The following is a 57,671-nucleotide window of genomic DNA, read 5'->3' on the forward strand; positions in this document are numbered from 1 at the left end:
ACCGTTGATGCACCGACAGATGATGTCTATCTGGACGGTGAAACCCTCACCGTCAGCATCACCAATGCCCAGGGCGGCAATTACGAAAAGTTGGATACCAGTGATACAGCTTCCACACTGGTAAATGACACTACCGACACAGTTTTTGCCCAGATCAGCGTAGACAAATCCAGTGTCACTGAAGGTGGCGAAATCACTTATACAGTTACAGTGACTTTGGTCGATGCCAGCGGTAACTCGGTAACCCTTCCTAGTGGTGCTTCGGTTAGCGTTTCTCTTGATTGGAGTGGTTCCGCATCTGCAGCAGATGTTGATACCTTACCTCCAAGCGTAACCATTAGCGGAGATAGCCAGCAAAGCTTTACAGTAAATACCATCAACGATGGTATTTATGAAAATAGCGAAAATCTAAACGTCACCATCAGTGGTGTTACTGATGTTGATAATAGCCTTGAACAACTGGAGATAAGCGCCAACAACAGCGCCAGCACCACCATTCTTGACGCCCAGGATGCACCTATCGTAACAAGCATTATCGGTGACACCGTGGTCGAAGGCGCTGCCAACACTTTCACCGTCAACCTGAGCAACACCGCCAGCAGCGACACCACCCAGACGCTGACACTGGCCGGCAATACCGCCACCAAAGGCGTGGACTTCAGCGATACCGAAGTCACGGTCACCATCAACGGGACAGCGCAGACTGTCAGCGTGAATGCGGATGGCACTTTCGCCGTGACCGTGCCGGCCAACACCGACAGCTTCACCGTGAAGGTCAATACCACGGATGACACCATCTTTGAGAGCACCGAAGACTACACACTGAGTGGTACTGGCGCGAATGGCACTGTGACGGGCACCGCCCAGATCACCGACAATGACATTCTCGGAGGAGACAGTATTAACCTATCGTTGCAAGATGCTGATACTGCTGGAGATAATCATGACACTGATAGTTCATCCCTTACATTCACAGCCAGTGATGCGGCCGATATCATCAGCTTCTCGTTTGGTCCGACTTCAGGAATTACTGTCAATGGTTTGGATGGGAATATTACTTGGCTCGTCGATAGCAACTCCGGAAACTTGGTAGGAAGCATTGACGGTACGCCAATGATTATTTTATCGCTTAATAGTGATAGTGCGGTTATTGGCTCAGGTCAAACAGGCAGTGTCAGTGTGACAGCAACTTTGCTGGATAACTTACAACATGAGAGTGTTCCTGTTGATATCGATTCAATCAATATCACAGGCATTGTTATTAACGCTGTCGATTCACTCAATAATAGTGCCAGCGGCACAGTTAACCTTACTGTAGCGGATGATGAAGTCGTTCTGAATGCTGCTTCTCTAGATGGTATCAATGCCCCAGATACTTATACCGGTACGCTTGACACCAGTGGGGTGGATCAGCCTTACAGTGCTGATCTGTCGGCTAATGTCAGTGGTTGGGATGGTGTGGATACCACTTTTGCGGATTCCGGCATTACCTCCAATGGCCTCGACATCCTCTATTATGTTGATCCAAACACACCGAATGTACTGATTGCCTATACCGACACTAACGACACAACGTCTGCTTATCAGGAAGGCACTGCAGGGCAGGAGATTGTATTCACATTAACGGCTAATCCTAACGATGACAGCTATGCCATCAACATACAGCAAAGCATTGATAGCCTGTCTAATGTAGCGGTAGCCGGTTTGCAAGGTGGTAAAGGCGGTAACGATGCAGCAATTTATGTGGGATATGACGCTGCGGATGGTACCTATGAGATTAACAGTAATCTCTCAGCCCTGACCAAAGAGCTTGCATTCACGCTGACATCCCATGATGTCAATGGCGATCCAAGCACCATCAATGGCAATACCGGTGGTTTTGGTTCCCATAATGCATTTATTGATGCAGATGAAATTTTTGTTGTTGATTATGCCCAAGATGTAGCCAGCGCCAGCTTCAACTTTACCGGGGCTGATACCATATACTTCAAGGCATATGCTGAAGATGGCACACTTCTTGGTGAAGGTGTCCTCAGTACAGAACACAATGAAATATCCAATCTTGGCCCTATCAGTTATGTGGAATTAACCACCGATACGGATAATGACAACTTCCAGTTTACCGGCTCAACCGCCGCAACCATTGTTAGCACGACAGAGGATGTCACCCTTAATTTTGATGTGGCGGTGAGTGACAGTGACGGCGACATCACTACAGACAACTTTGACGTTCATCTTGCAGCGCCAGATGTTACGACGGTTGCTCCGACAGCTGAAAACGCCACGCTTGTGCTGCAAGAAGCCGATTTGGTTGAGAATGTATCAGATGCGGCAATCAAGCCTTTATCCTTCCATGCTGGTAGTGATGCCCTTAGGGTGTTCCAGTTTGGCGATACTGACAACATCCACATTGAGGGGATAAAAGCTAACGCTACATGGGCATTGAATGAAGATGGCCAGTTGGTGGGCACCGTGATGGGACGTGAAGCCATCCGCCTGACACTGGACTGGGATCAAGTAAATGCGGGTGAAACAGGCAATATTGAAGTAAAAGCCGAGCTGCTTACCACCCTGCCGCATTCCGTTGACAGTGACAATTTGACAATTACCGGAATTGAAGTGATTGGGGTGACGGGTGCAGGGCAAACCGCCACATCAAATGTGACCGTAACAGTTGCAGATGATAACAATCAGGCCATAGATGATGGCAATACGGTGAATGTCATTGTTGACAGTTTCCAGGTCTCTGGCGTTGAAGCTACGTGGACACATCATAGCGGCGGAACATATGTAGGAACGCATGATGGTGCTGATAATGACACTGCTCACGATCAAATCCGTTGGGGTCAGTCAACTCGTCATAACGGACAACAATCCGGTTATGGCTTTGCCGACAACGATGCGAGCCTAAGTGGCCATCTGGCACTGAATGAAGAAATAGTCCTGGGTACCTTTACCCACTATAACTACCCCATATATTCAGGCGGTGGGATCACCAGTGCATCAATGGATGTGACCTTTAATGTCACCGATGCCTACGGACAAACCACGCCTGTTACTTTAACGGTGGATTTTGACCATAACGAAACCCCTAATAATTACAATAACACTGCCGCCGATATTGTTACCGTTGGCCAAAGCCATGTGACCTTTGTATATGAAGGTGATGTCTATACCCTGCAGGTTATTGGTTTCAAAGACCCTGTAACCGGAGATGTGGTCACTCAAATCCACACGGCCGAAAATGCCGAGACCAGTTATGAACTCGTTGTACGGGTGGTGGCCGGCGACGGCTATGAACTGCCATCCACCACAGGTAACGTGCTGAATAACGATATTGTGGGAGCGGATGACATTATCGACCTGATTGGTGTCAAGGCTGGCGATCACAAGGCGGATGCTGATGGGGTTAACGGCAATATTAATGTGGAAATTGCTGGGCAGTATGGCACGTTGGTGCTACATGCCGATGGCACCTATAACTATCACGTGACAGTTGATGGCCACAATATTCCCGATAATGCGGTTGATACCTTCACTTACACGGTAAAAGATGGCGACGGTGATATCAGCAGTGCACTGCTTAACATCAACGTCAACACCACCAATTACAATGATATCCATGCCATTGCCGATGCCAATAGCGCCCTGGAAGATACTCCAATCTCCGGAAACGTGCTGGACAACGATGGCAAAAACAACACATCTGTGGCCAGCTTTATTATTGCAGGTGCTGACACGGTACATAATGCCGCTGAAACAGTCACATTGAATGAAGGTAAATTCACCCTCAACACTGATGGCAGCTACACCTTCACGCCTACAGATGACTGGAATGGTACCGTACCGAAAATCATCTACACCACCAACACAGGTGCTGATGCCGCTCTTGAATTGAGCATTACCCCGGTGGATGATGCCAGCACATTGGTTGCTGATACCAAAACCGCCAATGAAGATCATGCAGCTACAGGCAACGTGCTGTCTAACGACAGTGATATTGACAGTACCCTGCAAGTCAGTCAGTTCACAGTAAACGGCCACACCTATAGTGCAGGGAGCAATGCCTCACTGGATGATGGGGTGCTGACCATTAATGCGGATGGCAGTTATCAGTTCACGCCTAACAGCAACTGGAGCGGTACCGTGCCGGAAGTGACTTACACCACTAACACCGGTAGCAGCGATACGCTGAACATTACCATTAACCCTGTTGCCGATACACCATTGGTGAGTGTGGATAACTTTACCAGCGTTGCTGCCATTAACTTTGAAGATGCCGCTTTCAATGGAGCATGGGGAGGCGTTGTTGCCAATAATATCCAGGGGCTCAATACCATTGGAACCTGGCATACCAGCAATCACTCCGGTGCAATTGAAGTCGGCTACGAACACATTTATTTGGGTGGCCAAAACAACGGCAATAAAGTCATGGAGATTGAGTATAACAAGGGTGATAAAACCCTATATACCGACATGTCTCTCGAAGCCGGCCGTTTTTATGAACTAGGATTTGACATCGCGTTCCGTACAACATCACTGTCTGCTACCTCTGGACTGACAGTGAAGCTGATACCGTTAGATAGTAATGGCCATCCTGTTATGGCAGATGCCATCACCTTGTACAACTTTGACCAAAGCGCTAGTGGCTGGTTACTGGATCAAAAAGTGACACTGCCCATTGATGAGTCAGGTAACTACCGCTTGCTGTTTGAAGGGGATAATGGCGACAGCTTCGGCGCCATTCTGGACAACCTGGCATTCAGGGCACTTGATAATTATGGCTATGAAGGTGACTTCATTAAGCTGGGTAATATCAATGCCGCCCTGGTGGATAACGACAGTTCAGAGTCCCTGACACTCAGCATGCAAGGGTTGCCAGAAGGTGCCGTACTCAAAGACGGTGCTGGACATGAAGCCACCGTAGGAGCGGATGGCAGCGTGGATATTACCGACTGGAACCATGACGGTCTGCAAGTCAAGGTGGCAAGTTCCGGCGACTTTACTGTTACCGTGAATGCCACGGCCACAGAAGATGGCAACCAAAGCGAAGCCCATAACAGTACCAGTTTTGTATTGACTGTGTTGGACAACACCAATGACCTGCTGGTTGCCGGGGAAGGGATTGATACCTTTATCTGGAAAGCAGGCGATACTGGCACAGATCATGTCACCAATTTTGCCTTAAACGAGGATAAACTGGATATCAGTGACTTGCTAACCAACTGGGATGGTGACAACAACACGCTGGATGATTACCTGAGCGTTAGCATGGATAATGGCAACACTGTCATCGATATTGATATGAATACCGATGGTCAGGTGGATCAAAGCATTATCCTAGACGGTACTGACGTGTCGGACTATGGCCATAACAGTAGTGACATCATCCAGGGGTTGATTGACTCAGGTAATGGCCCACTGATTGTCCAAAGTGATGCTTCCGATAGCGGAGCAACATCAACCTCAGTGGATCCTCTACGTATGGATCATGTGCATCAGGAAGGATAACGACCATTGCTAAGTCACACCTTTTGACTTTCGAAAGGTGTGACTTTAGCGGATAATTATACCAACCCTCACAACTACTTAAGGGATATGTCGTTTCGTGAGCATAGCTGCCGCCCCCAAAAACGAGCAATGGAGCATACCAGCCTCCTTACGGGTGACTGTGGATCCATTGCTGGACTGTCTGGTACTCATGACCGAGTACTATGGCAGTCCTTGCTCTGTTGAATCACTGGTTGCCGGGTTACCTTTATCCTCTTCCGCCTTGCCGCCGGAGCTGCTTCCCCAGGCTGCTGCCCGGGCGGGATTAACCGCAAAACTCAGCCGTAAAGGGCTTGATCAGGTAAGTGCCATTCAGCTGCCCTGCATTCTGCTGTTAAAAGACAAAAAGGCCTGCATTTTACGGGAACTGAACTTCAAGCAACAACGCGCTGTTATTCAACTGCCGGAAACCGGTGGTGAACAAGTGCTGTCCATTGAAGAACTGGAAGCCCTGTACGTGGGCTACCTGTTTTTGATTAAACAGCAATATCGTGGAGATTTGGGATTTGATGTTTATCAGCACGATCACAAAACCCACTGGCTACTGCAAACCGTCAAAGATGCCGCGCCCATCTATCGTGATGCGCTGATAGCTTCTTTCCTTATCAACCTGTTTGCCTTGGTATCACCGCTGTTTGTCATGAATGTGTACGACAAAGTGGTGCCAAACTTGGCTTTTGAATCATTATGGGTACTAGCAGCCGGAGCCGGCATTGCCTATCTGTTCGATTTTGTCATGCGCCAGTTAAGAAGTTACTTGATTGATATTGCTGGTAAGAAAATTGATATCATTGTGTCTTCCCGGCTATTTTTCAAAGCCATTGGCTTGCCACTGGAGAAACGTTCTGCCAGCGTGGGAGGCATGGCCCGCCAATTAAGCGAATTTGACAGCATTCGGGATTTTCTCACCTCGGCTACCATTACCACGTTGGTGGATTTGCCATTTGCACTGCTGTTTATGGTAATCATTTTCTTGGTTGCCGGCGATCTTGCCATTATTCCCCTGGCCGCCAGTATCATCATTATCAGTTTTACACTCGTCATTCAGCCACGGCTGAAAGTGGCCATTGAAGAAAGTAATAAATATTCCAGCCTCAAACACGGCCATCTGGTAGAAAGCCTGGCGGCACTGGAATCCATTAAGGCCTATGGGGCTGAAGGACTGGTGCAAAAGTCCTGGCAGCAGATGATTGGCCATACCGCCAATTGGCAGTTGAAAGTCAAAAAGCTTTCCAATGCCGTATCCCATGTGGCATCACTGACGGTACAGCTCACCACCATCGCCATCATCATCTTGGGGGTTTACCGGGTTGCGGATAACGCCATTTCCCTCGGCGGCATTATTGCGGCGGTGATGTTATCCAGCCGTGCCGTTGCGCCAATGGCTCAGTTGGCAGGATTGATGACCAGGGCCAACCAGATGATTAGCGCCTTGCGACAGCTTGACGGCATCATGCTGCAAGAGGATGAGTTCGAAAACAAGGGACACCTGGTCAGTAAGCAACGCTTGATTGGCAAAATAGAAGCGGATCATATTGCTTTTAGCTATCCCGGCTCTGAAAAACAGGTGCTAAGCCCACTTTCTTTCATCATTCAGCCAGGCGAAAAAATAGCCATTATTGGCCGCAATGGTAGCGGTAAAAGTACCCTGGCAAAATTGTTGGTGGGACTGTTTCAACCCTCCGGCGGCAGTTTGCGTTACGATGGCGTGGATTCAGGGCAGATACATCCCAGCGACTTACGCCGTAATTTCGGTTACCTGCCCCAGGATGTCACCCTGTTTCACGGCACCATCCGTGACAATATCCTCTTTGGTACCCGTCAGGTTTCTGAGCACCAGTTGATGCGCGCGGTGCAATTGTCAGGCGTGGCCTTGTTTACGGCCATGGAATCGGAAGGCCTGGATACCCAAGTAGGTGAAAAAGGCGAAAACCTATCCCGTGGACAACGGCAAACCATTGCCCTTGCCCGGGCCATCCTTAACGACCCGCCCATTTTATTGATGGATGAACCCACATCCAGCCTTGATGCCAGGGCAGAAAAACAGTTTATGCGCTCCATGAGCCATGTCAGCCAGGAGCGGGCGCTGATTATCATCACCCATAAAATGGAACTGCTAAAACTGGTCGACCGCATCATAGTGCTTGATAGAGGCCACATTCTGGCAGATGCCCCCAAAGAAAAGGTGCTGGAATTACTCAATCACGGCCTGATGAGCGGAGGTCAGAATGAGTAAGAACCTAACCACCCAGGATTTGGACATGGTGGATGATGTTTACGGCGCCATGCTGACTGACGCCCCCTCCAGCCACAAGCTGATCATCTGGGCCATGGCCGCCATGATGCTGTGTTTTCTTATCTGGGCCAGCCTTGCCAGTCTGGATCGGGTCACCCGCGGCACCGGAAAAGTGATCCCGTCCTCCCAAGTACAGGTGGTCCAGAGTCTTGATGGCGGGATCCTGCAAAAGCTTTATGTGGAAGAAGGCATGCTCGTACAAAAAGGGCAGCCTTTGGTGCGCATTGATGATACGCGCTTTCGCGCCGATGCCGCCCAGCAACAGCAAGAGGTTTACACCCTGCAGGCCAATATCGTGCGTTTGTCAGCGGAGCTTAACAGCCTGTTCATTTCTGATGTGGCTCAGGACTGGCGCGAACAGGTAAAGATTATCAAACAGCCTCCGGAGTTTTCCGAAGAGCTGCAAAGCCAGAATGGCCAATTGCTGGCCCGCCAACTGGAAGAGTACAACGGCCGACTGGATAACCTGAATAACCAAGTGGAAATTCTGGCGCGACAAATTCAGCAGCGGCAACAGGAAAATGAAGAACTGGCGTCCAAAATCAATACATTGAACACTAGCTTCCAGTTGGTTACCCGAGAACTGGAACTGACCAAACCCTTGGCGGCAAAAGGGGTGGTGCCAGAAATCGAATTGTTGAAACTTGAGCGTAACGTCAACGATATCAAAGGCGAACTCACCAGCTTGCGACTCAATCGGCCTAAAGTGAAAGCGGCCATGGATGAAGCCATTCTGAAACGGCGGGAAGCCGTGTTACAGTACGCCGCCGATGCCCGCGCTCAGCGAAATGAGATGCAGGCAAAACTGTCGCGGATGACAGAAGCGCAGGTTGGCGCCCAGGACAAGGTGAATAAAGCCGTACTGACTTCGCCAGTAAATGGCACCGTAAAATCAATTGATATCAATACATTAGGTGGGGTGGTACAGCCTGGAGTCAACATCATGGAGATTGTGCCATCAGAAGACCAACTCCTGATAGAAACCAAAATACTGCCTAAAGATATTGCCTTTCTCCATCCCGGATTACCCGCGATGGTTAAAGTAACGGCCTATGATTTTACCCGTTACGGTGGCCTGAAAGGCACCGTAGAGCAGATTAGTGCCGATACCACTCAGGATGAAGAAGGTAACAGCTTTTATCTGGTCAAGGTACGTACAGAGCAATCAAGTTTAACCAAAGATGACGGCACAAAGATGCCAATAATACCCGGGATGCTGACTTCTGTTGATGTGATAACCGGGAAAAGGACGATCCTTGAGTACATACTTAATCCCATACTGAGAGCCAAAGAAACAGCGTTAAGGGAACGCTAGGCTTAAAGCGATTGAACCTTGGAGGGGTTTAACATGAACATGAAATTGAATCAGCAGATACGGCGCAGTGCCTTGGCACTGGCAGTTACCGCGCTGATACTGCCAAGTGCCGGGTTCGGGCAGACCCTAGAACAAGCTGTTGCTAGGACGCTCGATACCAACCCGGACATAAAGATTATTTTCAACAGATTCAAAGCGAAAGAAGAACAAGTCAGTCAGGCTTATGCCGGATATATGCCCTCAGTGGATGTTACCGCTGGCTATGGCTATGAATATACCGACTCGCCTTCTACCCGTCGTCGTCTTGCTGGCACCACCGATGGTGAAGTGGAGCTGAAACGCGGTGAATTTGGGGTCAGCATCCAGCAAATGTTATTTGATGGTTTTTATACCAGCAGTGAAGTAGATCGCACCCGTTACGAGGCCAGTGCTGAGCAATGGAATCTGATGGCGGTTGCCGAAGACAAAGCCCTGGATGTTGCCAAGGTTTATCTTGGCTACATCAAGGCCCAAGAAGTTCTGAAACTTTCAGAGAAAAACCTGAAAAGCCATCAGGATATCTATGATCAAATCAAACAGCGCACCGACTCGGGTTTGGGGTCTACCGCCGATTTGTCCCAGATCACCGGCCGTCTTGCCAGAGCCAACTCCAATGTCATGTCGGCTCGCAATAACTTCCTGGATGCCAAAAGCCAATTCTATCGGGTGACCATGCAAGAACCCGAGAACCTGATCATTCCGGTTCCCGATGCCGACATGCTGCCCAAAGATGCTGCCGCCGGCATTAAAATTGCTGAAGACAAACATCCGGTACTGAAATCTGCCGGCCACGATATTCAGGCAGCCCAGTACGAACGCTCCACGGCGCAGTCGTCATACTATCCCAAGTTGTCGCTGGAAGTTTCAGGTAACCTGAACAACGATCTCAATGGTGAAGATGGCAGCAGCAATATTGCCAGTCAAAACGTCGGTGGCCACTATAATGATGTGCAGGCCATGGTACGGCTAAGGTACAACCTGTTTGCCGGCGGTAAGGATCTTGCCCGTGAAAAACAGGCCGCCTACAAACTGGGTGAAGCCAAAGAGATCCAGGAACGCGCCCACCGGGAAGTGATTGAAGGCATGCAATTGGCCTGGAATGCCTATGAGTTCCTTGAGCCGCAAAAATTGTATATTCGCGAACACGTGATTGCCGCCAAGGATACCCAGGTTGCCTACCAGCAGCAGTTCAACCTTGGCCAGCGCACCTTGCTGGACTTACTGGATACCGAAAACGAGCTTTTTGAAGCCCGTAAGGATTATCTGGCCACTGAGTTTGACGAAATCATCGCCAAATACCGGATCCTCAATGCCACCGGACAACTGCTGGATTCATTACGGGTAACCAGACCGGATGTCTGGAAAGGTGAACGCGAATACGAAGGAGGAGCCAAATAATGAAACTGTTACTGACGTCGATGAGCGTACTGCTGCTCCTGTCCGCTTGCTCCATGCGGGATACGGTCTCCATGGACAGCCCGACCACCCAGGTCTACGATCTGAACGATAATGATCGCGATGGTGTTATCGAGGCTCGTGAAAAATGCACCGGCACAGTTACCGGAGCCAATGTTGACAACTACGGCTGTGGTGAAGTTCGCCCCATTAATGAGCGTTCTGAACTGAAAGTACTGTTCGCCAACGATTCTTACTATATTGATCCCCAATATTATAGTCAGATCCAGACCATTGCCGATTTCATGAAGCAGTACCCCAATACCAAAGCCACCATTGAGGGACATTGCAGTAAAGTGGGTTCATACGAGCATAACCTGAAATTGTCACAAAACCGGGCAAATGCCATTGTGAGCGTGCTGCATGAGCAATTCGGGATTGGTGATGATCGCCTGACAGCAATCGGTTACAGTTACGATCGCCCCGTGGATACCAGTAATACCGCGTTGGCGCATAAACATAACCGGCGAGTGATTGCAGAAGTCACAGGTGAAGACACAATGGCAGACATGAAATGGACCATCTATTCTGTCGACCAAGAAGCTAAATAGGAATGTAAACTTTTACTATGGTGTGTGGCAGGCAATTAACATTTAGCTGCTTAAAAAAAGCCTGCCACTACACGCTGCTGGCATCGGTACTGGCTGTTTCATTACTGCATGCCAATGTGGGGATGAATGAGCATTCAGTTGTTACATCCCTTGAGCGCACCTATGGCCAACGGGCAGGCTTACGGGCTAAAGCGTGGTTTAACATTCTGCGCGATGCCCAAAGCCAGCCAGAGATGGAAAAGCTTACAAGCGTAAATAACTTCTTCAATCTATTTCATTTTGTGACAGATATGAAATTGTGGGGGACGAGCAATTACTGGGCGACTCCCCTTGAATTCATTGGCGCTAATGGCGGCGATTGTGAAGACTTTTCCATTGCGAAATATTTCACCTTGCTGCAATTAGGGGTGCAAGACGAGAAAATGCGCATCACCATGGTTAAAGCAACCAGTGTCAACCAATACCACATGGTACTCGCTTACTATGAAACCCCCGGGTCGATACCACTCATTCTGGATAACCTGGACCCAGTGATAAAACCCGCCACAGCACGAACTGACCTGCTCCCGGTTTACAGCTTCAACGGTAAACAATTATGGCTTAACAAGGAAAAAGGCCGCGGGGTACTTGCAGGCTCTGCCACGCGCCTGGAAAAATGGAACGATTTACAACACAGATTAGGGGCCGACCGTCTGCGTAAGCCCAAACTGGTGATGGAGTAACCACGGCAATGACCTTGTTTAGACAGATTTATTCATTACTGTTTGGACTGTTCCTTCTGGTAGTTGCCAGCTTGGGATATGTCCAGTTCAATGAAACCCGCAATTTTCTTACCTCCCAAATGGAGTCTGATCTGAATAATGTCAGTCACTCCCTGGGATTAATGCTGGTACCGGCCCTTGAATCCGGCGACATGGCCACCGTGGAAACGATGGTCAACGTGATTTTTGAAGGGGGCTACTACCAGCAGGTGACCCTTACCTGGCTGATTGATGGCAAACAACAAACCTGGAAAAACGACATCCATATCAACGATGTGCCCCGCTGGTTTACCAGCCTGGATCTGTTTCCTGCCATTGAAAAAGAAACAACCATTACCAGTGGCTGGTTACAACTAGCCCAACTGAAAATCTCGGCGCATCCTGGATTTGGTTATCATGAACTCTGGCGCGTCATAAGCAACACTATCATTGTGTTCTCCATCCTGTTTTTAATTGCCATTTTCTCCGCCAGAGTGGGATTGACCTGGATACTCAAACCGCTGCATGCCATTGCCGAGCACGCCAAAAGCATTGCCAAGCGTGAATTCGGCCCTGATATGCCACTGCCAAACACTCTCGAGCTGCGTGATGTGGTGACAGCCTTTAACAGCATGTCATCCCAATTGAAGAAAATCTTCCATTCACTTGATGAGGAAGTGACCGCACTGCGCAAGAAAAACCTGGTGGACCAGGTGTCCGACCTACCGAACCGCCAATACATGACCGATCGCCTCAACAGCTGGCTGAGTGAGCCGGGAAGTGGCGCCATCATGCTGGTGCAGCTTGACTGGCTGGAACAGGTGCACAGTAAATACGGTTATCAGGTGCGGGATGCCACCATTAAGCTGCTGGCCGCCCAGTTGCAGCAATCCCTGTCTGAATTCACCTCGGTCATTGCCAGGATTGCCGCTTACGAGTTTACCTTTTTGGTTACCAACGCCGAGCGGGAAGAGCTCAGTAAATACTTGCAAACCCTCATCCGCACCATCAATCAGGAGATGATTAAAGCGGACTGCAAACCCAATGAGGATTATGCCATCGGCATTGCCGAGCGGGTTGAGCAATGCACCCCGTCAGAATTGTTGTCAAGAGCCGACAACGCCTTACAAAAAGCCCTGCAATCAGACACGGTTTACCACTGGTTTGAATCCAGTGAGCAACAACTGTTTACCCGTGAACAGTGGCGTGAAAAGCTCTCGGTTGCCATCAACCAGAAACAGTTCATGTTCCGCTGGCAACCGGTGCAAATCTATGGCCGGGATGGCACGCTGCAGCACGAGCTGTTTTGCCAGTTGCAAGTGGGCGATACCATCGTCCATGCCGGACAATTCATGCCTTATGTGGAACTATTGTCCTTGGGCAGTTTGCTGGACCGCTGTCTTATTGAAAAAGTGCTGGAACAAAAACTATTGGAAAAAACGCCCAATATTCTGGCGGTTAACCTGACACATCAGAGTATTGGCGACAGTGAATTCCATGATTGGCTGGATAAATGCCTGAAAAAGGCCAAACATCATGGCCGCTTGGCCTTTGAAATTCAGGAAAGCAGTATTTACGGCGATCCTGAAGCCAGCAAAGCACTGTGTGCCATTATTCGGGATAACGGTGCCACCTTTGGCATTGACCACTTTGGCCGCCAGTTTGGCTCCATGACCTATCTGCAAACACTGCGCCCCAGCTATGTCAAACTGGACTTGTCCTTTGCCCAGTTTGAAACCAACCAGCATAACGCCGAGCTATGCCGGGCATTGATTAATGTGGCCAGAGGCCTGGATATTGACGTGATTGCCACCGGCATTCAGCAGGAATCTCAATTGCAACATTTTGACATTCTTAAAATACAAGGGTATCAGGGGTATATCGCGCCACCAGAAAATATTGCATAAGCGGTTACATCAAACCGTTGGCGACAGCAAACAAGCCTGCATCAAAAAAACAGCCCGATTCGGGCTGTTTTGTTTTCTGCACTGAGCTTGCTGAGGCGACCCTGCCAACATGATGCTGGAGCGCACTCACATGATGATAGACAAATAGCGTTACAACACCTCTAACTGTGACATCTCAGATACATTGATATGGGTTTGGTAATAGTATTTTGAGGAGACTCGGCCATTGCAAAAAAGATAGATTTTCTCCTGCCGTGCTTCACCTTTAATCCGCACCGACTTGCCGACAAAAAACGCTGCTGGCGGCAAACCATAGCGAATTTGTAATGCAACGCTCATGGAAGGTGTCAACGCCACGGTAACGTTACGTTGATCCCGATAATCCAATTCCGTATTCAAATAGGTATAGCCACCTTTGTTACCGGCAGCTTTAAACAACAGTACATAGTCACCAGATACCACGGCTGGCGCCTGTTGCGCCGCATCACGAATAATCTCCATGGTATCGGAATAACTGACCGCATCTGGCGTTGCGGCGCAGCCGGTTAAGCTGAAAAACAACGCCAATAATATCATTCGCATATCAAAGTCCCTTTAATTGTCATTGCACCAAATGCCTCACATAACGCGGAAAATTATACATGCCGCATGGTTAAACATTCACGATGTCATAGATGAAAAACATAACTTATTGTTAATAAACAGAAATACACCAAGCTACCACCATCTTGTCAAGATGTGGTAACCATGAATCAAGCCAGATGAAGGAGAGAACATGCAAAAAGCAAAAAGCCCCTGCATTGCAGGGGCTTTTTTCAATTGGTCGGTGATAGAGGATTCGAACCTCTGACCCTCTGGTCCCAAACCAGATGCGCTACCGGGCTGCGCTAATCACCGTAAAACGTGCGTCACTTTTGCCCGTGGGCAAAACGACTTTAAATTGGTCGGTGATAGAGGATTCGAACCTCTGACCCTCTGGTCCCAAACCAGATGCGCTACCGGGCTGCGCTAATCACCGAAAACTACTATCTCCTACCCTACAGCGTCGATAATGCCACTTCAGAAAAGTTCTGAATGCATTGTCATCCTGGGAACTCAACACTAGGGAGGAAATGGGGTGGCTGATGGGGCTCGAACCCACGACAACCGGAATCACAATCCGGGACTCTACCAACTGAGCTACAGCCACCACGGCTAACTCTGACTCGATGTACTCATTAAAAAGCTGGTGCGCCCAGAAGGATTTGAACCCTCGGCCTCACCCTCCGGAGGGGTGCGCTCTATCCAGCTGAGCTATGGGCGCCCACCGTGTCAGCGCCGCATATAGTAGGGGTTATTGACCCATGAGTCCACTATTGTTTTACATTTTTCGTCTGACTGTTCAACTTTTAGCTCAGTTGGCGATGTTCTATGCTTCACAGCTTTGACACCTGCCAAAAAATTGACTTGGCGCAACCTGAAAATCATGTTAATTGTAGACGGTTATCCATTATCATAACTATTGACCTTACATTTATCTGCCCTGACAAGCATCTCGTTGGAGGATACTCGACGTTTTATGGCTCCTGATGTGTCATCTCTCGAAAAACGCGTATCCAGACTCAGACGTCTCGCCACTAAATTCAAACGGGCAGAATCTGCGCAAAATGCGCTGATGGAAATCTCCAACATTGCCAATAACGCCAGCAGCATGGAAGCCTTTTACCAAGGACTGCACCGGCATTTGCAAAACCTCATTCCGGCTGACAACTTCTACGTGGCACTGCAACACCAGGAACAGTTGCAACTGCCCTTTTTTCTGGATGAAAAAGATGCCGATCCCACCCTGCTTTATCCTGACCAACAATGCCTGTCAGAGATGCTCAAACGCGGACTCACCGGCTATGTGCTGCGCCACCAAAAGGCCCTGCTGTGCGATGAAGCCTTGTCTGGGCAATTGGTCGCTGAGGGGGAAATAGAATATCTGGGTTCTCCCTGCCATCAATGGTTAGGAGCACCCATTATGCATAACGGCATCGCCCTTGGGGTGTTGGTGGTGCAAAGTTATGACCCCAATGTGTCCTACGGCAGTAATGAAGTGGACTTGATGGTTTTCATGTGCCATCACATTGCCGGGGTACTGACGCGCTTGCAGCATCGCGAACAGCTGGAACTGGCCATTTTGCAGCGCACCCAAGAGCTGAGTCAGGCCTATGACAAGCTCAAGTCAGAAGTATACGAGCGCCGCCGGGCGGAACGGTTGCAACATTCCTTGTTTGAAATTGCCGATCTGGCCACATCCAATCTGGACATGCACCATTTTTATGCAGAGCTGCATAAAATCATCAGTTACCTGTTACCGGCCAACAACTGCTATATCGCGTTACTGGATAGCCATAGCAACGTGCTGGATTTCCCGTTTTATGTTTCCCAACTGGCACCTGAACCGCCGGCGCCCAGATTATGGAAAGACGGTTTGGTGGAATATCTGTTACGTAATCGCGAGCCGGTCTTACTCACCCAAGAAAATATCCGGGCGCTTATTCAACAGGGCGAGATTTATAATGTTGCACCGGCGCTCAACCGCACCCAGATTGTACAGCAATGGATTGGGGTGCCGCTGTTCATTCAGGGAGAAGCCATGGGCGCCCTGGTGGTTTACAGCTTCAACATGGAACAGAAATACCAGATGAAAGATCTGGAGCTACTGACATTCGTTTCGCAACATATTGCCACCGCCATTGAACGTAAACTGGCCACCGAAACCCTGAAACACTCCAATGAGCAATTGGAGGTCATGGTGCAGGCCCGTACTGCAGAATTGGCGCAAATCAATGATGAGCTGCAAAGCGAAATTTCCCAGCGGCGCAATATAGAACAAAAGCTGATACATGATGCCAAGCACGACAGCCTCACCGGTCTCCCCAACCGGCAGATGTTCATGGACAGGCTAAGCGCCACCATGAACAGGCAAGGTTTTTACAAGTTTGCCCTGCTGTTCATCGACCTGGATCGCTTCAAGATGATCAACGACACCCTGGGGCACATTGAAGGTGATCACTTTCTGATAGAAACGGCAGAACGCCTTACCCGCTGCATTCGGGAAGAGGATTTGCTGGCTCGCCTGGGCGGCGATGAGTTTGTCATCCTGCTGGACAATCTCTACGACACCGAAGATGCCAAAGAGGTGGCAGACCGCATTCTGGATGCCCTGTCAAAACCCTTTGCCCTTTCCGGCCAACTGTTGAATTCCGGTGCCAGCATCGGCATTTCCCTGTGTAATGACCCCAGCCAAAGCACCAGTGAGTCGTTACTGCGGGATGCCGACACCGCCATGTACATGGCAAAAACCCGAGGCAAAGGCTGCTATGTGGTGTATGACGATAAATCCCACCAGCAATTCATGCACGATTTGACACTGGAAAACGAACTGCGCCAGGCACTGGATAACCGCCAATTACAACTGCAGTATGAACCGGTAAAGGATGTGGAGAACAATGGCATTATTGCCTTGCATGTCAGCCCCTATTGGTTGCACCCGGTTTATGGCCGGCAAGACCGCCAGCAGCTGACCCAGTTGGCGGTGCAGGCCAATCTGCAACTTGAACTTGACCGTTGTGTGATAACCCTGCTGGACCATGCCTTTGCCGCATTGCCGCTGCCCAAAGGCGCCCAGGTGTTTTTATCCCTGTCCAGTCAGCACCTTACCTATAAACATGCCCTGCAGCACTTGCAGGACTGTCTGGGTGCCTGCAGCTTTCCGCTGGAAAAGCTCTGTCTGTTTTTCAGTGAAATCGCCCTGGCGCGGGATCATGACAACCATGCCATGGGCTTTGAAACCCTCAGGGAACTGGGCGTCAACCTGGGCATTGATGACTATGGCAGCGGTTACAGCTCCATTCTGACCCTGTCATTCCTGCCCATCAGCACCCTGAAACTGGAAGCGGAGCTGGCATCAGGCATTCGCAGCATGCGCCACCGGCGCTTACTCAAAGCCATCAGCCTCAGTGCCGATTCATTACAGCTGCGGCTGATTGCCGATGGCGTGCGCTCCGCCTCACAGCAGTGCAGTCTGCAGCAACTGGGCATAGGACTGGTGCAGTGCGCTGATGATGCCATGACGATCATCCCTTAAACCATCTGAAATAGCGCCTGTTAGCGATGTGTCCCGCCGCATGTGCAACACGGCGCCAAACATCAAGCATGGATTATTTTTTCAACATGGCCCGCAGATCGGCAATATTGCTTTTACCGGTCTGCATCCGCTGGGCTTCACTTTGCTGGGGCTTGCGGTTTTCCCACACCACGTCATCCTCCGGTAGCTCTTTGAGAAAACGGCTTGGCTCGCCGCGAATGGTTTCGCCGTATTGGCGCCGCTCCCGGCACATGACAAACCACAACTGCTGCTGCGCCCGGGTGATGCCCACATAGGCCAGGCGCCGCTCTTCCTCGATATTGTCTTCATCTATACTGGTCTGGTGCGGCAATAAGCCCTCTTCCATCCCCACCATGAACACATAAGGAAACTCCAGCCCCTTGGAGGCGTGCAGCGTCATCAATTGCACCTGATCCCCCGCTTCATCTTCGTTGTTACGCTCCATCATGTCCCGCAGCGTCAGCCGGTTCACCACTTCCGGCAAGGTCATGGGCTCGTCAAGATCATCCCCGCTGAGCATCTCGGTAACCCAGCGATACAGCTCCGAAATGTTCTTCATCCGCATCTCGGCGGCTTTGGCACTGGGGCTGGTTTCGTACAGATAGTCTTCGTAATGGATCTGGTGGATCAACTGCTTGATGGCATCCACGCCTTCGCCCCGCTTGGCAATTTCACCGGTATCCACAATGAAGCGGCCGAACTGGAACAGGCTTTCAATGGCACCATGGCTTAAATGGTGTTGTAACTCGGCATCAAAAATCGCCTCAAATAACGATATGTGCTTGCCGTTGGCAAAATTACCCAGTTTTTCCAGGGTTGCCGGGCCAATGCCCCGTTTGGGCAGATTGATAATCCGCAGCAGGGCGTTATCATCATCCGGATTCACCACCAGCCGCAAATAGGCCATGATGTCCTTGATTTCAGCCCTGGCAAAAAACGAGGTGCCGCCACTTAACCGATAAGGGATGCGGTTGGTCATCAATGCCCGCTCCAATAAGCGTGACTGGTGATTGCCGCGATACAGCACCGCGTAGTCGCCGTAATTGGTGCGCTGCATGAACTTGTGGCGGATGATTTCCGCCACCACCCGCTCGGCCTCCTGCTCTTCGTTGGCGGCCAGCAACACCCGTAACGGCTCGCCATGGGGCAACTCGCTATAAAGGGCTTTGTCGTACACATGGGGGTTGTTGGCAATCAGGATGTTGGCCGCATGCAAAATGCGCTGGCTGGAGCGGTAGTTTTGCTCCAGTTTAATCAGCTTCAAGGTGGGAAAATCCTTGCCCAACAACACCAGGTTTTGCGGTTTGGCGCCGCGCCAGGAGTAAATGGACTGATCATCATCCCCCACCACGGTAAAACGCGCCCGCTCTCCTGCCAGCAGTTTCACCAGTTCGTACTGACTGGTGTTGGTGTCCTGATATTCATCCACCAGCAGATACTGAATGCGTTTTTGCCAGCGGCGACGCACCTCTTCGTTATGTCGCAGCAACAGCGATGGCAGCAGGATGAGGTCGTCAAAATCCAGCGCATTGTAGGCTTTCATGTGCTGGGCGTAACGCTGATAGAGCAAGGCAAACAGCTGGTCACGTTCGTTACGGGCGGTTTTACGGGCATGATCGGGGATCACCAAAGCGCCCTTCCAGTTGGAGATGGCCGAGGCCAGCAGCCGCAGCAAGTCCTTGTCTTCCTGCAGCTCGTTTACCGTCAGTTCCTTGAGCAGCGCCAGGGAGTCTTGATCATCAAACAACGAAAATCCGGCTTTCAGTCCCAGCGCCTTATGCTCCCGCTTGATGATTTCCAGCCCCAGGGTATGAAAGGTGGATATCCATAATCCCCGGGTTTGTTTGCGGCCAATGGAGTGGGCAATGCGCTCTTTCATTTCCCGCGCGGCCTTGTTGGTGAATGTGACTGCTGCGATATGCCGCGGCTGATAACCGCACTCCTGCACCAAATAGGCGATTTTGTTCACGATAACCCGGGTCTTGCCGCTACCGGCACCGGCCAATACCAGACAGGGGCCGGCGATGTAGCGCACCGCTTCATTTTGGGCAGGATTGAGTTTCATGTTTCTCCAACAGGCAACATATGCAATGGCGCCAGATCATAGCAGATGCGGCGCCCAAGGTGTGACAGCCCGCAACCCTTGCTGTGCATCCCCGGCAAATTTTTGATAAAGGCCATTGCAGTTCAGGCGCATCCCCCCCGCATTCAGCACACCGCTCCTGCCGGCATTTACTGATAATGTTAACTTCACCCCAGTGATCAGGCGGTGCGTATCTTGGGTAATGGGGCGCACTGGGTTACAATTCAGCCATTGCAACGAACAATGGAACGCCAAGATGATTAATGCCAAAAAAATCGAAGATCTGGCACGACAACTGAGTGACAACCTACCGTCTGGCATGAAACAGTTTGCCGGTGAATTTGAAGAACGCAGCAAGCACCTGCTGCAGCAACAGCTGTTGAAACTGGATATGGTCTCCCGGGAAGAGTTTGAAGTGCAGCAACACGTGCTACTGAAAACCCGTGAAAAACTGGAAGCCCTGCAAGCCAAAGTCGATGCACTGGAAGCCAAGTTAACCGAGCAATAACGCCGGTGCGTATCACGCTTTGCCATAAAAGGATCGCGCAGGCGATCTTTTTTATGGCCGCTGTTTGGCAAAACAGCCATCACCAGCACTAACCACCAACAGGCGTTAAAAGGAATTTTCCCTTGTTGAATAAACACCTTCAAACATTGCTGCTTTACTGGCTACTGCTGCTGTTGCCGCCGTTGTGCCTTTACTGCAGTAATGTGTCGCTGTTTCCGTTAATGGATTTGACCCGGCCCGCGGCGGATTTTCTCTACTGGATAACCATGAGCGGCACCCGCCCCTGGGGTTTGCTCAGCGCCGGGCTGATATTGCTACTGAGCGCATGGCAGCTCCCGGCCAGACAGCGCCCGGTCATGCTGCTTTGTGTCGGCAGCGCACTGCTGCTGAATTTGCTGGCAAGCCATCTGCTCAAACAGCTCTTTGCCGAGCCGCGCCCCTATGTTGAATACCTGTATCAGCACGGGCTCGTGGACATAGAGGCGTTTTATCAGGCGTCACGGCCACAGCGGCAACTGCTGCTGCAACCGTTGCAAAGCGCCCAGCTGGCATTCCCCGTCAGTCCGGAAGTGCTGCGCCATTGGCAATTTGAAACCGGTTATGCGTTTCCCTCGGGCCACACCCTGTTTGCTTGCACCCTCAGCCTTGGCTGTAGTGTGTTTTTACTGCCGCAACACAAGCTGTTGCCACTGCTGTTACTTGGCTGGTGCTGGCTGCTGGGCTTAAGCCGCATGTTGCTGGGCATGCACTGGCCGGCGGATGTACTGGCATCCAGCCTCATTGCCGCGCTGCTCATTGGACTGTGTTGCTGGGGTTATCAGCGCATCTATGGCCGCGCCACCACCGCCTGCCAGGCGCCATCACGCCATTAACGGGTATCATCTTGCCCCTTGGGGAGCACTTGCCATTTTTTCGCCATAATTTATCAGCAGATTGCTATGCACTTACCGCCATGATTCTGTTTTAATTTTGTGGTCTTTCTCAGCCAAAAGGGGCTTGCACCATGTTTAATACCATTGCACTGGCAGTCGTACTGCTGCTTTTGGGCGGTGTCGCCGCGGGCGGCTATCTGCTGTTTCGGGCGGCAACCCGCCATCAGCCCGTTACCGGCGCCATGTTGTCATCGGAAAAATCCCGTCTGGGGCTGCGCCTGTTTATCCTGCTGATGCTGGGCGTGCTGTCGTTAATCCCCTTGGGCATCATCCAGTCCCTCAGCCATGACCGAAGCACTTTGTATCATCAGGTGGTGCGGGAAATCGGCAAAAGCTGGGGCGGCGCCCAAACATTGGCGGGCCCCGCACTGGTTATTCCTTATGAGTACGACAAATATGTTGAAACCCAAGTGGATGGCGAAACCCAAAGGCGCCAGCAACGCTTTACTGATGCGCTGGTGATTCTGCCCAAAAACCTGACGCTCGATGCCAAGCTGCAGCATCAGTTCCGCCAGCGGGGCATTTACCAGTCGCTGGTGTATCAGGGCGATGTTAGCGGTCAAGCCCGCTTTGAGCCGCTGCAAATGGCGATCCCGGGGCTGGTGAAACTGCACACCGAGCAGGCACGGGTGGTGTTTGGCGTGTCAGACAATCAGGCAATTGAGCAGGTAAGCCGTTTCAATCTGGCAGGAGAGACCGCACCTGCGACATTGATATCCGGTACTGATCTGCCGGACATTCCCGGGCTTGCCACCGGATTTCAGCAGCATGTCGACATAACGGACAATCAGCCATTCACCCTGGAGTTTGCCCTCAGTCTGCGGGGTTCTGACAGCCTGAACATTCTACCACTGGGGGAAAGCAGCCAAATCAGCATCAATGCAGACTGGCCCCACCCAAGCTTCAAGGGCTACCTGCCTGCCGAGCGCAACATCAGTCGCGATGGTTTTAATGCCAACTGGCATATCAGCCACCTGACCCGTAATTTCCCACAGATATTCAACGCCGGACAAAAACGGGATTTAACCGAGGTCACGGCCAATGTCACCCTGTTTGAACCCGTCACCCATTACGGCAAAATCGAACGCTCGCTGAAATACGGCATTTTGTTCATTTTGCTCACGTACGTGATGCTGCTGATTTTTGAGCTGGGGCAGAAATCACGCCTGTCCACGGTGCAATACGTCATGGTGGGTGGCGCCATGTGCCTGTTTTACATGTTGTTATTGTCACTGTCTGAGCATCTGCCATTTCTCAGCGCCTATCTGGTAGCCACGGCGGTGCCGCTGATTGCCATTCCGCTCTATGTGACCAGCGCCACCGGCAGCAAACGTCAGGGAGGGATTATGGTACTGATGCTGGCAGGATTGTATGCAGTGCTCTACTCCATCTTGCAACTGGAGGACTATGCACTGCTGATGGGCACGGGACTGTTGCTGGTGATCATGCTGACCTTGATGTACCTCACCCGCCATTCGGGAGATGAGCAGTAAGGATTGCTGCAGGCGGCGCGACGAACGCCGCCTGCACCCATAAAAAAGGCAGCGGATAACCGCTGCCTTTCATGTATCCGGTGAAGCCGGTTAATTAACCCAGCACTTCTTCCAGCGCTCGCAGGCACAAGGCCACGTTTTCACGGCGGGCACCATATCCCATCAGGCCGATGCGCCAGGCTTTGCCCGCCAACGCTCCCAGGCCGGCGCCAATTTCCAGATTGTACTGCTCCAGCAATTGCTTGCGCACCGCGCCGTCATCCACCCCTTGTGGAATGTACACCGCATTTAACTGGGGCAGTCTGGCAGACTCCGCCACCACAAATTGCATTCCCAAGCGTTCCAGGCCGGATTTCAGCAGCAGATGCATCTCTTTATGCCGTTGCCAGGCCTGTTCCAGCCCTTCATCCGCCAGTTTGCGCAGGGATTCATGCAGGGCGTACAGCGTATTGACCGGCGCGGTATGGTGATAACTGCGTTTGTTACCGCCGCCCCAGTAACCCATTACCAGTGATTGGTCGAGAAACCAGCTCTGTACCGGCGTTTTACGGGACGTGAGTTTTTCCACGGCGGCGTCGGAAAACGACACCGGCGACAATCCCGGCACACAGGAGAGGCATTTCTGGCTGCCGGAATAGATGGCATCAATGCCCCACTCATCCACTTTAAGCTCAACGCCCCCAAGGGATGTCACCGCATCCACAATCGACAGGCAGCCATGTTCCCGCGCCAGCGCGCACAGGGTTTTGGCATCCGACAAGGCACCGGTGGACGTCTCGGCATGCACAAATGCCAGGAACTTGGCATCCGGATTGGCCTGCAGCGCGGCTTTGACATCATCAGGGTTCACCGGCTCACCCCAAGGCGTATCCACCACCACCGCCTCGCCGCCAATGCGCTCCACATTCTGCCGCATGCGCTCGCCAAACACCCCGTTGCGGCACACAATCACTTTTTCACCCGGCTCCAGCAGATTGACAAAGCAGGTTTCCATGCCTGCACTGCCGGGCGCCGAGACCGCAATGGTCATCTGGTTTTCAGTCTGGAACGCGTACTGGATCAGGGATTTCAGCTCATCCATCATGACAATGAACAGCGGATCCAGATGACCCACCGTGGGGCGCGATTGGGCAGCCAGCACTTCCGGATAGATATCCGACGGCCCCGGCCCCATCAAAATGCGCCGGGGAGGATTAAACGCGCTGACAACGGGTGCACTTAACATACATGTCTCCTTACAGTGAGTGGGGATAACCCTGTGTCATGACCTTATCACAAGCACTTTGCCGGCTCTGTCCTGCTTTTGGCTAATCCTTACGGTTTGCCGGCCAAAAACAGCCGGTAAGCCGGGCTATGGGTTTCTTCCTGCCATACGAATCCCAGTTCATCCAGAAAACGGGCAAAGGCATCGCTGTCTTGTGGCGGCACTTCAAAGCCCGCCAGCACCTGACCAAACGCCGCGCCGTGATTGCGGTAGTGGAACAGGCTGATATTCCATTTGCTGCGCAATGTGGTCAAAAACTGCAGTAATGCCCCGGGATGCTCCGGAAATTCAAAACTGAACAAGCGCTCCTGCAGTTGTTGCGGTGGCATGCCACCCACCATGTAACGCACATGCAGCTTGGCGGTTTCATCGGCGGACAAATCCTGCACGGCAAACCCCGCCTGCTGCAGGGCGCTGATGATGTGTGCCAGTTCTTCGGCGCCACCATTGACCCGGATACCGGCAAACACCACCGCCTGCTCGCGGCCACTGAAGCGGTAATTGAATTCGGTCATGGCGCGGCCGCCCAGCAATTCACAAAAACGCAGAAAAGAACCCGGCTGCTCAGGAATGGTAACGGCCAGCACCGCTTCTTTGTGTTCCCCCAACTCGCAGCGTTCCGACACATAGCGCAAGCTGTGAAAGTTCACATTGGCGCCGCTGAGAATGGCGGCCACTTTGGCATCTTCGCCTGGATGCTGCGCCACGTAATTTTTTAAGCCCGCCAACGACAGCGCCCCGGCAGGTTCGGCAATGGCGCGGGTATCTTCGAAGATGTCCTTGACGGCGGCGCACACTTCATCGGAGCTGACGGTCACCACTTCATCCACAAAACACTGGGTCAACCGGAAAGGCTCATTGCCGATGCGTTTCACCGCCACGCCATCAGCAAACAGGCCTACCTGAGGCAAGGTCACCGGCTCTCCGGCTTCCAAGGCGGCTTTCAGGCAGGCGGCATCTTCCGGCTCCACCCCTATCACTTTCACTTCCGGGTACACTGCCTTGTAATAGGCGGCAATGCCGGCAATCAGGCCGCCACCGCCCACGGGCACGAATACTGCTTCCAAGTCCCGTTGCTGTTGCAACAGTTCCTGTGCAATGGTGCCCTGCCCGGCAATCACCGCTTCATCATCAAAAGGGGGGATGAACACCCGCCCTTCATCTTTGGCCAGCGACATGGCGTATTCATTGGCCTGATCAAATGACTGGCCATGCAGCACCACATTGCCGCCCAGACGGCGCACCGCATCCACCTTGATGTCAGGGGTGGTGCCAGGCATCACGATGATGGCGCTGATGCCACGGCTGGCGGCCGACAGTGCCACCCCTTGGGCATGGTTGCCCGCCGAGGCGCACACCACGCCGCACTGTCCTTCCTCTTCGGTGAGTTCGGCAATGCGGTTATAGGCACCGCGGAGCTTGAAAGAATGCACCGGCTGCAAATCTTCCCGTTTCAGGAACACCTCGCAGCCCAGTCTAGCGGAGAGTTTTTTCAGCAACGGCAGCGGCGTTACCTTGGCCACGTCATAAACATGGGATAACAAAATGCGCTGCAGGTAATAGTTGGCCAGTGACAGCTGGGATTGAGAAGCAAGCGCTAGCATATCAGTCCTCCAGCATGGCACGGTTACGCACGGCGCCTTTATCGGCACTGGTGGCCATCAGGGCGTAGGCTTTAAGGGCCATGGACACCGGACGCACCCGTGCAACAGGTTTCCATGCCTGGGCGCCTTTGGCGGCCATGTTGGCTTTGCGGGCCGCCAACTGGTCATCATCAAGACGCAGCGCAATGCTGCGGGACGGAATGTCAATGTCGATGATGTCGCCGGTTTCAATCAGGGCAATGGTGCCGCCGGCAGCGGCTTCTGGTGACACGTGCCCGATGGACAAGCCGGAGGTGCCGCCGGAGAAGCGACCATCGGTTATCAGCGCACATTGTTTGCCAAGCCCCATGGATTTCAGGTAACTGGTGGGATAAAGCATCTCCTGCATGCCAGGCCCGCCTTTTGGCCCTTCATAACGGATGACCACTACATCGCCGGCCACCACTTCGCCGCCCAAGATACCGTCCACTGCGGCTTCCTGACTTTCATAAACCCTGGCCTTGCCACTGAAGACCAGATTGGATTCATCCACCCCAGCGGTTTTCACAATGCAGCCGTTAGGTGCCAGATTGCCAAACAGTACCGCCAGGCCACCTTCTTGGCTAAACGCATGTTCCCGGTCACGGATGCAGCCGGCATGCCTGTCCGTATCCAGGGTCGGCCAGCGACAGTCCTGGCTGAAGGCCACGGTGGTGGGAATGCCCGCAGGCCCGGCCCGGTAGAAGTCTTGCACCTCGGCGCTGCCGCTTTGCATCACGTCAAACTTGGCCAGCACGCTGGACAGCTTGCCGTCATCGGCGGCCACATGGTGCACATCGGTATGCAGCAGTCCGGCGCGGTCAAGTTCGCCCAAAATGCCCATCACCCCGCCAGCGCGGTGCACGTCCTCCATGTGGTACAAAGGGGTGGATGGCGCCACTTTGCACAGATGTGGCACTTGGCGGCTGAGGCGATCGATATCGGCCATGGTGAAATCCACCCCGGCCTCCTGCGCCGCGGCCAGCAGGTGCAACACGGTATTGGATGAGCCACCCATGGCGATATCCAGGGTCATGGCATTTTCAAATGCCTTGAAGGTGGCGATATTGCGCGGCAGCACACTGTCATCGTTATCCTGATAATAGCGTTTGGTCAGCGCCATCACCCGCCGCCCTGCATTGAGGAACAACGCTTTGCGATCTTCATGGGTGGCCACCAGTGAACCGTTGCCGGGCAATGACAGCCCCAGGGCTTCGGTCAGGCAGTTCATGGAGTTGGCGGTAAACATGCCGGAGCAGGAACCGCAGGTAGGGCAAGCGCTGCGCTCAATCTGCTCGCTGTCGGCATCGGGCACCCGTTTGTCCGCTGCCGCCACCATGGCATCCACCAGATCCAGCTTGATGATTTTATCCGACAGTTTGGTTTTCCCGGCTTCCATGGGGCCACCGGACACAAACACCACCGGAATATTCAGCCGCAGTGCGGCCATCAGCATCCCGGGGGTGATTTTGTCGCAGTTGGAGATGCACACCAAGGCATCGGCGCAGTGGGCGTTCACCATGTATTCCACGCTGTCGGCAATCAGCTCCCGGGATGGCAGGGAATACAGCATGCCGCCGTGGCCCATGGCGATGCCGTCATCCACGGCAATGGTATTGAACTCTTTGGCGATACCGCCTGCGGCTTCTACCGCCGAGGCCACCAGCGCCCCCATGTCTTTAAGGTGCACATGCCCCGGCACGAACTGGGTAAAGGAGTTGGCAATGGCAATAATCGGTTTGCCAAAATCCCCCTCTTTGACGCCGGTAGCGCGCCAAAGGGCGCGGGCTCCGGCCATATTGCGGCCTTCGGTACTGGTGGCGGATCTTAGTTTTGGCATTGCTCAATTCCTTTCTTGATTCTGTCGATTATGGCTGTGCTTGCATTAGCCGTTGATGGTGCGGGCCAATTCCTGACGCCCTTTTACCACACATGCGGCCACATCCATCAGCTTGTCGAGCTGACGGCTCAGTAATTCAATGGCTTTGTCGCTGTCTACCATGATGTTCAACAGCAGGCGCTGATCATCCTGTTCCGACATGTGCATATTACACACGCGAAAACCACGATGACGGGTTACCCGCAGCACGCGCTCCAGCACTTCCGGGCGTTGTTCCAGGGTCAATACCAGATGATGGATCATTGCTGTATCTCCACTTCTTCAATCATTTCACTGTTGGAGGCACCGGGCGGCACCAGCGGCCAAACGTTAAATCTGTCGTCTATTTGCACGTGCAGCAGGAAGGGGCCTTTACTGCTGAGCATTTCATTGAGGGCATCGCTGACATCATCAGCCTTGCTGATGCTGCGTCCCGGGATGTTAAAGGCGGAGGCGAGGGTAAGAAAATCGGGGTTGTCGGAAAGATCGGTTTCACTATAGCGTTCTTCAAAAAACAGTTGCTGCCATTGTTTCACCATGCCCAGTTTCTGATTGTCCAGCAGCAGTATCTTCAGGGGCAACCGGCGACGTTTGATGGTGGTCAGCTCCTGTACATTCATCATGAAGGAGCCATCACCGCTCACCGCCACCACGGTTGCCTCCGGCCTTGCCACCTGGGCACCCACCGCTGCTGGCAAGCCAAAGCCCATGGTACCGAAACCGGCGCTGGATAACAGATCCTCTGGCCGCCTGAACCACATATGCTGCGCCACCCACATCTGATGCTGCCCCACATCGCAGCTCACTACGCTGTTTTGTGGCAAACGGTCCGCCAGGGTTTTCAACAATAATGGGGCATAGATAAGCTCGCCTGGGCGGTCATAACGCCAGGCATATTGCTGCTGTAACTGTGTTACCTGCTGCTGCCAGGGGCTGATGTCCTGAGACAATTGCAGTGCGGGCAACACCAGACGCAAATCGTCACTGAGGGTGACATCGGGCTGTCGCAGTTTGCCCTGCTCCGCCGCATCAATATCCAGATGGATGACCTTGGCATGGGGAGCAAACGTATCCAGCTTGCCGGTTACCCTGTCATCAAAGCGGGCGCCGGCCACCAGCAGCAAATCGGCCTGTTGTACCGCATGGTTGGCGGCCTGATTGCCGTGCATGCCCAGCATGCCCAGATACCCTGGCGTATCATGAGCCACCGCCCCCAGCCCTTTAAGGGTGGCCACGGACGGCATGCCGCTGCGCTGAATGAAATCCCGCAACTGTTCCACAGCGCCGGCCATGCCCACACCGCCACCCACATACAGCATGGGGCGCTGCGCCTCGGCCAACAAGCGGTTGGCTGCGGCCACTGCCGAACCGTCCAGTGCCGGCTCAACAGGCACGGCCTGCAGCGGGGTTTTATACTCCAGCGCTGCCAGTTGTACGTCTTTGGGAATGTCCACCAGCACCGGGCCTGGGCGGCCAGCGGCGGCAATCTCAAAGGCCTGATACAAGGTGGGCACCAATTCCTCTACCCGAGTCACCATGAAACTGTGTTTGGTGCAGGATAAACTCATGCCCAACACGTCCATTTCCTGAAAGGCGTCAGTGCCAATCACTGGGGTGGCCACCTGGCCGGTAATGGCCACCAGCGGGATGGAGTCCATCATGGCATCGGCCAGTGCTGTCACCAGATTGGTGGCTCCCGGCCCCGAGGTGGCAAAGCAAACACCAGTTTTACCGCTGGAACGGGCATACCCCACGGCAGCAAAGCCGGCACCCTGCTCGTGGCGGCAAAGCAGATGCTCTACCGGACTGCCATAAAGCGCATCATAAATCGGCATGATTGCACCGCCGGGATAACCGAATACCGTTGTCACGCCATGGGCGGCCAACACCTTGATGACTGCCTGACTACCGCTGATTGTTTGCCCTTGTTCCATCGCTGTTGTTACCTGCCGTTGCCTGAACGTACCCCAAAAAACAAAAAACCCCCGGTCCTTGCGGAGCGGGGGTTTGACTGCGACCAGTTGGTCTAACTTCGCGCCAAGCGCCACCCCCGCTGTGATCTAATAATAATCACTGCGTTAATAATCACGAGGAGGAGCTGGGTGCTAACGTTAATCATTTTGGGTCACAGTTTCCTGTTGTTATCAAATTCCGTTGTTCGTTATTTTTTTAACATTTTATTGCCATAAAACGAACAGTCATTAATCAATACCATAAATTATTTACTGAACACAACAAATAATTATGAATTATTCGAAATTTGATGGATACCACTCGCGTTTTCATGTTGCCTGCACGTAAAAAAGGGAGAATGACAAACATTCTCCCTTTTCGGTGATGATTTACGACTGCAAATTAACGCGTTTCATCTCGGTCATGTAACCCCGCAGTTCTTCACCGATGTATTCCACATCCGTGTTGCGAATGGCGGCATTCACTTCAATCAGGCGCATGTTGTCCACGGCGTTGTCGTCACATTTCAGGCCGCCGCCCACCCATTGGGCATCGAGGCTGTTAACATACCCGCGCAGCAACGGCAGTGCCGCATGGTTAAACAGGTAACACCCGTATTCCGCCGTATCGGAGATCACCACGTTCATTTCGTACAGGCGCTTACGGGCGATGGTATTGGCAATCAGCGGGGTCTCATGCAGGGATTCGTAGTAAGCGGACTCATCCAGAATGCCGGCAGACACCATGGTATCAAACGCCAGTTCCACCCCGGCCTTGATCATGGCCACCAGGAAGATGCCTTTGTCGAAATAGGTTTGCTCTTCGATGTAATCATCACATTCCGGCGCTTGCTCAAATCCGGTGGAGTTGGTTTCTTCACGCCATTTCAGCAAGTTGGCATCGCCATTGGCCCAGTCTTCCATCATCACCCGGGAAAATTCCCCGCTGATGATGTCATCCATGTGTTTCTGGAACAAAGGGGTCAGCATGGTTTTCAGCTCTTCTGAAATTTCATGGGCCCGGATTTTGGCCGGGTTGGACAACCGGTCCATCATGTTGGTGATGCCGCCGTGCTTGAGCGCTTCGGTAATCACCTCATAACCCTTTTGGATAAGCTTGGCGGCATACCCTGGCTCGATGCCGTCATCCAGCATTTTTTCATAACCCAGAATGGCGCCGGTTTGCAGCATGCCGCACAGAATGGTCTGTTCACCCATCAAATCGGATTTCACTTCCGCAATAAAGGATGACTGCAGCACCCCGGCCCGATCACCACCGGTGGCGCTGGCGTAGGCTTTGGCAATTTCCAGGCCGTCACCATGGGGGTCGTTCTCCGGATGCACGGCAATCAGGGTCGGCACCCCAAAGCCTCGCTTGTACTCTTCACGCACTTCGGTACCCGGGCATTTTGGCGCCACCATCACCACGGTGATGTCTGGCCGCACCTGCATGCCCTCTTCCACAATGTTGAAACCGTGGGAGTAAGACAGCACCGAGCCCTGCTTCATCAGCGGCATGATGGCATTCACCACCTTGCTGTGTTGTTTGTCCGGCGTCAGGTTCAGTACCATGTCAGCTTGGGGGATCAGCTCTTCAAAAGTCCCTACGGTAAACCCGTTTTCAGTGGCGCGTTTGAAAGAGGCACGTTTTTCGGCAATGGCCTGTGGGCGCAGCGCATAGGAGATTTTCAGCCCGGAATCCCGCATGTTCAGCCCCTGATTGAGCCCCTGGGCACCACAACCAAGAATGACAATATTCCAGTCCTTGATATATTCACAGCCGTTAACAAATTCACTGCGATCCATAAAACGACACTGGCCCAGTTGTGCCAGCTGCTCGCGCAGACTCAGCGTGTTGAAATAATTTGCCATTTTGGTCCCCTATATTCCTGAAGATTCTGAATTCCTAAAGATTCCGGCCCGTTGCCTTCCCCAAGGAAGCAACAATGATTTCCACTATAGCGCAGGTTTATGATTGCTTGAAATGATATATTCGGCATACTACGTTGCATATTTTGCAACATTTTGATGACAAAAACAGCTGAGGAAAACCTAGTGGATATTCGGGTGCTGAAAGTGTATCTGGACCTGTGTGACACCCTGCATTTTGGCCGCACTGCCGCCAACATGCATATCAGCCCGTCAGCCCTCAGCCGCATGTTGCAACGGCTGGAACAGGATGTAGGCAGCAAGTTGCTGGAGCGGGATAACCGCAGTGTAACGCTCACCCACGCCGGTAAAAGCTTTCGGCGCTTTGCCGAGGAAACCCTAGGCCAGTGGCAATCGTTGAAGCAGGAGCTGGATACGGAACAACACTTGCTGCGGGGCACATTGCAGATTTACTGTTCGGTAACGGCGGCTTACAGTTATCTGCCCGCATTGCTGGACAGGTTTCGCCGGGCCCACCCGGGGGTGGATATCAGCCTCACCACGGGTGATGCCGCCGATGCCATGAAAAAACTGCAACATCAGCAAACCGATATTGCCATTGCCGCACTGCAGGATGATTTCACCCACAAACTGCACTTTGCCCCCATCGGCAAGGTCAATTTGTCGTTAATTGCACCGGCGGTGCATTGTCAGGTGCATTCGCTGGTCAACCAAACTCCCATTCCCTGGGACAAACTGCCCTATATCGTGCCGGATCACGGCCCCGGGCGCCTGCGCATGGAGCGCTGGTTCAAGCATATGGGGATTAAAGGCAATATTTATGCACAGGTGCGCGGCCATGAAGCCATTGTGCCCATGGTGGCACTGGGCTGCGGCGTAAGCATTACCCCGGATGTGGTTGTAAAAAACAGCCCGATGATGGACCGCATTCAGGTACTGCAGTCCCCCCAGCCCATTTCGCCGTTTGAGCTGGGTTGCTGTTGCAAACGGCAACGGATGCAGGAGCCGTTAATCAATGCCTTTTTGGCAGTCATTTAAAGATGGCTTTCCGCCTCATCGCCCAGGGGCGGGTTCTGTTCGGACGGCATTAAGCGGGTCACCAACAGCTGATCCACTTTATAGGAGTCAATGTCCACCACTTCAAATTTATAACCGGCAAAATTCACAAAATCGGTACGCTTGGGAATTTTGCGCAGCATGTACATCATGAACCCCGCCACGGTTTCATAGTTCTGACTCTGGGGAAACTCTTCAATATTAAAGGCCCGCATGATGTCGTTAATGGGAGTGACACCGTCCACCAGCCAGGAGTTGGCATCACGGGCCACAATCTGCTCTTCACTTTCATGCAACGACCAGGCGCCCATCACCGCGCTTTGCAAATCATTGGATGTGACCATTCCCACCACCAAGGCGTATTCATTCATGACAACGGCAAAATCCGCCCGTTGCTGGCGAAAATACTCCATGGCTTCAGACAGGCTCAGGGTGTCCGGCACAATCACGCAGGCACGCACCAGTGACGGGTCGTGCAGGTCAATCTTGCGACCATTAATCACCCGCACCAGCAGCTCCTTGGCATCCACATAGCCCTTGATGCAATCCAGATGGGCATCGCATACCAGAAACTTGCTGTAAGGATCATTGCCGATTTTGGCTTTAATCTCATCTTCGCTGTCCTGCAGGCGGAAATACACCAGGCTCTCACGGGCGGTCATGGCCGAGGTCACGCTCACCGACTGCATCTCGAACACATTTTCAATCATCTGCTGCTCTTCTTTGTCGAGCACTCCGGCTTCCGCCCCCGCATCCATGATGGCGTAAATGTCATCGGAGGTGACTTCATCATTGCGCACGGTGGGGATGCGCAGCCCCCGGAACACGAAATTGGCCAGGCCATTGAACAGCCACACAAAAGGCCGCAGCAGTTTGATGCAGACAATCATCGGCCCCACCAGTGTCAACGCGACTTTTTCCGGCATGGCCATGGCAATGCGCTTGGGCATCAAGTCTGCCAGCAGGATGAACAAACTGGTGACCACCACAAACGACAAGACAAAACTCACTTTACTGAGCCAGGGTTCCGGCAGCAGCGCCGACAACAGAGAATAGAAATACGGGGTAAAGGCCGATTCGCCCACAATACCGCCCAAAATGGCCACCGCGTTCAGGCCGATTTGCACCACGGTAAAAAAGCTGCCGGGAGCGGTTTGCAGCGTCAGCACCTTCTCGGCGCGCAAATCGCCCTCTTCAATCAACTGCCGCAAACGAATTTTACGGGATGCCGCCAAGGCGATTTCCGACATGGAGAAAAAACAACTGATGGCAATCAACACTAATACAAGAAGCATATTTTCAAATACATTCATAAAGCACCCAAGGCACTGACGACACTGCGCAATACGGGATGTAAGGCGCACGCAATTACAGGTAAAAACTGGAATGCTGCCACGGCAGCGCCGGTGATGGATTATCGCATCAGCCGGTAATGGGGACACTCCTGGAAGATAACCGCCTAGATTATAATCGCTTTTTTGCATTTTGGGCAGCTACTATCTGTTGCGGGCACATGGTAATGGGATTTGATGAAGCTGATGTGAAGCTCTGCCCGGCCCGCCGTTTCCTCCAGCCAACAGTTGGGGCCATAACGGCCTGACGCCATGCCGCTTTGCGCCCATCATTTGCTGCTAAACTGATTAGCTAACAGGATTTCCCCCGCGACAAAAGGAATTGCCATGGCCATTGCCCGAGTAGCCACCCGCGCCGCCGTCGGCGTTAACGCTCCCCGCGTCTGGGTTGAGGCCCATCTTTCCAACGGGTTACCGGCCTTTAATCTGGTGGGTTTGCCGGAAGCGTCGGTAAAAGAAGCCCGGGAGCGGGTGCGCAGTGCACTGATTAATGCAGGCTTTGAGTTTCCCCAGCGACGGATAACCATCAACCTGGCGCCAGCAGATCTTCCCAAACAGGGTGGACGTTACGATTTGCCCATTGCCATCGGCATCCTTGCCGCATCCGGGCAAATTCCGGCAACGGCACTGGCCCAACACGAATTTATCGGCGAGCTGGCATTATCCGGTGAAGTGCGCGAATGCAGTGGGGTGCTGCCGGTAATTGTGGCCGCCCGCCAGCAACAACTCACCTTGGTCATGCCTCAGGGAAATCGCAGCGAAGCCGAGCTGGTGGCCTATCCGCAGGTGTTATTGGCACAACAGCTGCAGCACATTGCGGCCTATTTGCACGGGCAGGAAACCTTGCCCACCATCCACGATAACACCCACTGGCAAAGTCCCATTCCCACGCCGGACACGACAAAGCGTTGCCTGAGTGACGTCATTGGCCAGTTTCAGGCCAAACAGGCGCTGGAAATTGCCGCTGCCGGCGGCCACAACCTGTTGATGCTGGGGCCTCCCGGCACCGGCAAAACCATGCTGGCCAGCCGTATACTGTCGCTACTGCCGCCCCTTGATTACGAAGAGGCCCTGGAAGTGGCAGCCATTCATTCCGTGGCCGGCATGCCCATGGACAGCACCCAGTTTTATCAGCGCCCTTTTCGGGCACCGCACCATACCAGCTCGGCTATCTCTCTGGTGGGAGGCGGCAGCATTCCCCGGCCGGGGGAGATATCCCTGGCCCATCTTGGCGTGTTGTTTCTCGATGAAGTGGCCGAGTTTCCCCGGCGGGTGCTGGATTGTTTGCGCGAGCCGATGGAAACCGGCGAAGTGGTGATTTCCCGCGCGGCGGCCAAGCTCACCTTTGCCTGCAGGTTCCAGCTGATTGCCGCCATGAATCCCAGCCCCTGCGGCGATGTGGGCGCTGACAGCCGGGCAACGCCAGAGCAGGTTCGCCGCTATCTCTCCCGGCTTTCAGGGCCGTTTATTGATCGCTTTGATCTGACCATTGAAGTGCCCAAGCTGCCCGCCGGCACCCTCACGGCCCAGGCCGGAGAAGGGGAAACCAGTGCCGTTATCGCCGCCAGGGTTGAAGCGGCAAGAGCGGTGCAATTAAGTCGCGCCGGGGTGCTGAACAGCCAGCTCAGTAGCAAGGCGCTACGACAGGCAGGGTTCAGCATACAGGATTTGGTGTTTCTGGAGCAAAGTGTCACCCGGCTGGGATTGTCCGTGCGCAGTTTTCACCGTTTGCAACGGGTGGCGCGCACCATTGCCGATTTGCAGCAATCCCCACATGTGGAGCGCCGCCATATTGCCCAGGCGCTTAGCTACCGGGCAATGGATCGCCTCTTAACCAGCCTGCGGGCACAGTAGGCAAGTTCGCGTAAACTACCGTAAAAATCCTATGCCAGCAGTTTACGGGCGGCTTCCAGCACAATGGCTATCGCCCGCTGTTCAGTGGCTTGCATCATGGCTGCATCGGGAATTTCCTGCTGGGTGCGATTGACAATCACCCCGGCCACGCAGGCGGCGCGCCAGCCCTGACTGGCACACATGGTAAACAGGGTGGCGGACTCCATCTCGTAATTGAGCACCCCCAATGCCTGCCACTGCTGCAAGGAGCCGGCAAAACGCGCGGTCACCCTGCCGGATACGGTGTCATAACGCTCCTGTCCCGGATAAAAGGTGTCGGATGAAGCAGTAATGCCCACATGGGGTTCAATCCCCGCCTCTCGGCATGCGGTCACCATGGCCGACGTGCAACCAAAGTCGGCTACGGCCGGATACTCCATGGGGGCAAAATGCAAGCTGGCGCCATCAAGCCGTACCGAGGCCTGGGACACAATGATATCGCCCACTTTGATATGGGGCTGGATGGCACCTGTGGTTCCGATGCGCAAAAAGGTGCGCACGCCCAATTGGGCCAGTTCTTCCACCGCTATCGAGGTGGATGGCCCGCCGATGCCGGTGGAACAGATAACCACGGGTTTGCCGTCCAACTCTGCCAGAAAAGACGTGAATTCCCGGTGGCTGGCCAGATGCTGGGCATTTTCCAGCAAAGATGCAATACGCTCTACCCGCTGCGGATCCCCGGGCACAATCGCCAGTGTGGCGCCACGCAACATGGCTTTGGTCAATCCCAAATGGAAAACATCCGCCATATCAACCCCTTGTTAATTTGTTAAGCCAATGATCCCGGGAGCCTTTCCCGGAGAAACGGCCAAGATACCCCGAGCCTGGCACACACGCAATGCAAACTGCCGCCCGGCGCACAATCTGTGGCCGTTCCCCTGAAAATCCCGGCAGCCCGCGCTACTATTAACGCTTGTCGGTATCACCAAACATGCCGGTTGCATGGTGATGTCGAAAAGGATATTTCTTTCCAGTCAATATGTTAAGGAGCAAGCCCATGTTTACGGAATACGGTGCGCGAGTAGCAGAATTGAAGGACTCCAACATGCAGTTTCAAAAACTCTTTGAAGAGCATGATCAGCTTGATAAGGAGATTAAAAAGATAGAACGCCGCCCTGCCAGTGAGTTTACCCAGGAAGTCAAGGCACTGAAAAAACGCAAGCTGGAGCTCAAAGAACAGCTGTTTGATATCCTCAAGGCCCATCCTGAAAGCTGATCCGAAATAGCGACAGGGCACCATTGGGCGCCCTGTTCAACCTGACAAGCCCTGCAAACCCGCTACAGGTAATAGGCCTGCAGCGGCGGGAAACCGTTAAAACACACGGCGGAATAGGTGGTGGTATAAGCACCGGTGGTTAACCAGTAAAGCCTATCGCCAATGGCCAAATCCTGCGGTAATCCATAAGCGTACTGTTCATACATGATATCCGCGCTGTCACAGGTGGGGCCGGCTATCACGCAGCGCTCCAGCGCGCCTTTGGCGTCGGTATGGATGGGAAATTTAATCGCCTCATCCATGGTTTCAATCAAGCCGGAAAACTTGCCCACATCCGTGAACACCCAACGCTCCAGCGCCGCATGGGATTTGCGGCTGATAAGCACCACTTCCGACACCAGCACCCCGGCATTGGCAATCAGTGAGCGCCCGGGCTCCAGCACAATCCGCGGGAAATTGTCCCCGAAATCTTCCTGCAGAAAATGGGTTATCTGCTCCGCGTAAGTGCCCAGTGCATTGGTTTTATCCATATAGTTGGCCGGAAATCCTCCGCCCATGTTCACCATCTGCAACGCAATGCCATGATCGTCTCTCAAGCGCTGGAACAATACGCTGACCTTGCCAATGGCGGCATCCCAGGCGCCGATATCCCGCTGTTGGGAGCCTACATGAAAAGAGATCCCGTAAGGCTGCAAACCCAGATCCCGCGCCAGTACCAGCAGTTCATAGGCCATTTCATTCTGGCAGCCAAACTTGCGTGACAACGGCCAGTCGGCAGTTTCGGTGCCTTCGGTAAGAATGCGCACATACACCCGTGCACCAGGCGCTTCTTCGGCAATCATCCGCAAATCCGGCTCGGAATCCGAAGCGAACATGCGCACGCCCCGCCGGTAAAACTCCCGCACGTCCTGACGCTTCTTGATGGTGTTGCCATAACTGATGCGATCCGCCGTCACCCCCAGCTCCATCACCATGTCCAGCTCGTAAATCGACGCGATGTCAAAACTGGCGCCTTTGTCCCGCAACAAGGTGAGGATTTCTTTGGCCGGATTGGCTTTTACCGCGTAATACACATCGGCATAAGGGAAGTTATGCACCATGTCGTGGTATTGAGCAGCAATGATGTTGGTATCAACCACCACAAAAGGGGTGGGTTTGCTGTCCGCAAATGCTTTTATTTTGCCAAAGGTTTCACTGTCATAATAATCAGCAACATTAATAGCATGGAACTGGCTCATTGGCCTTGGCTCTCCTCATCAGACTGACAGCACCATTGCCGTCACAGATAAAAAACCTGCGCAGTAGACGCTATTTTTTAGCCAGAATCAATGAATTTTTATGCTTTCATATCAAATTTTTACGCCATTTATCAAAACAAGTAACTTGTTTTTATTTAATCGTTATTAATCAGTATTTTACAAAACATTCACCCCTGAATGACTCACCATAATTCCATTCTATTTTATCGAAAACAAAGCCGTTTTTATGCAATTTTATTCTATAAAAATCAAACGTTGGCTAAAGCTTGCAAAATCGGCAACCCAAGTATTTGTGATTGTTGATAAAAACACCGCCAGACTTTTTCAGCCGCCGTTTACCCCCAAGGCAACAAGGTACATAAAATGACGATTGCTGAATGGCAATTAACGCGGGTAGGCACATGCAGCCAAGCAGGTGCAAAAGGTGGCGAAGCGGTATGGAAAAGTGAATGACGTGCTGTGCTGCCATGCGCTGGTTGCAACCAATGCTGCAACCAGGCCTGTAGCGGGGTGACTTACTGGGCGGTGGTCAGGCCGCTGTTTTGCAATGCCTGTTTCAGGGAGTCGGCGTTATCAAAATAACGGATTTGGGTAATTTTCAGTTGCTCAAGGTTAATCAGGGCCGCGGCATCATCGGCTACCGGCAACGATTTGGTCGGCTCGCCTTCCCGGTCCAGCACCACCGGAAAACCAAAATCCTTCATTTTGGGAATGGCCACAAACTTGGCAATGAGTGACGGCATGCCGCTGATATCGGCCACATACAGTAACCCCATGTGCTGCATCATCTGTGCATTCACCCCATCCAGCGCTTCACGGGCAATCTTGCCCCCGGCCATGGAGCGAGTAAAAATCAGCAGTCGATTATTGCCATCGAGCGTTTGTTTTTCCTCAAACTGATCCTGCAACGCCAAAGGCTGCAGGGTATCACCTACGGCATATTCCGCGCCCAGTACTGACTTCAGGGGCAGTAGCGCCAAACACATCACCAACAGGGTTGCAGGAATTTTCATGCTCGTCCTTTTTTAATCCATTGTATAGTTGACAGGAAACCGTAACAGTTCCCCATGAAGTTGCATCACTCAACGACTGTGCGGCGTCCACCATACCACAACTCCCAACCAGGACATGATGCTTTAAGGAGAAAATAATGGCCGATTCCCCATTGGGTACAGAGCTGGCACACATACAACAGATTTACGATGTCATCACCGAATTTTTAGTGAACTACAGCTTCCAGTTACTGGGGGCCTTCATCATCTTCCTGCTGGGGCTGTGGCTGGCAGGCAAAGCCTCGAACGTGGTGGAACGCCAGCTGCAAAAACATCAGGTGGATGTGACCCTCAGCACCTTTGTCACCCATCTGGTGCGGCTGCTTATCATCATCATGGTCGCCATTATTGCCTTGGGCAAACTGGGGATCAGCATCACGCCCATGGTGGCCGCCATTGGTGCCGCATCACTGGGCGCCGGCTTGGCGGTACAGGGGATGCTGTCCAACTATGCGGCGGGGATCACCATCATCGTCACCCGCCCGTTTGTGGTGGGCAACACCATCAGCATCAATGAGATCACCGGCCAGGTAAAGGACATCAAGCTGGGCATGACCTATCTTACCAATGAGGAAGGCGAGCTCATCAGCGTGCCCAACAAGCACATTCTGGGGGAGGTGCTGCACAACTCTTTTGCCAACAAACTGGTAGAGCTGCATTTCACCATTGATTATCAAACAGAACCCCAGCAGGTGATTGAGCTTGTCACTCAGGTACTCAGCCAGCATCCGCAAGTGGATCAGCAATGTCCGCAGCAGGTGGGCATTAACGGTTTCACCAGCACCGGGCTGGATATCGGCATACGTTACTGGATCCCCACCACCAGCTATTATCAGGATAAGTATCAGATAAACATGCAATTATGGCAGTCACTGGTTGCTGCCGGCATTACAATTCCCCGCCCGGCCCAGCAGCTTTACATTCATCAGGAAATGCCCGATTAACCCCAGGACAATTGTGAGCAGCTGCCCAGGCTGCTCAACAAACGCACAGATAAGTGGCGAAAAATTGTCTTGTGTCAAAAAACGAATCTGAAATACAGCTTAATGTGACCACTGTTTTCGCTGCGCCTCTTATGTAGCGTCAGCAAACTGAGCAATAACGTAATTAACAGTAAAAGATACAAGCCATGGTCCAAACTCAAGAACAATACAAAGAAAGGCGACGGACCGCTATTTCACCCCAGTCATTGTGGGATGCAATGACTCCAGAGCAAAAAATGACGTACTACCGCTTACAGGGTTACGGCTATCGTTTGCTCTTTATACGGCAGATGTTTTCAGGCCCACTCGCCGTTGTGGCCCAGCATACCCAACTTGCCACCATTAACTGGCAGGGTGATGTGGACACGCAACCGGATATAAAAATACGTGCCTGATGTTGCCAAAGGAGTACCCCGGTGCTCCTTTTTTTATGCACCGCTATCAGTGTGCTCCCGTGGCGGTGGCAGCTGCATCTGCACATGGGCAATGCCATCCTCAAGATATACCGCTGATACCACCGCAAAGCCCAACGACGCATAAAATTGCTGCAAATGATGCTGGGCACCAATCCGAATGGCGCTGTCGGGCCATAATCCATGGCAGGCCATCACGGCCTGTTGCATCAGCAAGGTGCCAAGACCCTGCCCTCTGGCACTGGCGGCCACCAAGACCCGTCCAATACTGCATTGCGCATAACTGCATCCGGGTGGCAACAGGCGGGCATAAGCTTGCAGCTCACCATCATTCCCATAACCCAAAAGGTGCATGGCGCCCATTGCATGGTCTTTGTCATCCAGCTCCGGATAAGGGCATTGCTGCTCCACCACGAACACATCCACCCGCAGTTTCAGCAGGTGATAAAGTGTGTGGTTATCCAGTTTGGAAAAACGCTGAAGCTGCCATTGCATGATGGGTGTCCGTGATTATCAAGGCATGATGACCACAGATTACACCACAGGCTGCAAGGCTTAGAAAGCCATAAGGGCAAACCGGCACAAGAGGGTTCCGGATGCCGATGCAATTACCGAGAGTACCTGTAACAGGTGGCCGGGAAGCGCATCCACAATAACTGCATCGGCAGATAACCGGCATGCCTGCCGTCATCGTTCCGGAACCGAACCGTTTTACCCACCCCACAGGGGCCAACCATCGTCGGCATACGGCACGCAAAAGCCGTCCTTGTGTTGGCTTGCGTTATTCTAGCGTTATCAATCCGCCTTGATTAGCTAGCCAATCATCGACCTGCTGTTGCGTAAAAGTAACAGTGCTTCTGGTAACCGGGGTAAAAATGCCCTTTTAATTACCATGCATAATGATCAAATTATTTTTATTCTGAATTATTCTATAAGCCAAGTGCGCCAGCCTAATTTGAGCGGCGTAGAATGAAATTCATCGGCAGATGGCTGTCGATGCAACTGGTTTCATCGAGACCCGTAAAACGGGTGTCACCAGCTGTCAGGTGAGTCTTGAAATCGCCGGGACAATGCAAAATGTATCCCCCCGGTTTCTCCTAAAGTACATACGGAAGGAAAACCATGAGTAAAGAACACAGCAACAGCAAAGAACAGAAGAAAAAGCCCCAGATGACCATGAAGGAAAAAAGGGCCGCTAAAGCCGCAAAACGTGCAGCCAGAAATACTCCTGCAGATAACAGCTAATACTTCTGCCTATGAAACTATTAATGTTGCAGTCGCTTATCGGCGACAGGATCACGAAAGGCACTCGTTGAGTGCCTTTCTTTTTACCCTTCATCCCCATAAATCATTCGTTACCACACAGCGCAATCCCATCTGCAATCCAGCCTGTTGCATGTCCGCAACCGCTTATGAGCAGCAATCCCGACGTAACCAGCGCCGTGGCAACTTGTGGTAAACCGCTTTAGCCATCAAAATGGCCAGCAGCACCGCCGCATACCCGGTTACCGCCTCTGGCAGTAACCCATGCTCGGCCCCGATTTGCGGCTGCACCGTAAATCCAAACGTTGTGACCAGATAATTGACCACCACACCGCTGAGCAATGCCACGCCCAGCACTCCGCCAAGATAGCCGTACAGCGCCCGCGTCCCCAGCTCTTTGGTCACAATGCCCAGCGTGGCGATGTTGGTTGCAGGGCCTGCCAGCATAAAGACCAGTACCGCTCCTGGAGACACCCCGGCCAACAGCAAGCCCGCGGCAATGGGCGTGGAGGCGGTGGCACAGATATACATGGGAATGGACACCAGCACCATCACCAGCATGGCCAGCACCCCATCTCCCCAGCGCGCCAGAAAATCCCCTGGCACATATGTGGTTACCAACGCTGCAAAAAACAGTCCCACCAACAGCCACAAGGCGGTATCCGCCACCAGATCCGTCGCGGCGTACTTAATGCCGTGCCACAGTTTGCCCATAAAGGACATGGCGTCGGCCGCAGGTTCGCCACTGCTGCAACAACTGTTACTGCTGCAACCGCAATCCTCCTGCAACAGCGCTTCATAATGGGGCGATGCACTGCCATTCTCTTGCTTCTGAGCATCTGGCTGAGCGCTACTGCAACAACTGCTGACGGCATTGCCTGAAGTGCAACAAGATGCAACTGCCCCGCTGCTGCCATCCGCTTTCTTCTGAGCATCTGGCTGAGTGCTACTGCAACAACTGCTAACGGCATTGCCTGAAGTGCAACAAGATGCAACTGCCCCGCTGCCACCACAATCGTCATTGCCAGGGTGTTTGTCAGCCACCAAGACCTCATCCCGGCCGACCAGCAACCCCGCCGTAATCGCGCTCAATACTGCAGCGATGGGGCGCACCACCGCCATGAATGGCCCCAGCAAGACGTAAGACACCGTGATGGAATCCACCCCGGTTTCCGGTGTGGACACCAAAAAGGAGGTGGTAGCGGCTTTGGATGCCCCACTGCGGCGCAATCCCACCGCTGCCGGAATGACGCCGCAGGAACACAATGGCAGCGGCGCCCCCAGCAAGGCGGCCTTGATGGTGCTGCCAAGCCCGTGCCCGCCCAACTGCCGGTGCATCCACGACATGGACACAAACATTTTCAGTAATCCGGCCAACAGCAGTCCCAGTAACAACCAGGGGGCGGATTCTCTGAACAGCGCGATAAAATTTTCCATTAACATTTGCGGTATTCCTTAGATGAAGCCTGATGATGCGTCATGGGTTCTGCCCCTACGTCATGGACTGGGGGTCATGAGCCGGAAAAGTGCTACTGTCCGGCGCCGCGCCATGCACACCATCGCAAGACTCCAGCGCCTGCAGGATGGAGCAGTGCTCGGCACTGACAGACCCGCCGCAGCAGATGTCCGACAACATCTGCAACGATTGCATAAACCGCTGCAGCTCCGCCATTTTCTGCTGCACCTGTTGCAGCTTGTCATCCACCATCGTTTTCACGTCGCTGCAGGCCCAGTTGGCCTTATCCAAATCGATGGACAGCAGATCGGCAATTTCCCCCAGACTGAAACCCACCGCCTTGGCCCGCAGGATAAACTGCAAACGCCGGGCATCCTCAGCGCTATACATGCGATATCCGTTGGCGGTGCGCATCGACGGGGCCAACAAGCCGTTTTTTTCGTAAAAACGCAGCGTGTCGGTATTCACCCCGCTGTGTTTTGCCAGTTCACCAATGCGATACATGCCCTGCTCCCATACGATGACACCGCTTGAGTATAAACCTTGGAGCTTAGTCCAAAGTCAACCCTTTTTAAATGAAAAACAATCTCATTCACTATTTTTTATGCCGATTCGCCGTTCACCAAATCCGTATGTGTTGTTCTTCATAAAAAACAATATCTGAGGGGCTTTTGCGCTAAAATAGCGCCTCCGGCAACAGGGGAAACCCTGTCGCATTGAGGGATTTTGGCAAAGTTATTATTTCAACTTGCTGATTTTTATAATTTTGCCAAAGTATCTTCGCAATATTAAAAAAGTGGAAACTGTACCCAAAATGACTACTGCCAGACCTATTCGTCGCGCGCTGCTCAGCGTCTCAGATAAAACCGGAATCCTGGAATTTGCCCAAGCCCTGCATGCTCAGGGCGTGGAACTGTTGTCCACCGGTGGTACCGCCCGCCTGTTGGCCGAGCACCAAATTCCGGTGACCGAAGTTTCCGATTATACCGGACACCCTGAAATCATGGATGGCCGGGTAAAAACCCTGCATCCCAAAGTGCATGGCGGCATTCTGGCACGCCGTGGTCTGGATGAAGCCGTCATGGCCGCCAACCACATCAGCCCTATCGACCTGGTGGTCGTTAACCTTTATCCATTTGCCGCCACCGTTGCCAAACCCGGCTGCACACTGGAAGACGCCGTGGAAAATATCGATATCGGCGGTCCTACCATGGTGCGGGCAGCCGCGAAAAACCATAAAGATGTCACCATTGTGGTCAACGCTGCCGATTACGATCGGGTATTGGCGGAAATGGCCGCCAATAATGGTTCCACCACCCTCGACACCCGCTTTGATCTGGCCATTGCCGCCTTTGAACATACCGCCGCTTACGATGGCATGATTGCCAACTACTTCGGCACCATGGTTCCGGCCCACAGCCGGGACAACTGCGAACCGGACTCTCGCTTCCCCCGCACCTTCAACACCCAGTTGGTGAAAAAACAAGACCTGCGTTACGGCGAAAACAGCCATCAGAGCGCGGCCTTTTACACTGAGCTGAGTGTGGATGAAGCCTCAGTGGCCACGGCGGAGCAGCTACAGGGCAAGGCGTTGTCTTACAACAATATTGCCGACACCGATGCAGCGCTGGAATGCGTCAAGGCCTTTGATGAGCCTGCCTGCGTGATTGTCAAACACGCCAACCCATGCGGCGTGGCGCTGGGCAGCGATTTGCTGGATGCCTACAACCGCGCCTTTAAAACCGACCCCACCTCAGCCTTTGGCGGCATCATCGCCTTTAACCGCGAGCTGGACGGCGACACCGCCGCTGCCATTGTGGAGCGCCAGTTTGTGGAAGTGATTATTGCCCCGGTTGTCAGTCAGGCGGCCCGGGATATCGTGGCCAAAAAGGCCAATGTGCGCTTGCTGCAATGCGGTCAGTGGCAACAGGCCACTCAGGGTTATGATTACAAACGGGTTAACGGCGGCTTGCTCATTCAGGATAGGGATCAGGGCCAAATCACCGCTGCCGATCTGCAGGTGGTCAGCAAACGTCAGCCTACCGAAGCGGAACTCAAGGACCTGCTGTTTTGCTGGAAAGTGGCCAAGTTTGTCAAATCCAATGCAATTGTCTATGCCAAAGACGGCATGACCATTGGCGTGGGCGCCGGTCAGATGAGCCGAGTATACAGTGCCAAGATTGCCGGCATCAAGGCTGCCGATGAAGGGCTGGTGGTAGAAGGCTCCGTAATGGCCTCCGATGCCTTCTTCCCGTTCCGTGATGGCATTGATGCTGCCGCAGCTGCCGGCATTCAGTGTATCATTCAGCCCGGCGGCTCCATCCGTGACGAGGAAGTGATTGCCGCAGCAGATGAACACGGCATGGCAATGGTATTTACCGGAATGCGTCATTTCCGCCATTGATGATTTGCCGGGGGAGCCAGGCTCCCCTCTGACAACACATTAAGGAACAACTAGATGAAAGTACTCGTGATTGGCGGTGGTGGTCGTGAGCACGCCCTGGCCTGGAAAGCGGCTCAGTCTGCAGAAGTGGAAAAGGTGTTTGTGGCACCGGGCAATGCCGGTACCGCGCTGGAGCCAAAGCTTGAGAATGTGGCCATTGACGCCACCGATGTGCCCCAGTTGCTGGCCTTTGCCCAAGCCCAGGACGTGGCACTGACCATCGTGGGTCCAGAAGCCCCGCTGGTCATCGGTGTGGTTGATGCTTTTCGTGCCGCCGGTCAGACCATCTTTGGCCCCACCAAGGGTGCGGCTCAGCTGGAAGGCTCCAAGGCGTTCACCAAGGATTTTCTGGCACGGCACCATATCCCGACCGCCGATTATCAGAACTTTACCGAGATGGCCCCGGCCAAAGCCTATGCCGCTTCGCTGGCAGCCACTACCGGTTTTCCGGTGGTGATCAAGGCCGATGGCCTGGCAGCCGGCAAAGGGGTGATCATCGCGCAAAATCAGGCCGAGGCGGATGCCGCCATTGATGACATGCTGGCCGGTAACAAATTTGGTGACGCCGGTTCGCGGGTGGTGATTGAAGAGTTCCTTAAAGGCGAAGAAGCCAGCTTTATCGTGATGGTGGACGGACAAAACATTCTGCCCATGGCCACCAGTCAGGATCATAAAGCCCGGGACAATGCCGACAACGGCCCCAATACCGGCGGCATGGGCGCCTACTCGCCCGCACCTGTGGTAACGCCGCAAATCCACGACTGGGTGATGTCCCATGTCATTCGTCCCACCGTGGACGGCATGGCTGCCGAAGGCAATGTGTATACCGGCTTTTTGTACGCTGGGCTGATGATTGCCAATGACGGCACTGCCAAGGTACTGGAATATAACTGCCGCTTTGGCGACCCGGAAACCCAACCCATCATGATGCGGCTCAAATCCGATTTGGTGGCTTTGTGTCTGGCCGCCTGTCGCGGTGAGCTGGATAAGGTCTCTGCCGAATATGATGAGCGCGCTGCCGTGGGCGTGGTCATGGCGGCCGGCGGTTATCCGGAGCAATACCGCAAAGGGGACGTGATTGAGGGGCTGACCCTTGGCAATCAGCATAAAAAGGTATTCCACGCCGGCACCCGGATGCAAGCGGGCCATGTGGTTACCAATGGCGGCCGGGTATTGTGTGCCACCGCCTTGGGAGATACCGTTGCCAGTGCCCAGCAGGCCGCTTATGCGCTGGTGGATGAAATTCACTGGGATGACGTGTATTTCCGCACCGATATCGGCTACCGGGCCATTGCGAGGGAACAGCAGCAGTAAAACACTGTTCGTTAGTCACGTAAGCTGTTAGTTCCGTTATCCGGCCATGGTGGCACTGCTGCCATGGCTAACTCGCTTCCCTACCCTCTTTGCACCAAAGGCTGACGCATGGTGCGGCCATGTAGCAAGAGCTCTCACCATCACGCTTATCCGGCATTTCCCATGGCGGCTTTGGCCCCCGCCAATGCAGGCCCATCCTCCGCCACCACCCGCAGCCCGCTACTTGGCAGGCGGTATTGCGCCAAGGGCATGGGGCGGCCAATGGCATACCCCTGGGCATAATGGATGCCTATCTCGTTAAGCTTGTCGATGATGTCCTGGCTTTCGATGAATTCCGCCACGGTTTCAATGCCCATGGTACGGCAAACATCATGAATGGATTTTACAATGGCGTAATCCCGGGGATTGCCCGCCAGTTGCCGCACGAAACAGCCGTCAATCTTCACATAATCCACCGGCAATTCCCGCAGATAACCATAAGAGGCAAAACCGCTGCCAAAATCATCCAGCGCCAATGACAGCCCTTGCTGGCGCATGGCCTTGAGCATACTCATGGCCTGCTGCCGATTCTGGATGGCACTGGTTTCGGTGATTTCAAAACACACGCAGCTGCTGGGGATGCCATAACGGGCTTGCTGAGCGGTAATGTATTCCAGCATGCCGTCGGCCCCCAGACTGTTGGCCGACAGATTGATGGACATCACGATTTCGTGGCACAAGGTGCGATGGGCCGCCAACCACTCAAACGCCATACGGATGACTTCCTTATCCACATCCTGCATCAGCTTGAAACGCTCCGCCGCGGCAATGAACTGCCCGGGCGGTAACACCCGGCCATTTTCATCCTGGATGCGCAGCAAAATTTCCAGCCGCTGCCGTTCACAACGGCCGTTAAGATTACGGATGGGCTGGAAATACAACAACAGTTGCCGGGCCTCAATGGCACGGGTAATGCGCAGCGCCCATTGGGGGGCATTGCGCTCGTATGCCAGTTCCCGGTTGCGACCGTCAAAAATGTGGATTTGACTGCTGCCCTTGCGTTTGGCGGCAATACAGGCAATATCGGCATCTTTCAATAGTTCATCGGCCTTGCGGGGCTCCTCCTGGGAAAATGCCACCCCGATACTGACGCCCACCCGATAATGCACCCCTTGATGCTGTATGGTTTGCAGGTTCACCTGATGCACGATTTCTTTCAGCTGCCGAATAACTTCCAGTGATGAACAGTCACGGATCACCAAACCGAACTCATCCCCGCCCAGCCGTGCCAGCAAATCCTGGGTGCGCAGCTGGGTTTCAATGGCCCGGGCCACCAGCGCCAGCATCCTGTCGCCCGCGGCATGGCCACAGTTATCGTTGATGAGCTTGAATTGTTCCAAATCGAGATAACACACGGCCAACGTGCGCGCATGGGCCACAAAATCCGGCAATTGGTCTTCAAAAGCGCGGCGGTTGAGCAATGCGGTGATGGCGTCATAATCGGCACGGCGCTGCAGTTGGTGCTTGAGGCGCTCTTCATCGGTAATATCCCGCAGCACGATGACCGACCCCACAATATTGCCGCTGGCATCCCGCAAATTGCTCAAGGCCCGATCCAATATCCGTGGCCGGGACAGGGATAGCGTCATCTTGTAATGCTCCGGCTGACGGCTACCGGCCGACATGAACTGCTTGATTTCCGCATCCAGGCTGTTGGCGCTCTGAAACAGCTCGCTCAGCGTGGTGGTCATCGCCTGACGACGGTTAATCCCCAACAGCCGTTCCGCCTGGGGATTAAGATAGATGACCCGGGCGTGACGATCAGTCAGCAGTACCGCCTCGGCAATGGACTCAAGGGTGATGCGGGAGTGCTCTTTATGGCGACAAATTCGCAATACCAGCGCATTGATGCGATCGGCCAAAATGGTAAACTCACCGCCACCCCGGCCACTGAGTATGGCGGGATTGCGCGTGCCGGGGTCAATTTGCGCCAGCTCATCCATCAATTGGGCAAAAGGCCGCATCAACTTAAAACGCAACCACACATACCCCAACGCCAGCAAACAGATCCCGCCCACCAGCAAAATGCCTATCACCGGCAAGTTATGCCACTGCATCAAGGGCGCCGCCTGGGGCGCCATGCGAATTTCCAGGATCACCGGCTCATTGCCCAATGCCGGCAGTGACAGCTGCTGGTAGTTCACTGCGGGCGTTAACGCATCAAAGGGGCGCAGCCAACGCAGTGCGGCAAGGTGGGAGGCATCCAGTGACGAGAGATAATCCTGGGACAGCCATTGGCTGGCCAGCAATAACCGGCCATCAGGCAAATAGCGGTAGCTCAACATCACGGGCTGTTCTTCAATGAACAAAATGCCGCTGCCGGGCGCCCCGAGCCAACGCTGTCCTTGCAGTTTTGCCAGCAACTGAGTGGCCGCTGGGAAAGGCCCCGCCACCAGAGGATGCAGTGTTGCCAGGGATTTTGGCGCCACAAACAGGCTGATATCCGTATCAGAATCCGTGGCGTCAATGGCCGCTGCCGCGGGTTGTGTCAAAACCGGCGTATAAAGCATTAACAACTGCTGCAGGTGCAGCATGTCGGCGGAGATGCGCTGTTGTATGCGCTGCACATCCTGCTGCAACATCTGTTGCTGATGTTGGGTAATGTCATGCTCAAACCACAGGTTCAAACAATAGGTAACCGCCAGCAAGGCTGGCAGACAAAATACCCCAATAAACAGCCGGATTCGATTGTCTATATACATGGCGGATGCTTTGGCACTTTTATTGTTATGGGTACCAGCATCGCGACTTCAACAAACGACTCCACGCCACGCTGATTCTGTGAAAACCATGGCATCATGCCCTATCGTCCTTAAGGAGTATTTGATTTAGCGCATTGCTTATCACCGTGCTTTTGCAGAATTTGAAAAAATGTGAACTCTAATGTAGTAAAAAACGACAAAGGCCCGAAAAAACGGGCCTTTGAATGCAATATCAGCAATGATTTACTTGTGATACTGACGGGACATTTCATGTACGGCTTTGACAAATGCCGCAGCGTGTTCTGGGTCGGCATGCTGTGAAATGCCGTGGCCCAAGTTGAACACATGACCATTGCCTTCGCCAAAGCCTGCCAGAATGCTGGACACTTCTTCTTCAATGCGGGCAACAGGTGCATACAGCATGGAGGGGTCCATATTGCCCTGCAATGCCACTTTATCACCTACACGGCGACGCGCTTCTGCAATATCAATGGTCCAGTCCAGCCCCAGTGCATCACAGCCGCTTTCCGCCATGGCTTCCAGCCACAAGCCACCGCCCTTGGTAAACAGGGTAACCGGTACTCGGCGGCCTTCCGCTTCGCGGGTCAGGCCATCAATGATTTTCTGCATGTAACGCAGGGAAAATTCACGATAGGCTGTATGGGACAGGGCGCCGCCCCAAGAATCGAAAATCATCACCGCCTGCGCGCCGTTGGCAATCTGGGCATTGAGGTACAAGGTCACCGCATCGGCCAGTTTATCCAGCAACAGGTGCAGTGCTGCCGGCTCGGCGTACATCATGCGCTTAATCTGTTCAAAGGTTTTGCTGGAGCCGCCTTCCACCATGTAAGTGGCCAGAGTCCAGGGCGAGCCGGAAAAACCAATCAACGGCACTTCGCCTTTCAGTTCGCGGCGGATGGTACTGACCGCTTTCATCACATAACCCAGTTCAACTTCCGGATCGGGAATGGGCAGCGCCTGAATGGCGGCCATGGTGTCAGCCTTGCGTTCAAAGCGCGGGCCTTCACCGGCCTCGAAATACAGCCCCAGTCCCATGGCATCAGGCACGGTGAGGATGTCGGAAAACAGGATGGCAGCGTCTAGGTCAAAACGGCGCAACGGTTGCAGCGTCACTTCACAGGCCAGCTCGGCATTGCGGCACAGCGACATGAAATCACCTGCTTGGGCACGGGTGGCGCGATACTCCGGTAAATAACGCCCGGCCTGACGCATCATCCATACTGGCGTCACATCGACAGGTTGTCTCAACAAGGCACGTAAATAACGATCGTTCTTCAATTCTGCCATTTAGCTGTTCCTACAGGTTATTTTGGGATTTGCTGGAGCGGTATTTTAGCATTTGCCACAATAATGTAACCTCTCCGGCAGTATTTCTGTGACCACCAACATGCATATGCCCACTGAAAAAAATGCCGGCATCACACATAACTTGCAGCAGATCACGGTCTGTGGGCAAAGTGTTATCCACTAGAAAACTACATCCTGCCTTGGACTGAAAACAGTTGCGCCAGTTCCCCCCCTTTGGTATAAAAAGTCTGCGCTAGCAAGAACAATCAAGAAGCTCGTCACATCGAGCCCTTAAAATTTTCCTCGCCCAGCAGTATTGATTACTGCTGGGCTTTTTATTGCCAACCCGCCAACCGCCTTTGGGGCCCGCACAAACTTTAATCATCATTCCCGCCGGTTTAAGTTGCCAAGCACTTATAAAATCGCCTAAATTTAATCATATTCAAGGCGGTGAAGGAGTGGCACATGCTAACGAAACTGGAACTGGCAGAACAAAAATGGGGCGGTGCAAGTCGTTTGATTGACCGCTGGTTGCACAACCGCCGCGAATTACTGAGTCAGTATTTCAAACTGGCGGGCATTCCGCCCTACGGCAAACACGAAAAGAGCCTGCCCGGGGTGAACCAGGTACACCTGTTTTGTGAACACCTGGTGGATTACATTTCCGAATGCCACTTCCGGGTAATAAACCAAATCATGCACTCTTTCCCAGAAGGGCAGAAGCTCACCGACCAGCTGTTACCCAAACTGCTGGAAACCACGGATTTGCTGCTGGATTTCATCGACAAATATGCCGAAGTGGAAAACGACGACATGTTGTATGGGCTGGATGAAGACTTGGCAGCGCTGGTCAACACCCTGGAAACCCGACTGCAGTTGGAAGACCGTTTGCTGCAGGTATTGTACACCTACCGTATTCAGCGCCACGAAACAGCTCCGGTGCTGTAGGCGCATTGACGCAAGCTTCCCTCCCGGTAACAAAAAGGCCAGCAATCGCTGGCCTTTTTCCTCATCGCAATCTAGGGCTTATACCGCAGTCTGGAAAATCACTTTTCCGGCTTTTTCAGTATAAGAACCGATTTTGTCGAAATTCAGATAACGGTAAGTATCTGCCGCAGTGGCATCGATTTCCTTGGCAAATTCCTGGTACTCGTCAGGTGATGGCAGGCGGCCCAACAACGCCGCTACCGCTGCCAACTCTGCCGAAGCCAGGTACACATTGGCACCGGTACCCAAACGGTTCGGGAAGTTACGGGTAGAGGTGGACACCACGGTGGCACCATCGGCAACCCGGGCCTGGTTACCCATGCACAGTGAGCAGCCGGGGATTTCGATACGCGCACCCACGCGGCCAAAAATGCCGTAATAGCCTTCTTCGGTCAGCTGTTCCTTGTCCATTTTGGTAGGAGGCGCAATCCACAGGCGAGTAGGCAGGGTTTTGGCAAATTTGTCCAGCATCTTACCGGTTGCCCGGAAATGGCCGATGTTGGTCATGCAGGAGCCCACAAACACTTCATCAATCTTGGTGCCAGCCACTTCAGACAGTGGACGGGCATCATCCGGATCGTTAGGCGCGCACAAAATGGGCTCTTTGATTTCGTTCAAATCAATCTCAATCACGGCGGCATATTCTGCATCAGCATCGGCAGACATCAGCTGCGGATTGGCCAGCCATTCTTCCATGCCCTTGATGCGGCGTTCCAAAGTGCGACGATCGCCATAACCTTCGGCAATCATCCACTTCAGCATCACCACGTTGGAGTTGAGATACTCAATGATGGGGTCTTTATCCAGCTTGATGGTACAGCCGGCAGCAGAACGCTCCGCTGACGCATCAGACAGTTCGAATGCCTGTTCCACCTTGAGGTGCTGCAGCCCTTCAATTTCCAGAATGCGGCCGGAGAAGATGTTCTTCTTGCCTTTTTTCTCAACGGTCAGCAGTCCCATGTCAATGGCTTTGCGCGGGATGGCGTGCACCAGGTCGCGCAAGGTGATGCCAGGCTGCATTTTGCCACTGAAACGTACCAGTACGGATTCAGGCATGTCCAGTGGCATCACGCCGGTTGCGGCAGCAAAGGCCACCAGGCCGGAACCCGCCGGGAAAGAGATGCCGATGGGGAAACGGGTATGGGAGTCACCGCCGGTGCCCACGGTATCAGGCAGCAGCATGCGGTTCAGCCAGGAGTGGATAACGCCGTCACCCGGACGCAGGGACACGCCGCCGCGGTTCATGATGAAATCCGGCAAGGTGTGGTGGGTATTCACGTCCACAGGTTTTGGATAAGCGGCAGTGTGACAGAAAGACTGCATCACCAAATCGGCACTAAAGCCAAGGCAGGCCAGGTCTTTCAGTTCATCACGGGTCATGGGGCCGGTGGTATCCTGAGAGCCCACTGACGTCATTTTAGGTTCGCAGTACTGTCCGGGACGAATGCCGGCAACGCCACAGGCCTTACCCACCATTTTCTGTGCCAGGGTGAAGCCTTTGCCAGAATCGGCAACCGCAACAGGACGAACGAATACGTCTGATGCAGGCAGCCCCAGGGTTTCGCGGGCTTTGTCAGTCAAACCGCGGCCAATGATCAACGGAATACGGCCACCGGCACGCACTTCATCCAGCAACACGTCGGTTTTAAGGCTGAATTCGGAGATCACTTCATCGCTGTCGTGACGTTTGACCTTGCCTTCATATGGATAGATGTCGATGACATCGCCCATCTCCATATTGCTCACATCCAGTTCAATGGGCAGTGCGCCGGCATCTTCCATGGTGTTGAAGAAAATGGGGGCAATCTTGCCGCCGAGACAGAAGCCACCGGCACGCTTGTTGGGCACATTGGGGATATCATCGCCCATGAACCACAACACGGAGTTGGTGGCTGATTTACGGGAAGAGCCGGTACCGACCACATCACCGACATACACCAGCGGGAAGCCTTGGGCTTTAAGGGCTTCAATTTTTTTCACCGGACCCACAACACCCGCTTCATCAGGCTCAATGCCATCACGGGGGTTTTTCAGCATGGCCAGCGCGTGCAATGGAATATCCGGACGAGACCAGGCATCGGGTGCCGGAGACAGATCGTCGGTATTGGTTTCGCCTGGCACCTTGAACACGGTCAGGGAGATTTTCTCTGCCAGTTTGGGGCGGTTCAGGAACCATTGGGCATTGGCCCAGGATTCCACTACCTGTTTGGCGTAACTGTTGCCGGCGTTCATCTTTTCCACAACGTCATGGAAGGCATCAAACATCAGCAAGGTATGGGATAAGGCGTTAACGGCCAGAGGGGCCAGGGTGTCGTTGTCCAATTGCTTGAGCAGCGGCTCGATGTTGTAACCCCCCTGCATGGTACCCAGCAGCTCAATGGCACGCTCGGCACTCAGGATTGGAGAAGTGGCACTGCCACTGGCAATGGCATCGAGGAAACCGGCTTTGACATAAGCGGCTTCATCCACACCAGGGGGAATACGGTTTTCCAGCAGATCCAGGATAAATTGTTCTTCGCCAGCAGGTGGATTTTTTACCAGTTCAACCAGTTCGGCAACCTGATGGGCATCCAGCGGTTTGGGGACAACTCCCTCGGCAGCACGCTCTGCGACGTGTTTACGATAAGCTTCTAGCACGGCAACATTCCTCTTTGTTTGGCGCTCTAACGACTGTCCATTCGCCTGCGGGACAGTCCCACAGATTCGACCCTTATTTTCCGCGAAGAAGTATACTACAGCTTTGCAAAAGTATGAATCAGATCACATATGAACCACATCATGCGTGAAGGTAAATTTGTGGGCGCACAATAAACTAATCTCTCACTTTCAATAATGATATTAGACAATAGTTTGAAAATTAATCATTTATCTAAAATATAGCAAATCACTGCTGAAGATTGTTACTGTAATAGCAGTTTGTACTGTACATCCTGATTGACCCATCATTTACCACTTGGCAGCAAAATGGACATTACCATGCAACAACCTCCACTACGGGCCGTTATTTTTGACATGGATGGCGTGCTCATCGATTCAGAACCCATGTGGCAACAGGCGGAATTCAACATATTGGGCGCGCTCGGACTGCCGGTCACCCCGGAGGCCATTGCCCAAACCACCGGCTTGCGCATTGATGAGGTGGCACAATACTGGCAGCAGCGTTGTCCGGCGCAACACCTGCAAAGCCGCGATATTGAAGATGATATTATTGCCGAGGTGATCCAGTCCATCCGCCGGGACGGCCAGGCCATGAGCGGTGTAAGCCATGCCCTGCAAGCCTGCCGCCTGCAGGGATTAAAAGTGGGGCTGGCCACATCCTCATCCAGCGACATTATTGAGGCAGTACTGGAAAAACTCCACATCCGCGACGCATTTGATGCCATCCAGAGCGCTGAAAGCCTGCCCCTTGGCAAGCCCCACCCGGAGGTGTACCTGCGCTGCGCCCAGCGCTTGCAGGTAAACCCTGATGCCTGCCTGGCGGTGGAAGACTCGTTTAACGGCATGATTGCCGCCCGCGCCGCCAAGATGCAGACGCTGGTGATCCCGGCAGAGGTGCAATGGAATGCCGCCCACTGGAGCGCCGCCCAGCATAAACTGCCCAGTTTGCAGGCCCTGCCAGCGCTGCTGGCACAACTTGCCGGCACCCGCGCACCTTAAATTGCCCGTCGTCCGCTAGCCCCGTAACGCGGCAAGGACACCCTTCTAGCAAGTGCAGCCATCAAAACACAACAGCCAGACGGATGTCTGGCTGTTAAATCACGACGCAAGCGGTTCAGGGCCACAGGCAATCCGGCGTTTTACCAGATTTTCACCCGCTGATCCTTTGGCAGGTACTGCTTGTCGGTGGATTTCAAATCAAAGGCTTTATAGAAACCTTCCACGTTGCGCGGGGTGCCCATGGCGCGGAAATGACTGGGTGAATGGGGGTCAGTCAGCAAACGGCGCACCAGCTCTTCATCACGATACTTGCGACGCCATACCTGGGACCAGCCGATAAAGAAACGCTGATCGCCTGTCAGACCATCCAGTACCGGCGCTTCATTGCCGTTCAGGCTCAGATGATAAGAGCGCAGCGCTACGGTCAGGCCACCCAAATCCCCGATGTTTTCCCCCAGGGTCAGCTCGCCATTGACATGTTTGCCCGGCAGCGGCTCAAAAGCGCTGTACTGGGCGGCCAGTGCCTGACCCCGTTTCTGGAACTCTTCACGATCCTTGTCAGTCCACCAGTTACGCAAATTACCATTGCCGTCGTATTTGGCCCCCTGATCGTCAAAACCGTGGCTGATTTCATGGCCAATCACCGCGCCGATGCCACCGTAGTTCACCGCATCGTCAGCATCCATGTTGAAAAACGGCGGTTGCAGGATGGCAGCCGGGAACACGATTTCGTTACCTACCGGGCTGTAATAGGCATTGACGGTTTGCGGCGTCATGTGCCATTCGGTGCGATCCACCGGCTGACCGATTTTATCCAGCATCTTCCGGTATTCGAATTTGGCTGCCCGCTGGTAGTTGCCCACCAGTTCATCCGCCTTGATCTCCAGCTTGCTGTAATCTTTCCACTTGTCCGGATAACCAATCTTGTAGGTGAACTTGGCCAGTTTTTCCTGGGCGGCCTTTTTGGTTTCCGGTGTCATCCATTCCAGTTCATCAATGCTGACTTCAAACCCCTTGATCAGGTTTTTAATCATGCTCTCCATGCGCACTTTGGCTTCGGGCTTGAAGTTGCCGGCCACGTATTCCTTGCCCACCAGCTCGCCAATCACGCCGTCGGCACCATCCACCGCCTGTTTCCAGCGGGGCTGCTGCTGCTCAATGCCCATCAGGGTTTTGCTGTGGAAATCAAAATGCAGATCGGCAAATTGCTGGCTCAGCAATTGGGCATAGCCGTCCACCAGATGGAAGGCAAGATAGTCTTTCCAGGCTGACAACGGGAAAGACTCAAACCCGGCGCCGAACTTTTCAAAGTAAGAGGGCTGGCGCACGATAATCTCTTTGGCGCTGTCGGCCAGACCGCTACCGGCAGCAAAGGCGATGATGTCAAATTTGCCGGTGAGCTGCTGCAACTGGGCCAACGTCATCTTGTTGTAGGCCTTGTTGGCATCACGGGATTCCACCCGGCTCCACTGGTTTTTGGCAATGGACAGCTCGATATTGGCCACATTGGCCGCGGCGTTATCGGCGTGGGCATAACCGGCAGCATGCAGCAGGTCGCGCACATACTGGCGCATGGCCTGACGGTTGGCGTTGAATTTGGCATCGTCTTTCAGATAGTAATCACGGTCTGGTAACGTCAACCCGCTCTGATACAGGTAAACCCCGTA

Annotated in this window: 39 protein-coding genes and 4 tRNA genes (1 of these 43 running past the window's edge); 20 read left to right on the plus strand and 23 right to left on the minus strand. The window is 53.2% G+C overall.

Features of this window, described 5'->3' with window-relative positions; all coding sequences use genetic code 11:
* The 7 genes from ACIDEJ_RS12330 to ACIDEJ_RS12360 form a co-directional block, all read left to right on the plus strand.
* Positions 1 to 5,511, plus strand: a 5,511-nt coding sequence (locus tag ACIDEJ_RS12330) for a choice-of-anchor K domain-containing protein (protein WP_411988369.1), incomplete at its 5' end; no start/stop codon positions are given.
* 97 nt (positions 5,512 to 5,608) lie between these two features.
* Positions 5,609 to 7,786, plus strand: coding sequence for a type I secretion system permease/ATPase (locus ACIDEJ_RS12335; RefSeq protein WP_411988370.1), 2,178 nt, complete (start codon positions 5,609 to 5,611; stop codon positions 7,784 to 7,786).
* Positions 7,779 to 9,161: an HlyD family type I secretion periplasmic adaptor subunit gene (locus tag ACIDEJ_RS12340; protein ID WP_411988371.1), complete on the plus strand. Its 1,383-nt coding sequence runs from the start codon at positions 7,779 to 7,781 to the stop codon at positions 9,159 to 9,161. The genes ACIDEJ_RS12335 and ACIDEJ_RS12340 overlap by 8 nt, the downstream gene beginning before the upstream one ends.
* Before the next feature lie 33 nt (positions 9,162 to 9,194).
* Complete coding sequence (locus tag ACIDEJ_RS12345) at positions 9,195 to 10,598, plus strand: TolC family outer membrane protein (RefSeq protein ID WP_411988372.1); 1,404 nt, start codon at positions 9,195 to 9,197, stop codon at positions 10,596 to 10,598.
* Entirely contained in the window at positions 10,598 to 11,206 is a 609-nt protein-coding gene (locus tag ACIDEJ_RS12350) for an OmpA family protein (RefSeq protein ID WP_411988373.1), read from the plus strand. Before ACIDEJ_RS12345 ends, ACIDEJ_RS12350 begins: the two co-directional genes overlap by 1 nt.
* Before the next feature lie 20 nt (positions 11,207 to 11,226).
* Entirely contained in the window at positions 11,227 to 11,928 is a 702-nt protein-coding gene (locus tag ACIDEJ_RS12355; RefSeq protein WP_411988422.1) for a transglutaminase-like cysteine peptidase, read from the plus strand.
* Positions 11,929 to 11,936: 8 nt separating this feature from the next.
* Positions 11,937 to 13,853, plus strand: a complete 1,917-nt coding sequence (locus ACIDEJ_RS12360) for a bifunctional diguanylate cyclase/phosphodiesterase (RefSeq protein ID WP_411988374.1) — start codon at positions 11,937 to 11,939, stop codon at positions 13,851 to 13,853.
* 150 nt (positions 13,854 to 14,003) lie between these two features.
* On the opposite strand, the gene ACIDEJ_RS12365 is transcribed toward ACIDEJ_RS12360, so the two are convergent.
* From ACIDEJ_RS12365 to ACIDEJ_RS12385, 5 genes are all read right to left on the minus strand, one after another.
* The gene (locus tag ACIDEJ_RS12365; RefSeq protein ID WP_411988375.1) at positions 14,004 to 14,435 is read right to left on the minus strand and encodes a hypothetical protein; all 432 of its coding nucleotides are present in this window, start codon (positions 14,433 to 14,435) and stop codon (positions 14,004 to 14,006) included.
* A gap of 238 nt (positions 14,436 to 14,673) precedes the next feature.
* A tRNA-Pro gene (locus ACIDEJ_RS12370) sits at positions 14,674 to 14,750 on the minus strand.
* A gap of 44 nt (positions 14,751 to 14,794) precedes the next feature.
* Positions 14,795 to 14,871 (minus strand) — tRNA-Pro (locus ACIDEJ_RS12375).
* A 95-nt stretch (positions 14,872 to 14,966) separates the two neighbouring features.
* Positions 14,967 to 15,042: transfer RNA gene (locus ACIDEJ_RS12380), tRNA-His, on the minus strand.
* Between the two features lie 37 nt (positions 15,043 to 15,079).
* Positions 15,080 to 15,156: transfer RNA gene (locus tag ACIDEJ_RS12385), tRNA-Arg, on the minus strand.
* 267 nt (positions 15,157 to 15,423) lie between these two features.
* Here ACIDEJ_RS12385 and ACIDEJ_RS12390 point away from each other — a divergent pair.
* On the plus strand, positions 15,424 to 17,967 hold the full coding sequence (locus tag ACIDEJ_RS12390) for a diguanylate cyclase domain-containing protein (RefSeq protein WP_411988376.1): 2,544 nt from the start codon (positions 15,424 to 15,426) through the stop codon (positions 17,965 to 17,967).
* Positions 17,968 to 18,040: 73 nt separating this feature from the next.
* On the opposite strand, the gene rep is transcribed toward ACIDEJ_RS12390, so the two are convergent.
* On the minus strand, positions 18,041 to 20,053 hold the full coding sequence (gene rep, locus ACIDEJ_RS12395; protein ID WP_411988377.1) for a DNA helicase Rep: 2,013 nt from the start codon (positions 20,051 to 20,053) through the stop codon (positions 18,041 to 18,043).
* Between the two features lie 274 nt (positions 20,054 to 20,327).
* Between rep and ubiK the strand changes: the two genes are divergently transcribed.
* The 3 genes from ubiK to creD all read left to right on the plus strand — a co-directional run bounded on the left by ubiK (position 20,328) and on the right by creD (position 23,004).
* Entirely contained in the window at positions 20,328 to 20,579 is a 252-nt protein-coding gene (ubiK, locus tag ACIDEJ_RS12400) for a ubiquinone biosynthesis accessory factor UbiK (protein WP_411988378.1), read from the plus strand.
* A gap of 125 nt (positions 20,580 to 20,704) precedes the next feature.
* The gene (locus ACIDEJ_RS12405) at positions 20,705 to 21,451 is read left to right on the plus strand and encodes a phosphatase PAP2 family protein (protein ID WP_411988379.1); all 747 of its coding nucleotides are present in this window, start codon (positions 20,705 to 20,707) and stop codon (positions 21,449 to 21,451) included.
* 131 nt (positions 21,452 to 21,582) lie between these two features.
* Complete coding sequence (creD, locus tag ACIDEJ_RS12410) at positions 21,583 to 23,004, plus strand: cell envelope integrity protein CreD (RefSeq protein WP_411988380.1); 1,422 nt, start codon at positions 21,583 to 21,585, stop codon at positions 23,002 to 23,004.
* A gap of 94 nt (positions 23,005 to 23,098) precedes the next feature.
* Here creD and ACIDEJ_RS12415 read toward each other — a convergent pair whose 3' ends face one another.
* The 6 genes from ACIDEJ_RS12415 to ilvC all read right to left on the minus strand — a co-directional run bounded on the left by ACIDEJ_RS12415 (position 23,099) and on the right by ilvC (position 31,593).
* Positions 23,099 to 24,229 (minus strand): pyridoxal-phosphate-dependent aminotransferase family protein, encoded by a 1,131-nt coding sequence (locus ACIDEJ_RS12415; protein WP_411988381.1) that lies wholly within the window; start codon positions 24,227 to 24,229, stop codon positions 23,099 to 23,101.
* A gap of 89 nt (positions 24,230 to 24,318) precedes the next feature.
* Positions 24,319 to 25,872 carry a threonine ammonia-lyase, biosynthetic gene (ilvA, locus tag ACIDEJ_RS12420; protein WP_411988382.1) on the minus strand — a complete coding sequence of 518 codons (1,554 nt, stop codon included), beginning with the start codon at positions 25,870 to 25,872 and terminating at the stop codon, positions 24,319 to 24,321.
* Between the two features lies 1 nt (position 25,873).
* Positions 25,874 to 27,730 carry a dihydroxy-acid dehydratase gene (ilvD, locus tag ACIDEJ_RS12425; protein WP_411988383.1) on the minus strand — a complete coding sequence of 619 codons (1,857 nt, stop codon included), beginning with the start codon at positions 27,728 to 27,730 and terminating at the stop codon, positions 25,874 to 25,876.
* 45 nt (positions 27,731 to 27,775) lie between these two features.
* Positions 27,776 to 28,033 (minus strand): acetolactate synthase 2 small subunit, encoded by a 258-nt coding sequence (gene ilvM, locus ACIDEJ_RS12430; RefSeq protein WP_411988384.1) that lies wholly within the window; start codon positions 28,031 to 28,033, stop codon positions 27,776 to 27,778.
* Entirely contained in the window at positions 28,030 to 29,703 is a 1,674-nt protein-coding gene (ilvG, locus tag ACIDEJ_RS12435) for an acetolactate synthase 2 catalytic subunit (RefSeq protein WP_411988385.1), read from the minus strand. The genes ilvM and ilvG overlap by 4 nt, the downstream gene beginning before the upstream one ends.
* Before the next feature lie 408 nt (positions 29,704 to 30,111).
* Positions 30,112 to 31,593: a ketol-acid reductoisomerase gene (ilvC, locus tag ACIDEJ_RS12440; protein WP_411988386.1), complete on the minus strand. Its 1,482-nt coding sequence runs from the start codon at positions 31,591 to 31,593 to the stop codon at positions 30,112 to 30,114.
* A gap of 183 nt (positions 31,594 to 31,776) precedes the next feature.
* On the opposite strand from ilvC, the gene ilvY reads away from it, so the two are divergent.
* Positions 31,777 to 32,649 (plus strand): HTH-type transcriptional activator IlvY, encoded by an 873-nt coding sequence (ilvY, locus tag ACIDEJ_RS12445; protein ID WP_411988423.1) that lies wholly within the window; start codon positions 31,777 to 31,779, stop codon positions 32,647 to 32,649.
* Here ilvY and paeA read toward each other — a convergent pair.
* Positions 32,646 to 33,980 (minus strand): polyamine export protein PaeA, encoded by a 1,335-nt coding sequence (gene paeA / locus ACIDEJ_RS12450; RefSeq protein ID WP_411988387.1) that lies wholly within the window; start codon positions 33,978 to 33,980, stop codon positions 32,646 to 32,648. The two genes, ilvY and paeA, sit on opposite strands and share 4 nt — an antisense overlap.
* Before the next feature lie 366 nt (positions 33,981 to 34,346).
* On the opposite strand from paeA, the gene ACIDEJ_RS12455 reads away from it, so the two are divergent.
* On the plus strand, positions 34,347 to 35,873 hold the full coding sequence (locus tag ACIDEJ_RS12455; protein WP_411988388.1) for a YifB family Mg chelatase-like AAA ATPase: 1,527 nt from the start codon (positions 34,347 to 34,349) through the stop codon (positions 35,871 to 35,873).
* Between the two features lie 29 nt (positions 35,874 to 35,902).
* Here ACIDEJ_RS12455 and udp read toward each other — a convergent pair whose 3' ends face one another.
* Positions 35,903 to 36,661 (minus strand): uridine phosphorylase, encoded by a 759-nt coding sequence (udp, locus tag ACIDEJ_RS12460; protein WP_411988389.1) that lies wholly within the window; start codon positions 36,659 to 36,661, stop codon positions 35,903 to 35,905.
* Between the two features lie 248 nt (positions 36,662 to 36,909).
* Here udp and ACIDEJ_RS12465 point away from each other — a divergent pair, with 248 nt between their 5' ends.
* Positions 36,910 to 37,128 carry a YdcH family protein gene (locus ACIDEJ_RS12465; protein WP_411988390.1) on the plus strand — a complete coding sequence of 73 codons (219 nt, stop codon included), beginning with the start codon at positions 36,910 to 36,912 and terminating at the stop codon, positions 37,126 to 37,128.
* A 62-nt stretch (positions 37,129 to 37,190) separates the two neighbouring features.
* Here ACIDEJ_RS12465 and ACIDEJ_RS12470 read toward each other — a convergent pair whose 3' ends face one another.
* Both ACIDEJ_RS12470 and ACIDEJ_RS12475 read right to left on the minus strand, forming a co-directional pair.
* Positions 37,191 to 38,366, minus strand: a complete 1,176-nt coding sequence (locus ACIDEJ_RS12470; RefSeq protein WP_411988391.1) for a type III PLP-dependent enzyme — start codon at positions 38,364 to 38,366, stop codon at positions 37,191 to 37,193.
* A gap of 536 nt (positions 38,367 to 38,902) precedes the next feature.
* Positions 38,903 to 39,400 carry a hypothetical protein gene (locus ACIDEJ_RS12475; RefSeq protein ID WP_411988392.1) on the minus strand — a complete coding sequence of 166 codons (498 nt, stop codon included), beginning with the start codon at positions 39,398 to 39,400 and terminating at the stop codon, positions 38,903 to 38,905.
* Positions 39,401 to 39,537: 137 nt separating this feature from the next.
* Between ACIDEJ_RS12475 and ACIDEJ_RS12480 the strand changes: the two genes are divergently transcribed.
* Positions 39,538 to 40,383 (plus strand): mechanosensitive ion channel family protein, encoded by an 846-nt coding sequence (locus ACIDEJ_RS12480; RefSeq protein WP_411988393.1) that lies wholly within the window; start codon positions 39,538 to 39,540, stop codon positions 40,381 to 40,383.
* Positions 40,384 to 40,850: 467 nt separating this feature from the next.
* Here the strand turns inward: ACIDEJ_RS12480 and ACIDEJ_RS12485 are convergent, their stop codons facing one another.
* Positions 40,851 to 41,330, minus strand: coding sequence for a GNAT family N-acetyltransferase (locus tag ACIDEJ_RS12485; RefSeq protein ID WP_411988394.1), 480 nt, complete (start codon positions 41,328 to 41,330; stop codon positions 40,851 to 40,853).
* A gap of 627 nt (positions 41,331 to 41,957) precedes the next feature.
* On the opposite strand from ACIDEJ_RS12485, the gene ACIDEJ_RS12490 reads away from it, so the two are divergent.
* Complete coding sequence (locus ACIDEJ_RS12490; protein WP_411988395.1) at positions 41,958 to 42,080, plus strand: hypothetical protein; 123 nt, start codon at positions 41,958 to 41,960, stop codon at positions 42,078 to 42,080.
* 165 nt (positions 42,081 to 42,245) lie between these two features.
* Here the strand turns inward: ACIDEJ_RS12490 and ACIDEJ_RS12495 are convergent, their stop codons facing one another.
* Positions 42,246 to 43,541, minus strand: coding sequence for an SO_0444 family Cu/Zn efflux transporter (locus tag ACIDEJ_RS12495; protein ID WP_411988396.1), 1,296 nt, complete (start codon positions 43,539 to 43,541; stop codon positions 42,246 to 42,248).
* 49 nt (positions 43,542 to 43,590) lie between these two features.
* Positions 43,591 to 44,058, minus strand: a complete 468-nt coding sequence (gene zntR / locus ACIDEJ_RS12500) for a Zn(2+)-responsive transcriptional regulator (protein WP_411988397.1) — start codon at positions 44,056 to 44,058, stop codon at positions 43,591 to 43,593.
* A gap of 310 nt (positions 44,059 to 44,368) precedes the next feature.
* On the opposite strand from zntR, the gene purH reads away from it, so the two are divergent.
* Complete coding sequence (purH, locus tag ACIDEJ_RS12505; RefSeq protein ID WP_411988398.1) at positions 44,369 to 45,958, plus strand: bifunctional phosphoribosylaminoimidazolecarboxamide formyltransferase/IMP cyclohydrolase; 1,590 nt, start codon at positions 44,369 to 44,371, stop codon at positions 45,956 to 45,958.
* A gap of 54 nt (positions 45,959 to 46,012) precedes the next feature.
* Positions 46,013 to 47,311, plus strand: coding sequence for a phosphoribosylamine--glycine ligase (purD, locus tag ACIDEJ_RS12510; RefSeq protein ID WP_411988399.1), 1,299 nt, complete (start codon positions 46,013 to 46,015; stop codon positions 47,309 to 47,311).
* Positions 47,312 to 47,457: 146 nt separating this feature from the next.
* Here purD and ACIDEJ_RS12515 read toward each other — a convergent pair whose 3' ends face one another.
* Both ACIDEJ_RS12515 and hemE read right to left on the minus strand, forming a co-directional pair.
* Entirely contained in the window at positions 47,458 to 50,052 is a 2,595-nt protein-coding gene (locus tag ACIDEJ_RS12515; protein ID WP_411988400.1) for a putative bifunctional diguanylate cyclase/phosphodiesterase, read from the minus strand.
* Between the two features lie 243 nt (positions 50,053 to 50,295).
* Positions 50,296 to 51,360: a uroporphyrinogen decarboxylase gene (gene hemE, locus ACIDEJ_RS12520; RefSeq protein WP_411988401.1), complete on the minus strand. Its 1,065-nt coding sequence runs from the start codon at positions 51,358 to 51,360 to the stop codon at positions 50,296 to 50,298.
* A 465-nt stretch (positions 51,361 to 51,825) separates the two neighbouring features.
* On the opposite strand from hemE, the gene rsd reads away from it, so the two are divergent.
* On the plus strand, positions 51,826 to 52,308 hold the full coding sequence (gene rsd, locus ACIDEJ_RS12525) for a sigma D regulator (RefSeq protein WP_411988402.1): 483 nt from the start codon (positions 51,826 to 51,828) through the stop codon (positions 52,306 to 52,308).
* A 78-nt stretch (positions 52,309 to 52,386) separates the two neighbouring features.
* Here the strand turns inward: rsd and acnB are convergent, their stop codons facing one another.
* Positions 52,387 to 54,984 carry a bifunctional aconitate hydratase 2/2-methylisocitrate dehydratase gene (acnB, locus tag ACIDEJ_RS12530; protein ID WP_411988403.1) on the minus strand — a complete coding sequence of 866 codons (2,598 nt, stop codon included), beginning with the start codon at positions 54,982 to 54,984 and terminating at the stop codon, positions 52,387 to 52,389.
* Between the two features lie 339 nt (positions 54,985 to 55,323).
* Between acnB and hxpB the strand changes: the two genes are divergently transcribed.
* A complete protein-coding gene (hxpB, locus tag ACIDEJ_RS12535; protein WP_411988404.1) occupies positions 55,324 to 56,004 on the plus strand; it encodes a hexitol phosphatase HxpB in 681 nt (226 codons plus the stop codon).
* Positions 56,005 to 56,144: 140 nt separating this feature from the next.
* On the opposite strand, the gene ACIDEJ_RS12540 is transcribed toward hxpB, so the two are convergent.
* Positions 56,145 to 57,671: the 3' portion of a M13 family metallopeptidase gene (locus ACIDEJ_RS12540; protein ID WP_411988405.1), read on the minus strand. It continues 534 nt past the right edge of the window; the window shows 1,527 of its 2,061 coding nt (coding positions 535–2,061); the start codon falls outside the window, past its right edge; it ends in the stop codon at positions 56,145 to 56,147.

Source organism: Shewanella mytili, from assembly GCF_046765975.1.
GTDB lineage: Bacteria > Pseudomonadota > Gammaproteobacteria > Enterobacterales > Shewanellaceae > Shewanella > Shewanella mytili.

Bases quoted from the DNA above. Each gene is read 5' to 3' on its own strand.
- ACIDEJ_RS12365 (WP_411988375.1), bottom strand. From the start codon at position 14,435: ATGCGAATGATATTATTGGCGTTGTTTTTCAGCTTAACCGGCTGCGCC.
- rsd (WP_411988402.1), top strand. From the start codon at position 51,826: ATGCTAACGAAACTGGAACTGGCAGAACAAAAATGGGGCGGTGCAAGT.
- paeA (WP_411988387.1), bottom strand. From the start codon at position 33,980: ATGAATGTATTTGAAAATATGCTTCTTGTATTAGTGTTGATTGCCATC.
- purH (WP_411988398.1), top strand. From the start codon at position 44,369: ATGACTACTGCCAGACCTATTCGTCGCGCGCTGCTCAGCGTCTCAGAT.
- ilvC (WP_411988386.1), bottom strand. From the start codon at position 31,593: ATGGCAAATTATTTCAACACGCTGAGTCTGCGCGAGCAGCTGGCACAA.
- ACIDEJ_RS12480 (WP_411988393.1), top strand. From the start codon at position 39,538: ATGGCCGATTCCCCATTGGGTACAGAGCTGGCACACATACAACAGATT.
- ilvG (WP_411988385.1), bottom strand. From the start codon at position 29,703: ATGGAACAAGGGCAAACAATCAGCGGTAGTCAGGCAGTCATCAAGGTG.
- ACIDEJ_RS12515 (WP_411988400.1), bottom strand. From the start codon at position 50,052: ATGTATATAGACAATCGAATCCGGCTGTTTATTGGGGTATTTTGTCTG.
- creD (WP_411988380.1), top strand. From the start codon at position 21,583: ATGTTTAATACCATTGCACTGGCAGTCGTACTGCTGCTTTTGGGCGGT.
- ACIDEJ_RS12415 (WP_411988381.1), bottom strand. From the start codon at position 24,229: ATGTTAAGTGCACCCGTTGTCAGCGCGTTTAATCCTCCCCGGCGCATT.
- ACIDEJ_RS12345 (WP_411988372.1), top strand. From the start codon at position 9,195: ATGAACATGAAATTGAATCAGCAGATACGGCGCAGTGCCTTGGCACTG.
- ubiK (WP_411988378.1), top strand. From the start codon at position 20,328: ATGATTAATGCCAAAAAAATCGAAGATCTGGCACGACAACTGAGTGAC.
- zntR (WP_411988397.1), bottom strand. From the start codon at position 44,058: ATGTATCGCATTGGTGAACTGGCAAAACACAGCGGGGTGAATACCGAC.
- hxpB (WP_411988404.1), top strand. From the start codon at position 55,324: ATGCAACAACCTCCACTACGGGCCGTTATTTTTGACATGGATGGCGTG.
- ACIDEJ_RS12465 (WP_411988390.1), top strand. From the start codon at position 36,910: ATGTTTACGGAATACGGTGCGCGAGTAGCAGAATTGAAGGACTCCAAC.
- hemE (WP_411988401.1), bottom strand. From the start codon at position 51,360: ATGGCAGAATTGAAGAACGATCGTTATTTACGTGCCTTGTTGAGACAA.
- ilvM (WP_411988384.1), bottom strand. From the start codon at position 28,033: ATGATCCATCATCTGGTATTGACCCTGGAACAACGCCCGGAAGTGCTG.
- rep (WP_411988377.1), bottom strand. From the start codon at position 20,053: ATGAAACTCAATCCTGCCCAAAATGAAGCGGTGCGCTACATCGCCGGC.
- ACIDEJ_RS12475 (WP_411988392.1), bottom strand. From the start codon at position 39,400: ATGAAAATTCCTGCAACCCTGTTGGTGATGTGTTTGGCGCTACTGCCC.
- ACIDEJ_RS12360 (WP_411988374.1), top strand. From the start codon at position 11,937: ATGACCTTGTTTAGACAGATTTATTCATTACTGTTTGGACTGTTCCTT.
- ilvA (WP_411988382.1), bottom strand. From the start codon at position 25,872: ATGCTAGCGCTTGCTTCTCAATCCCAGCTGTCACTGGCCAACTATTAC.
- ACIDEJ_RS12350 (WP_411988373.1), top strand. From the start codon at position 10,598: ATGAAACTGTTACTGACGTCGATGAGCGTACTGCTGCTCCTGTCCGCT.
- ACIDEJ_RS12495 (WP_411988396.1), bottom strand. From the start codon at position 43,541: ATGTTAATGGAAAATTTTATCGCGCTGTTCAGAGAATCCGCCCCCTGG.
- ACIDEJ_RS12485 (WP_411988394.1), bottom strand. From the start codon at position 41,330: ATGCAATGGCAGCTTCAGCGTTTTTCCAAACTGGATAACCACACACTT.
- ilvD (WP_411988383.1), bottom strand. From the start codon at position 27,730: ATGCCAAAACTAAGATCCGCCACCAGTACCGAAGGCCGCAATATGGCC.
- ACIDEJ_RS12490 (WP_411988395.1), top strand. From the start codon at position 41,958: ATGAGTAAAGAACACAGCAACAGCAAAGAACAGAAGAAAAAGCCCCAG.
- ACIDEJ_RS12470 (WP_411988391.1), bottom strand. From the start codon at position 38,366: ATGAGCCAGTTCCATGCTATTAATGTTGCTGATTATTATGACAGTGAA.
- purD (WP_411988399.1), top strand. From the start codon at position 46,013: ATGAAAGTACTCGTGATTGGCGGTGGTGGTCGTGAGCACGCCCTGGCC.
- ACIDEJ_RS12455 (WP_411988388.1), top strand. From the start codon at position 34,347: ATGGCCATTGCCCGAGTAGCCACCCGCGCCGCCGTCGGCGTTAACGCT.
- udp (WP_411988389.1), bottom strand. From the start codon at position 36,661: ATGGCGGATGTTTTCCATTTGGGATTGACCAAAGCCATGTTGCGTGGC.
- ACIDEJ_RS12340 (WP_411988371.1), top strand. From the start codon at position 7,779: ATGAGTAAGAACCTAACCACCCAGGATTTGGACATGGTGGATGATGTT.